We start from the raw sequence: 57,671 nt of genomic DNA, 5'->3' as shown, positions 1-57,671 counted from the left end.
TTTGAAGGGTGATGGTGCCAAGAAGAAGCGCACCCGCCATCTGTGGTGCGTTGTGCTCGGCGCGGTCTGCCGTGCGTACGACGAGGTCGCCGGCTTCGTATCGAAGTCGCTCGACGAAGCCGTCGATGCAGTCATCGATCTGCTCCGCCGGAAAGGGACCGATAGCTACGAAGCGGCCGACATCCTGTTCAATCAGAAAGGCGTGGCGCGTGCCTTTGACATCGACGCGTTCGACTGGCTTCGCGTTCCCATCAAGCATGCCGTCAAAAGTGTCCTCGCAACCGTCGTCGCGATCGGGGAGGAAGCCACGATGAAGTATCTCCGCCTGATCGGGGCGATCGTCTGCCCTGATGCAGACCGGCATCCAGTCATCGTGAAGCACTGCATCTGGCCGCTCTTGCGCGGCCCCTTCAGCGCCTTCCTGGAGCAGGAACTGCAGCGCGAGATGCGCGAATGGTTGCTTGCGGCGTACGAGTTCTTGCCGCGACCCGAATCGCAATGACGCACGGACCAAGCGGCCGTAACGGCGGATACTCGTTCAGCGGGAGCGGAACTTCTTCAGCGCGAAGAACGCGAGCTGCGCGTCCGGGCGCCCGTCGAGAGCCTTCACCTCGGCCAGCTCAGACGGCGTCAGCGAGGCCACCTTCTTCGACGCACCGTCGAAGACGCCGTACACGACCTCCGCGATCATGTCGGTGACCTCGGGCGTGAACTCACGCCCCTGAATCTCACGAACCATCGCCACGTAACTGAGAAAGTAGCCGCCGACCGACCGAGCATCATGCAGGGTGGTGATCGTCGAACCAGGCCGGATACGACGTGCGTAGATGTCCGCGTCCGTGTGAGCGACGCGTTCTGCGTTCAGCAGCAGGGCGAACGTGTAGGGGTTGTCTTGGTGGATGATGCCCGGGATGAAGCGCGAGGCGCTGTCTCTTACGAAGGCGGTCCGTGCGATGTACATTCCCACGTGCGGGCGGTAGTCGCGATTTCGCCGCATGTCCGCGATCATCTGCGGCCCGGGCCGCACCTCGCCGTAGGCGTGCGCGCGCTGGTAGTAGGTGGAGTATCGCTTCCAGGTAGCCGCTGCCACCGTTCCATCGAGGAACGCGTAGCAGTCGAACATCAACACATCGAGGTTCTGCTCGTCTGCGCGGCGCACAAGACCGGCGAGAGTGTCGTCTGGCCAGAAGTCATCGCTGTCGAGGTAGATGAGGTAGCGCCCCGCCGCGGCGTCCAATCCAGCGTTGCGCCCGACTGACTGGCCCTGGTTGGGCTGGTCGATAATGCTGACCCGAGGGTCCTGATCCGCGAAGCGCTGCAGCACAGCGCGCGAATCATCGGTAGATCCGTCGTTGATGCAGATGACCTCGAGCGTGACCCCCGTCTGCGCCAGCACGCTTGACAGGCAGTCGTCCAGCCACGCTTCGGAGTTGTGGACGGGGACCACCACGCTCACGTCCGGCTCCGCCACGCGCACCGTGGAGACCGTACCGGGCACCGCACGGAACGGTGTGGGCTGACCCGACACCGACTCCCCCGCCACCTGGGGCCCCCGCTGCGAACCCGACACCGGCGCGCCCTCTCCCCGCGACGTCAGCCGACGACGAAGCCCACGCAGCTTCCGAGGGAGCCACGCGGCCTTGCCGCCGATGCGATACGCGGTGGACGACTCCAACGCCCGTACTTGCCGCCGCGCGGCGTCACGCTGCGCACGGACCACGTCCAGCTCCTGCTCAAGCCGATCGATGCGGGAGTCGGGTGCATTACCTCCGGTGTCAGAGGTTGAGGTTTCGGGCATTCTTGATTCTCCCATGCCCCGCATAGCGTTCGCGGGCGAGCGTATCTGTCGCAGATGGCGCCGCAAATCTCCCTGTGATCCGGCTGAAGATCGTCCGGTAGTCTCGACATGTGATTTTGCGCCCCATTACGCCCACGCCCGGCACCTGGCACACTGACGATCTTCTGATCCGTCTGGCCAACGGCGAGTCGATTGGAACGGACAGCAGCCCGACCAGTGCACCGCGCTTCACCGACCGCACGGGTGCGGCAAACGTGGACTACGGTCGGCCGACACTCGCGCTGGTCGCAAACGACTCCGAGCGATACGAACGGAATCTGGTGCTGCGGTCGACGACCTACAAGGATGACGATCTCGTCGCCTTCGGCGCGCGCACTCGCTCGTTCTGGGCCCTTGACGCCCTGATCGGGCGCAAGACGAACCGGAATCACGACTGGGCGTCCTTCCGCGAGGCCGTGCTCGATGGCGAAGCAACTGCCTCGGCCACAGACCTGTCTCTGTCGAATCTGACCACCGACACACTGTGGACGATCCTCACTATCGTTCACGAGCGCAACCTGGACTCCGAGGTGGAGCTTGAACTGCTTCGTGCGATCGCATCACGCGTGATCGGCGGCGCGGCCATCCGGAAGCAGACGATTCCCCTTCTCGTCGAGCGACTGCTTCAGGCCGGGCTCGGCGAAGAGGCGCAGGCGCTTCTCCCCAAGGTCCCCTCGGACCTGTGGTTGCGTCACGCACTTTCGGTCGAGCTCCGCCACCCGCGTTTTGGCGGATCCTACGAAGCCATGTTCCGCGTCCTGAACCAGACCTACCGCCAGCTCGCGCTTGAGGGTGTGGAGCTCACGGGCAAGGAGGGGGTCCCGCCGTTCCATCAGCTGAAGGCCGTCCCGCAGTCGTCCGCGGACAACGGCCCGCTGGTGACCGTCATCATGACGTGCTGGAACCCAGGGATCGAGATCTTCACCGCCGTCCGCTCGATTGTGGATCAGACGTACCAGAACTGGGAACTGATCATCACGGATGATGCGTCGCCGGAGGACGTCAACGAGGTGCTTGCAGAGCTTGCCGCGTTGGACTCCCGCATTCGCATTGTCCGCAATGAAGTCAATGGCGGCACGTATGTGCGTCGTAACGAAGCGATCCAGCTGGCGCGGGGCGAGTTCGTCACGATGCAGGACTCGGACGACTGGGCACACCCGCGCCGTCTCGAAATTCAGGCCCTCGATCTCGTACGCAATCCCCTGCGCCTCGCAAACGTCGTCAACGCTCTGCGGATGACCGAACAATTGTCAGTCGTTAGTCGCCGCGGAGCCAGGCTCTTCCTCGCGGAACCGGCGCTGATGTTCCGCCGAGAGGCAGTCGTCAACGCCATCGGCTACTACGACTCCATCCGCAAGAGCGCAGACACCGAGTACCGCAAGCGCCTGCAGGCGGTTACTAAGCGTGACATCCCGGTCCTGCTCCCCGGCGCTCCGCTGCAGATCATGCTCGCCGACGAGGGCAGCCTCTCGGGCGCCGACTTCGGAACCAACATCTGGAACCACCCGGACCGCCTCATCTACTGGAGCGCAACACGTCGGTATCTGCAGCGCATCGAGGCTGGCGAACAAGACCCGTATCTGCCTTTCCCGCTGCCAGAACGAGCATTCCACGCTCCACGCCGTTGGACGGGTCAAAGGGGCGAGCGCGAACGATTTGACATCATCGTCGTGCTTGACGGGCGCGAGTTCGACGCACGCAACGGGTTCCATGCCAACGTCATTGAAGAGCTGAAGGCTGCGGCCGGGTCCGGGCTGCGTGTTGCCGTAGTTCAGTCGGACGCGCTTGTCGGCCCCCGCAAAATGACGTTCTTCTCACCTGACTTCCAAGCCCTCGTGGATACCGGCATCGTCGAGCGCGTGGGCTCCGAAGACGACATCGAGGCTGATCTGGTGATCGTCCGTCATGCGAGCGCCGCTCAAGCACATCCGCTCCAGCGCTGGGCCACTGTCGCCCAGCGCGTCGTCATCATCGAAGACGCCACGGCCGGCGACGTTCGCGGATCCACGATCGCGAAGCCTGACGTGATCGAGACCGTGACGAGTTGGTTCGACGTCGAACCGGAGTGGGCGGTCGCTCCCCCGACCCTTCCGGTCCCCACGATTTCGGCTGTGTCGGTGGTCGGTGGAGATCTCAGGCTCACAATCGAAACCAACACCCCCTCGCTTGTTCAGAAGATCCGCATTTCGGACGGTGAGCACGAGCATGAGCTTGGGCCGAAGACTGCTGGCTCGCTCGCAGTCACGGCAACAGCGAAATTGGGCTCTGACCCGGCTGGCGTGTGGACAGTGAGCGTGGTCTACGACGCAGGTGAGGGTCGCTCAGTCGCACGCGCGTGTGCTCCGAATGCGCAGACCGTCATCTGGAATAAGCCCGACCGAATCGTGGTCCAGACCCCAAAGGGTGCTCTGCACGTCTTGGGGTCCGTCGCGACGGAGAATGCGCCCGCTGCAGGTGCGTTCATAGCCAGCCATGCACACGCCGAGATCGCGCGCGCAGCCGTTGTGGGCGAGCAGGTGGAACTCACAGTCGCCGGCGGGAACACGAAATCGCTCGCTGCCGTGTACGCCCTCCGTGAGGTCGACAACGCCGTCGTGCGCCGTCGGGAGTTCGCGAGCGCGACTTCCGCCGACGGCATGAAGGTGTGGCGACGTCCGCTCTCGAAGTTCGCCGGTTCGGGTTGGCAGCTCATCGGTTCTTTCCGTACGCCTTTAGGACGTGTCGAGTACCCGCTGTCGTTCGCTGAGACCGTTGTGCTCGAGGGCAACGACAACTGGTTGCCGCAGACCCGCGCGGGCGGGCGTCTGTTCGTCGGAACTCCTCAGCCGGCGCGTGTGGTCCGTGCGGTGCGGAAGGTCTCCAAGGCCATTGAGAGCCGCCTCCAGAAGCTTCCGGCACTTGCCGCGCTCGCAACGCAGAAGACAGTGCGCTCGAGCGGGGAGTCTTCTGCAACACCGCAGGCACGGCTGCACTTCGACCCCCAGTACGGTGTGCCTCGCATCCAGACGACACCCACCGTGTCCGTGATCATGCCGGTGTACAACGTGGAGCCGTATCTGGACACGGCCATCAGCTCGGTGCTCGAGCAGGATTTCTCTGATCTCGAGCTGATCCTTATCGATGACGCTTCTACCGACAACGGCCGGAAGATCCTCGCGAAATACTGGCGGAAGGACCCACGCGTCCGAGTGTTCGGTCTAGACCACAACACGCTAGGCGGCGCAGGGGTTCCGAGCAACATCGGTATTCGTGCCGCGCGCGGCGAGTTCATCGCCTTTGCGGACAGCGACGACTATGTCACGCAGACGGGTCTTGCGCGCATGGTCGCGCTTGCCGAGGAGCACGAGGCAGAGGTCGTCATCGGCGACTTCCTAAACTTCTCGGACAAGGCCACGGAAGGTGAGCGCGCATACGATCACGCGGCGTGGAATGAGTTCCCGCTCGACACGCCGATCTCGGCGTTCACCCACCCGGACCTATTCCGCCTCTCTCCCGTGCCGTGGCGGAAGCTGTATCGACGTGACTTCATGCAGGCGAATGGCATCCTCTACCCCGAGGGCGACTACTTCTACGAGGACAACCCCCTGCACTGGTTCGTGCTCTCTCGTGCACAGCGTGTGGTCGCGTGCAACGAGGTCATCAGCTATCACCGCCAGGAGCGCGAAGGCCAGACGATGGGTGCCCACGCCTACAAGCTCGGTGCCTTCGTCTCGCACGCCAACACAATTCTGAACTTCATCTCGGAGAGCACGGATGAACGTCGAGACGTCCTCTTCGAGGCGTTCTTCACGTACCTCGACCGCGGAAACTGGACGGTAAAGGCACAGACCCAGCCCGTCGCTGCGGAGCTCATCCGACGTGGGCTCGGTGATCTGTACGAGCGCGCGATGATTGCTGCTCCCACCGCACCAGTGCCCCCGCTCGTCCGGTCGCGCCTCGCCACGTTCAAGTCCGCGTACCCCGATCTCGATCTGACCATAGTTATCCCGGTGTTCAACAGCGCCGACCTGATCAGCCAGACGCTTGACTCTGTGCTGACGCTCCCCGGGCTGCGCTTCAACGTGCTTGTCGTGGACGATGGCTCAACGGATGAGTCCCTCTCGATCCTCCGCGAGTACGAAGAGAACTTCGCCAACGTGCACGTGTTCGCGCAGGGCAATCGTGGCGCCGGACGTGCGCGCAACTCGATCATTCCTCTCTGCACCGGCCGCTACACGTACTTCCTTGATGCTGATGACGTGATCGACGCCGATGCACTGGCGCTGGCCGTCGCTCAGGCGGATGCAGAAGCCGCTGACCTGATGTTCGTGAGCTACCGAATCGACTTCGTTGACGAGGGCCGCTCGCAGCCGATGTTCGGCAATGACCGTGAGATTTGGTCGATCCTCCCGGAGCTGACTCAGAACGACCAGCGACAGGCGCTCTTGGCGCAGTTGGTCAATTATCCGTGGAACCGTGTGATCCGCACATCGTTGCTGCACGACGCCAACATCTTCTTCGGCGCGACCATCGTTCACAATGACGTGCTGTTCCACTGGCACACCATCGTCAGCGCGCAGAACATCAGCTACCTGGACGTCGAGGTGTGCGCGCACCGCCGCTTTGCCACGCGCGCTCAGGTGACGAACATCAACGACGGCCGCCGCATGGCGGTGCTCGAGGCGCTGCGCAGCACGCACGAGCGCATCTCCGTCCTGGACGGATACGTAAACGTCCGCGCCGAGTGGCAGAAGTTCGCGTTGCACCTCCTGGAATGGGCCGAAGACCGCATTCCGGCGCCATTGCGCGCGGAGTACGGCGTCCGACGCAAGGAACTCACCTCAAGCTTCCTGGGATAGCAGCGGACAGTCGCGTCGTGGTGGCAGCCCGTCTATGCCGCTCGCTATCAGGGGGCCCCGTGGACGCAGAGTTAGTATCGTTTGAGGCCTGCTCGGCCGTATTGCGAGCGTACGGAAGGAGAACCTGTGGTTGACACAACCGCCGCGGTCCCCAACGGGCTCTTTCAGGTGGGCCAGCGCCCACCGTTGGGCCGTTACCTCGCGGAGGCATGGCGGCGGCGGGCATTTGGCTTCCAGCTGGCTTCGTACCGGCTTGTCTCGGACCTGATGCAGAACCGCCTCGGTGTGCTCTGGCTGGTGTTGAAGCCGCTGTCCATGGTGCTGATCTACGGCACGATCTTCCACTTCGTCCTGTCTGGTGGCTCCAGGCCTGACAGCTTTCTCCCGTTCCTGATCATCGGCGTCTTCGTCTTTGAGTTCTTTACCGGCTGCTTCGGAGCAGGGTCAAAGGCAATCACTGCAAACTCCAAGCTGGTGCAGAGCCTGGGATTCCCCCGCATCCTGCTTCCCATCTCCGTGGTGATCGAGCAGGCGTTGAAGATGGTCCCGATCATCGTCCTGCTGTATATCCTGATGCTCGTCCTCGGCGAGCCAGTCACGTGGACTTGGCTGCTCGTCGTTCCGATCCTCCTGGTGATGGGAGTGTTCAACCTCGGAGTGGCATTGATCGTCGCGCGACTTTCGACCCATGCGCGCGACGTTCAGCAGGTCATCCCGATCATCAACCGCGTGCTGTTCTACGTCACGGGCATCTTTTTCAGCGTCGACGGTGCGCTTGCCAACTACCCGACGCTGTTGACGGCAGTCCAGCTGCTGCCCACCTATGAGTTTGTGTCGCTCGTGCGATCGGTCCTGCTGGGAACCTTCACCGCTCCCGCACTGGTGTGGATCGCCGCGCCAATCTGGGCAGTGGTGACACTTGTCACCGGCACGATCTTCTTCTGGCGCGCCGAGGCGAGGTACGGTCTCAGTGACTGATACGCAGCTCCTACTTCCTGCGGATCCTGCGAATGAGTCGCGGCGTTCGATGATCATCGCTGACGACGCTCACGTCACCTACCGGGTGTATGCCTCGGGCAAGCCGGTTGGTGCGCGCAGCAAGATCCTCGGCCAGCGTGGTGGGGGCATTAACGAGGTGCACGCGCTTCGAGGGGTGAGCTTCACCGCCTCGGAAGGCGAGTCGATCGGTGTTGTTGGGCACAACGGCTCCGGAAAGTCGACGCTGTTCCGCGCTTTGAGCGGCCTCCTCCCGACGTCCGAAGGCCGCGTCTGGGCAGCGGACCGTCCGGTTCTGCTGGGTGTGAATGCCGCGCTGATGCCCGAGCTGTCTGGTGAGAACAACATCAAGCTCGGCCTCCTCGCGATGGGCTTCACCGCGGAGGAAGCGGCCTCGCAGGTGGATGAGATCGCGGACTTCGCCGAACTCAACGAGTTCATCAGCCACCCCATGCGGACGTACTCCTCCGGTATGGGCGCACGTCTGCGCTTCGCCATCGCATCTTCGCGGCCGCACTCGATCCTGCTTCTCGACGAAGCACTCGCCGTGGGAGATCGTCGCTTCCGGCTGAAGAGCGAAGAGCGCATTCGTGAACTCCGCGATGCCGCCGGGCTCGTGATGATCGTCAGCCACTCGGCAGGCTCCTTGAAGGACACGTGTGAGCGTGCCCTGTGGATCCACAAGGGGGAGCTGCGCGCTGACGGCGACGCAAAAGATGTCGTCGACGAGTACACGAGATGGACGAAGGATCCTACGAGCGTTGCCGTCGGTGCCGCATCAAAGCCCAAGCAGGCTCCGGCAACCACCGTTGCGCCCGCTGCCGGTGTCTCCACTTCCACGAAGCCAGTCCCTGTTCCGCCCGGGAGAGAAAGCGCGCGCGACAAGGCACGTCGCGAACGTTACCTTGCGAACACTCGGCAGAAGAAGCGTCGCACGGTCATGACGCTGGCAATCACGGGTGCCACCGCCGTTGTCGCGGTAGGTGCTGGAGCCGCCGTAGCGCTTGTCGCGAATCAGGCCGATCGAACGGAACTCACAGAGCTCCGCGCTGTCGTCTCTGGTTCGCCGTATTCGACGCCTACTCCCACCCCGGCTCCGACGCCCGTGCTGCCCGTGATTGCCAACTTCACAACGGCCACGACCACCGTCTACTGCGAGAGCGTGGACAGCGCCGCGGAGGCCCAGCTGGGCTGGGACGTGAGCGGAGCGTCGCGCATCACGCTCGTCGGTCCACCGTCAGATGGAAACCCCACCGGAACTCCGATTTTGGCTGATCTGCCGCCCTCATCGCCGACACAAGCGGTGCCCTTCACGTGCGCTGCTGAGTCCCAGGTCTACACGCTCGTCGCGGAAAACGCCACGGGTCAGCAGGTGAGTTCTGCGATCACGATCGCTCGCGAGCTGGCACCTCAAGAAGAGGAAACTGTGCCGGAGGAACAGCCAACGGTTCCCGACGATCAGCCCACTGAGCCTGTTCAACAACCGGACCCAGGAACTGGCACCGACCCAGGAACTGATCCAGGAACCGACCCCGGAACTGATCCGGGCACCGACCCCGGAACTGATCCGGGCACCGACCCAGGAACTGATCCGGGCACCGACCCCGGAACGACTCCCACCCCCACACCCACGCCCACTACACCGCCCACACCGGAGCCGACTGACACCAGTTCGCCGTCTGCCGATGCGGGAACCAACTGAACCTTTGTATCGCCAAGACGGTGCCTTCTGGGTGGAGGCACCCTCCGGCAGGATCCGACGGGCACAGACGGCCTGGGCGCTGTTTGCTTCAGCAAAATATCACCCAGGCCGTCTCCGCCGTTCCGGTTAGTTCAGTTCTCTCCGGAGAGCGGAGAAGGCCTGAACAACAGCTGCGTCGCTCAAGGCATCTGCTCCGTCACCGGACTCCGAAAGATCTCCGCGCGTGCGGATCGTAATGACGCCCGCGTTCTTCGTCTCGCCGACGAGGTAGCGGGATGATGACATCGCAATAGCAACCGCTGCTCGCTGAGCCGCCACCGCATCGCTCACCAGGACCCACATGGCGCTTGCCTGCGCCAACGGAACGGTCTCGTCGAAAGCGCTCTTCAGCTCACGCCAGTCGTCGGCGTACAGGATGATTGCGTCGAACCGCTCCTTCTCGGGTGCAAAGTGAGACGCATACGCCTCCAGTTCCAGATCAAACACGCTGATCCCTTCGGCAGCGTACGCCCGCGGATCGCCTTCATGCGCTGAGCTCACCGCGACACGCATAGCGCCAGAAAGTGAACGCAACTCGATGGGGTCTGGTTGGCCCACAGTAAGCACTCGCTCGGCATGAACCTGCTGCACGGCGGTAACGACCGCGACCTGCGCCTCGGTCAGCGCGGTTCGAACGGGCAGGGGCATCACGGGGACATGAAGCACATCCAGTGCTTCACCTGCATTCGGATTGATTTTGGAGACTTCACGGCCTTTGAACGCTAGCACCTTCTCCTTCTCAAGCGTGTGGAATGTCTGGTTGACGCTCCGCGCATTACCAATCGTGTGCATGTTCTCGTGCTCCGGGCCATGACGGCGGAACATCTGGAACTGCTTGTTAGAGACGTCGTCGAGCAGCAAAAGCAAATGGAAGGCGGAACCCTCCTCACCTGCGATGACCTCGGCCTGGGCGAGTGCGTCAAGCTGCTCTCGAATGCTGAGTTGTTCAGGGAACGCAACTTTCCATCCGGCGGATGCGAGACGGCGCTCAAGCGCTACCGCGCTGAGGTCGCGCACATCCGTGCCGATTCGGCTCCGTGAGAGCCACAAGTGCTCGCCGTCGTTCTGCGCGGGCCCGTGATAGCGCGCCAGATAGTCCGCGTGCTGCTGAACGATCACGTCGGAGTAGCGGAACCCCACATCGGGGAGGTGCAACGTACGGACCCGGGTGGGGTACTTAATGACGATGCGCGGATTGTGGATTCCAAGCGCGTCCAGCATCTCTTCCTGCCACCGAAGCAACTTCGACTGGCTGGCCGGAGCATCGTTCGGTGCCTTCGAATCCCAGCCGCCAACCCACACAATGGGCGCGTCAGGGTGTGCTGCGAAGTACCACGCGCGCGCCAGCGACTCCACGATGAAGTGGCCGAAGTGGTTGTAGAGAACCCCGGCGAAGATTGCCTCAGGATAGTCAGCCTCCACGGGCGGACCATACAACGCGGGGTTTACAGGAGCGCCGGTCTCCCCGCGAGTGCGATCGATCGCAGACCCGGGGATGTACTTGCCTTCGTTATCGAACACGCCCATGAGGAGCTTGCCAGGCTGCTCATCTACCCGAGTCGTCGGGTAAGCAACCGCGTCGGTGAACGCCCGGCTCTGCAGTTTCCCAGTAGTCGTTCCTTGTGGAATCGCACGGTCCCCAGCCGCTGCGGCTGGTACGCCTGTGGAGGCGGCGTCAATCGTGTTCCAGTTCAGAAGTGGCGCCCGCTCTTCAAAGGTCGCCTGAATGTCCTGAAACTCGATCGCGCGCGGAACGTACTTCTGGATTCTTCCGGTCCGGACAAGTTCGTCGAGCTTGTCGAGGAAGCGCTCTGGCTCATCGTTTGTCTCGATGCCGTCAAAGTCTGTGTAGGCATACTCCCACCACCGCGACCGAAGGAGTCGCTCCACCGTTTGTTCGGGGAAGCGATACTTGATCACCTTCGCTGGAACACCACCAACAACTGCGTACGGAGGCACGTCCTTTGTGACGAGTGCACCCTGCGCGATCACCGCACCGTCACCGATCACAATGCCATCACGCAGAACAACGTCTTTGCCAATCCAGACATCGTTACCAATCACAATCGGTTTGCGTCGATCAGCAAAGTTCCAGCCCTGCTTGACAAACCCTGACTGCTCGAGGTCAGAGGGATCCGCAGCAAATGGGTACCGGGCAGGCTTGTAGAACACCGGCGACGTACTGAAGTGCTCGACGGGATGGCCTTCAGCCATGGTGGTCACGGCCCACGCAATGCTGCTGTAACGGCCAATGGACGTATCAGTTGGCAGCGGTGACTGGATGTACGAGAACGCTCCGATCGCACAGAGATTTCCAGACGTGCGCGACTGCAATGTGTGCGGTTCGATCCGGACGTTGTCGCTGTACGAGATCTTCCCTCCCCAGCGATCGAACTGCTTGTCCCACTGGACGTGGGCGTCGTTTCGACTGAAAAGGGCCCGCAACGCGTCGTTCACGGTCTGCTGGATTACACGTGTGGTCACACCTGCCACAGTAGCGGAGCACTCGACGCCAGCGCGCCTGTGGTCACTACTGCGCGCGAAGCGCCAACGGGCCGAGATCCGGGAAGCAGCGCCAACGTTACGGCGAAGCCTGAGGTCGCGCTGGGCACCCTCCATGGCCGGAGTAGAGAGAGCGCCGCGGGTAACGCGCTCCCTACAATGCCGGAGGAGCAAACGTGATCCCGAGCGGCAAACAACCCGATCTTCATGAGGCCCTTCTTTGTTGGAACACGCCTAACGTCGTCCTCAATGAATATCCCGATCATGGCCACCCTGTGGCCTTACATGCCGAAGAATCCTGCGCTGAAGCCTCTCGTCGTGAGCATTCCGAACAGCATGCGCTGAGGAGGACCATCGGGCCGCTCACCGGAGGTGGACCTCTCTAACAGGTCAAGCGAGTTCGTGACGTTCGCCGTCACCTGTTGCGGGATCAGGTTTCGCCTGGCGTGCGACATTGGCGACGTTAGCGGATCACACTCCCCGTGGCGGCACTCGTCTTCACGACGGTGCCGTACCCGGACTTCGTCCCGGTGACGCGAACCGTGAGCTTCCTCCCGGCGTCCGCGGTCGTGAGTTTGTAGGTCGTTGCCGTCGCGCCCGTGATCGCGGTGCCATCGCGGTACCACTGGTACTTCAGTGTCACCGGCGACGGCGTCCAGGTCCCGGCCCGCAGGCTGAGCAGGCTTCCCACCTTTACCGTCCCCGTGATCGTCGGCGCGGGCGCGGTCAACGTTCCCAGTGCCACCGAGGCCGTCGCCGCTGACGTCTTCGAGACCGTCGTGTACCCGGCCAGCGAGCCGGTCACCTTCACCGAGATCTTCTTTCCGGCATCTGCCGCCACTGCGGTGTACGTCGACGCCGTCGCACCTGAGATCGCCACCCCATCACGCAACCACTGATACGTCAGCTTCGTCCCCGACGTCCACGAACCCGCCGTGGCGGTGAGCTTCACACCGACCTTCGCCGTGCCGACAATCGTCGGCACAGGTGCCGTCAACGTCCCTCTCACTACCGCGACAGTCACAGCCGACGTCTTCGAGGCGGTCGTGTACCCCGACAGCGATCCGGTCACCTTCACAGAGATCTTCTTCCCCAGGTCGGCAACAGCGACGTTGTAGGCGGAGCCCGTGGCTCCCGTGATCGCAATGCCATCGCGAAGCCACTGATAGGTGAACGACGCACCCGCGGTCCACGTACCCGGTGCTGCCGACAGTCGCTGACCGACGGCGACCTTTCCGGAGATCGTCGGTGTCCCGATGGTGAGGGTACCCGCAGCCACCGCAGCGGTCGAGGCGGACAGACGTGACGCGCTGGTGTATCCCGCGAGCGCCCCGGTCACCGTCACCGTGAGCTTGGCTCCCTTGTCGGCGGCCGCGAGTCTGTAGGTGGCGGCCGTGGCCCCGGACACATTGATGCCGTTGCGCTTCCACTGATACGTCAGCTTGGTGCCGGAGGTCCACGAGCCGGACACCGCGGTGAGGGTCTTCCCCACCGCGGGCGTTCCGGAGATGGTCGGTACCGGTGCCGCCGGGATCGTCCCGGCCCCGACGGTTGCCGCGGCAGACACCGCGATTCCCGCAAGCCACCCCGCCCTGCTGGCGGTCACGCGCACGGACAACGCCGCAGCGAGGTCCGCTGCCACCGGCGTGTAGGTCTTAGCCGTCGCCCCCGTGATGGCGGCACCGTTGCGCAGCCACTGGAACGTCAGCGCCGCGTCGGACGCGGTCCACGTACCGGCTCCGGCGGTGAGCCGAACCCCGACCCGCGGTGCCTGGGATCCGGTCGATGGTGCCTGAACGGAGGCCACCCGCGGGTCCCCGTTGCTCACGAGGATGCTGCCACCCTCAACGAGCTGACGCCACGATCCCGGAATGGCGGAGGTGACTCGTGCGAAGGAACCTGTCACCGATTCGAGCATCCGAGCGGTTGCCCCGGTGGGAGCGGACACCCCAGAGGCTCCGACCAGATCAAGGGTTCCGCCCGCAGCCACGACCGACCCGGCCATGATCGTCCCCGCAGGAGTCAGCTTCGGAGCGCTTCCGCGTACGGTCATACGCAGCGTCGACGAACTCAGCAGGGACAGATCTGCGAAGGACGAACCTTCGGATGCGACATCGGGCTTGAGCACCAGCGTCCCGTTGTTGGCGAATGCACGGTGGAAAGCGGCCGATGCCGATTCGACCGTGCCCCGATTGATGATGGGGATATCAAAGGAGGGCACGTAGCCATCGGGGTTTCGCGTGGCCGACACTCGGCCAGCTCCCTCATTGATGAGGACCGAGCGTTCGCCAGATGCAGTCGCGGAGAACTCCCCGGCCGCTGACAACGTCCCGTAGTTGGTCAGCACCGCATCGTGGAGGTGGAGATACCAGTGCACCGCCATGTTGCCGCGATTGATGAGATCTGCCGACAATGACGTGGAGTACCAGGTCGACACCGAGCCGGCCGGGAGCGTCAAGGTTCCACCCTGGACGGTCCCCAACACGTATTCGGCACCGCTCCGCGCAGCCAGCGTCTTTCCCGCCGCCGGCACCACAGTTCGAGTGATCGCCATGGCTCCTGGCCCGGCGATGCTCCCCGAACCGAGCTCGAGCACAGCAAAGTTGGTCTCACCCGCATCAGCCACGGCCGGCTGCACCTGGATCACGCCGTTGTTCGTCACGGTCTCGTAGAACGTCGCGGATGCGGCGTCGATCGTGCCGCGATTGATCACCGGGACCGCAAGGAAGGGACGGTCTCCCAAACTGAGCGCAGCCATGTTCAGCAGCGCGCCGGTCTCGTTGACGATTTTGCGCCGACTCCCGTCGTCACCGCGAATCCACGCACCTGGTTGCACAGTCATGACGCCGAAGTTCGTGACCACCGCATTGGCCAGATTCGTGTCGTACTCCACCGTCATCGTGCCGCGATTGACAACATCTCCCGCGATCGAGCTGCCCCACCACCGTGTGACAGCGCCCGAAGCAAGCGTGAGGGTGCCGCCCTCCGTCTGTCCCACTCCGTAGGGGGCACCGCCCCGTGCAGGCAGAGTCGCGCCGGATGCAGGAACGATCAATCGCCAGATCTCCAGCATCCCTGAGCCCGAGATGGTCCCGGAAGATGCGTCCAGCCTGTCGAAAGACGTGTCCGAATAGTCGACGGCCGCAGGATTCACGATCACGGTTCCCGTGTTCGTGAAGGCAGCCGTGAAATGCGCTGAAGCTGCTTCCACTGTCCCGCGGTTGAGGACGGGAACGTTGATGTACGGAACGCCACCATCCGTGGTCGCGGACACCACGAGCCTCCCGCTAGCTTCGTTTCGGATTCGCTGGGGCTCATCGGAGGGAGTGGTGATGTCGACGCGTCCCGATACCTCCATGCGGCCATGGTTGACGATGTCTGTCGACAGCCTGCCTTCCACCCAAGACGTCAGGGAACCCGAGGGAAGGGTGAGCTCACCACCGCTGACACCGCTCAAGGTCGAGCGGGCTCCGCCTCGGGCGGGAAGCGATCGTCCCGCAGCGGGAACGACAAGATCGAAAACGTAGAGATCGCCGGAGCCTGAGATGTCCCCCGATGCAAGTCTGAGAGTCACGATCTCGGTGTTCGTGCTTCCCGGGTGAACGACCAGCGTCCCTTCATTCGTGAAGTCGTCGAACCATCCAGATGTGGATTCCACGGTTCCTCGGTTAATGACGGGGATGGACACGCTCGAACGGCCGTGCTCTGCGGACTCCAGCACGACCAAACGGCCTCCGGCCTCGTTGATGAGCGCGGAGGATTCGGTGCCGCCGACGAAGCCGTGACCCTCCAGGGTCAGCGTTCCGAAGTTCGTGATTGTCGACGCCTCAAAGCGCCAGGAGTCCGAGACCGTCATCGATCCACGATTCACGATGTCCGCCGCCAAGGTGTTGTCGTACCAGGTCCACCACTGCCAGTGCGTATTGGTTCCGGTTGCCAGGGTGAGCGTTCCTCCCGTCACCTCGCGCAGCTCATACAGTGCGCCCCCGCGGGCAGGCAGAGTCTTCCCCGCGGCAGGGACAGTCAGTCTGTCGATGATGAGCGTGCCCGGACCCGACAGGGACCCGCTCCCCGCATCGAGCTGCTCGATGGCAGATCCCTCAGTCTCCTCGGCGTCGGCCTGGGCGACCAGTACTCCGTTGTTCATCACGGTGCTGAACCGGCCGGAAACGGATTCGAGGCGTCCTTCGTTCAGCACCGTTGAGGAGATGGACGGCGTTCCATTCTCATCCGAGGCGACCCGCAGACGCGCGCCAGACTTGTTGATCACTGTGGGCACGTCCGGCTCGCTGGTTCCCGTGATGCGCGCATCCCCCGCCACATTCATCGTGCCGTAGTTCGTCAGGGTCGCATCGGACAGCGTGAGCCAGCCGGGCGCTGAAAGCGTGCCTCGGTTCACGACATCGATGGCGACGTTGCCCGACAGTTCCCACGTGACGGTCGTCCCGGCCTCGAACCTTCCGCTCCCCACCATCTCCCCCGACATCGCGAAGTAGGTCGACACGTCGAGTCGGCCGTCCAGAGTCAAGCTGCTCATGCTCAGACCGGAGACCTTCGCCGTCACCCCGGCGGGCAGGGTCACTGCTGACGAACTGCAGACCCAGTCGCCACTGCCCGGGAGACGCCCCTTGTCCCAGTTGGCGGCATCACCCCAGGAACCGCCATATTCACCGGTGAAGGAGACCGTGCACAGCGGACGCAGGTCGACCTTCGTCGTGGCCGACGGAGACACCTTCCCGATCCGGTTCGCGGCGTACACCGTGACCGAATACGCGCCCGGCGTGAGAGGGCGCTCCGGCGCGAACTCTGTGATCGACAGAGAGGTGGTCCCCGCGTCGAGCACGTGCGTGCCCGTCGAGGGCGAGGTCTGCACCACGTACTGATAGAGCGGTGCGTCTCCGGTGACCTTCGGCTCCTGCCAGGAGATGTTCAAGGCGAGCGCGCTCATGTCAGAGCTCACCCGCAGGTTGCGCGGTGCGGTGAACAAGGTCCCCACGCGGATGCTCATCGAGCCAGAGGCGCCCGTGGCGTCGCCTGCGACGATGGTCACGGTGCGTCCCGCTGGCGCTGCCGGAGTGAACACACCCGTGGAGCTGACACTGTCGCCCGCAACACCGTTCTGCACCGTCCAGGTCTTCGTCGTATCGACCCCATCTGAACGTTTCGCGGTGAACGGGATTGATCCGCCGACACCGACCTCCGGTTGAGGTGCGGTCAGAGCGTAGGTCGCCGTCGGCGGACTGTCGATGAAGAAGACCGACCAGCTGGTCTCGAAAATGGTGCTCGACAGCTCGATGTACTGACCGAACGCCTTGAACACCAGGCCAGCGCTGACCTCCACCTCGAGTGCCACCTCGAAGTACTTCTCTCCGGGTTGAGGGGTGAGGTTGAGCTCGCCCGCGACGCGTGCTTCGACGATGAGCGACGGTCCCGTCAGCGTGTAGAGGGCCGCGACGGGCGAGGCTTTCAGGCCGATGCTGCCCTTTCCGCTGAGCGAGACACCTCCGATCGGCGTCATCGTGGCCTTCGGCGGCGTGGAGAGGTTCTTACCACGGAGCTCTCCCGCACGGTCCGAGCTCCAAGTGATCGATCCTCCGAGCTTCGCCGACGCGCTCATTCGCGCGACGATCTGACCGCTCATCGTGAGGAACACCGGGAGCTTGGGTTGCACCACCACGGGGACGACGCCGATGAAGAAGGTCGACGTCACCCCCTTGATCTCACCGATCTCCCACTCGGCGGAACCTTTCAGTCCAACCTCACCCGTGATATCAGCCTGGACGGCCGCCGACGCTTCGACAGACACGGCACCCGGGGAGACTCCGAGCTCCACGGAGATGCTGGCTCCCACAGCGATCTGACCCTTGAAGTACGCGGGTCCCACCTTCTTCTCAATGCCGATCGCGTGTCGCAGCGAGGCTGTAACGCCGACACCCAGTCGTGACTCCTCGACACGCATCTCCTGCACACCGTCTGTCCCCGGCACCATTTCAGTCACCGATCCGCGAAGCGCTTGGCCTCCGGCAGCACCTCCGTTCGAGTCTGCGGTGTCCAGATCAGCCGACAGCGACATCGACCCGAACACGTCGTCGAGCGCGGCTTCGGTGGTCGTGAGAATGACTCGGTTGTCTTGGTGCGCGATCGCATCGATGTGTCGCAGCACGCCACCCGGGAACACGTCGCTCGCAGCCCCCACGATCACGTTGCCCACGCTCAGAGCTGTCACTGCCGCTGGCGCCGGGTCGGACCAGGCGAGACCTTCGTCGCTCGCAGCGACGACCGCTGCCATCGTGGCCTCATCCATGACGACCACATCGGCCTTGATGTCAACGGTCGGGCTCGCGCCGGAACTGCTCACCGCTCCCTCACCAGCACCCACCGCATTCGTCGCGACGACGGTGAACAGGTACGACGCCGCCGCGTCTTCGAAGTCCGTCGCCTGCGCGGTGCCCGCGGCGGAGCCCACGTTCATCGAGTGCAGGATTGCCCCGTCGACGGCGACCCAGGCACCGTCGGCATCTGTCTCTGCGCGTTGCCAACTGACGGTGTAGCCAGTGATCGAGCTTCCCCCATCATCGGCCGGCTCGTTCCACGACACGTCAATCGCGCCGGCAGCGTCAGGCAGCACAGTAAGCCCACGCGGTGCACCAGGGACGTAGTCGGCGGACGGCGTAGCCGCTGTCACCGCGGCAGGTGAGGCCCCAGCCGCGTTCACCGCGGCAAGCTCGATGCTGTACTCGGTGCCGCTCTGCAGACCGCTCAGAACGGCGTTCGTCTCGGTCGGACCCGGCGCCGCCATCGCCGCCTCCGTTCCATCGGCAGCGCGAGCGACCACCGTGTAGCCGGTGACGGGCGAGCCGCCATCGAAAGCGGGTGCGGCCCACGACACGGTCACTTCCCCGTCGCGACCGATGCTCCCGGTGAACACCGGCTCCCGCGGCGCCTGGGCAGGCAGCGGCACGACAGCGTCAGAGACGTTGGAGAGGTCGGACGTTCCCACTTCGTTGGTCGCCGTCATCGTCACGGTGTAGGCCACCTGCGGGCACAGCCCGGTGATGAAGGCGGCCGTCGCGCTCCCGTCCACCGATAGCACCACGGGAGCCGGTGACGGACAGATGTCGGGAATGCCGTCCGAGGCTGGTGATGCGGTCACATCGTAGGACGTGACCGCTGCCGCAGGATCCGCGGGCAGCCATGATGCCATCACCGACAGCCCGTCGCCGGCGACGTCCACCACCATCGGCGCGGCTGGCACGTCTACCGGCGCGACGGCATTCAGCTGCGGCAAGCTTGGTGCGGCGTTCGCCGGGGTGGAGATGAACAGTGAGCTCGCCATCGCCGCAACGGCGGCGACTGCTGCCAGGCGAAGAGATTTCGAACGGGACCGGGCGCTCTCGGGTCGCATTGCTCAGCCATTCCGCGGACATGCCGCAGGGTCGAGGAACAGCGACTCGGGACGCGCCGCTACGAGGACCATAGCGTTTCCTGAGTGTCTACTGAAAGCGTGAGAACGACCGATTTCAACGAATGGACGTTTTCGCACGCGTCGACGGCGGCGTGGTGGCGAGTCAGCGCGCCCGCAGCCAGCCCTTCGCGCGATGCGCGAGGGGCCGAAGGCCGGGAACTCGCGCGAGCGTCGCCCGTCCGAGAGGCGCCGCCGATTGCCACATGCGCACACCGAGTGAGGACTGATCCACCGCCCCCCGCGTCGTCTCCTCCCGGCCGCGACGCGGAGCGCGCTCGGCGAAGAACACCATGAACCCGAGGAGATGCTGGGCATCCTCGATCGTCGGAGCGGGAGAGAACTCGGCGGGCAGCGTCCCCTCCACCACGCCGGTGTAGAGCGCAGCGAAGTCGTAGTCGAGAGCGCGCGCTGCAGCGTTCACTGATGCGTCAGACAGCTCCCGATAGCGAGCGGGATCGCCGAGGACCTCGCTGATCTGTCGTGCCAGTCCACCCGCATCGCCCTGCGCCACCGCCACCACGCCGTCGTTGTCCTGCACCAGCGTCAGCCAGGGCAGCTCGTACATGAACACCGGCAGGCCACGCGCCTGCGCCTCGGCGATGGTGAGCTGGTAGCCCTCGATGATGCTCGTGGAGACGAATGCGTCGGCTGCGTCGATCGCGGCGATCAACTCGTCACCGTGGCGCGGGCCGATCGCCACCACCTGATCGCCGACACGACGCCGGCGTGCCTCCGCGTTGAACTTCTTCGCGGTGAGGGTGTCCCAGTCGGGTCCGATGACCGTGAGTCGGAAGTCCACTGACAGCTTGCGCAGCTGCACGCCGATCTCGATGAGTTCGGTCACCTGCTTGGTGCGCTGCTCCAACCGACCCCACCACACCAGCTCGATGTGCCCGGCCGGCGGAACCTTCGTCACGTGTTGCGCGACCGAGGCCTGCAGCATCGGCGATGGCGGGTTCGGCACGAAAGCGGCGTGCTCTACGCCCCGCAGCTTGAAGTACGCCACATCCAGCGGAGAGAGCGTGATGAGCTGCGCGAGCGTATTGCTGCACTGCTCGATCAGTGAGAGTCGATCGTTGCCGTCGTAGATCGGGCGGCCCACGAAGTTGTGCAGCCACCCCACGGTCGCCGCCCCCTCCGACCGCGCCATCAGCGCGAACTCGGGCCAGTACCTTGTATAGAGCACCTGGTGATCGATCACCACGTCGATCTCGTGCTCGCGACAGATTTCCGCCCACTCCTGCATGCGGTCCACGAGTTCACGGGACTGGAGCTCGACGAACTCGACTCCCGGCGGAACAGCCTGCGGGTCGCTACCCTTGCTGCGAGCCACCACCGTCACGCGATATCCGGCTTCGCGCAGGTAGTGGGCCTGCGAGGCGAGAACCGCCGACACACCGCCGGTGCGCAAGGTGGACGTCGCCAGCAGCACACTGCGCACGGGACGATCGCCGATCGGCTGCCAGGGAGTGTGGAACTTCAGCACGGTGAGAACGCGCGGGTAGAAGCGCGCCGCGCCCTGGATGATGTCGTGCGCGGACGCCACCTCATGCAGGTGAGCCAGCGCAGCGTCCAGCACCGTGCTGTCGCTGCGATCGATGAGCTGCGACGTCACATAACCGACGATCGACAGTCGCGCCGACTCGTACGCATCGGACAGCGCCTGCGGATCCGTGTGGTTCGCGGCGAGCGTCTCAACGGCGGAGCGGATGCTGTCGATCGAGCGGATCGCCGAGACGTAGAACTCGGCACGCTCGATGCTGTCCACCACCTGGCCGCTGCCTCCGCGACCGAAGTGATAGCGGTACAGCTTCTCCTCTATCGACACATAGCGAGTCACGAGTGCCGCGACCAGGAACATCAGCGGCAGATCGTTGACGCGGGGCAGCACGAGGTCGTCGGGGAGCTCCGCATACGCGTCGCGCAGCACGCTCGTGCGGAAGAGAAAGCGCCAGAGCTGCCCCTGTGCAGGCTTCCCCATCGGGAAGAGTCCCTCGAGGACGGCAACCGACCCGTCGAGTCGCTCATGTCGTGGCTGGAGGCGGCGCTCATACGACCCACCCGTGTGGCCGTTCTTGTCGATGATCGTCACCCCGAAGCCGACCAAGTCCGCGTCGCTCTCGCGCGCGACCTCCACCGCCCGCTGCGCAGCATTCGGTACCAGCTCGTCATCGCCATCCAGGAACAGCACGTACTGGGCCGCGGCGGCAAGGATCCCGACGCGACGTGCTTGGAAGGCCGAGAGGTTTCGTTCCTGTCGGATCAGACGCACGCGCGGATCGCGCGCGGCGAACCGCTCGACGACGGCGGCGGTTCCGTCGGTCGACGCGTCATCGACGCAGATGATCTCGATGTCGGGAAGGGTCTGCGCCAGCGCACTCTCGATCGACGCTGCGAGCGTCAGCTCGTCGTCGAATACCGGCATCACGATGGAGACAGCAGGAACCGGGGTCACCACACCGATTCTAGGCGGTGCGGTTCCCGCTGCCTCAGTATGAGGGCGGTGCATCCGTTCACCGCGCCCCAGGCAGCACCCGCGTGCAGACGTTCGTCATTGTCGCTCGCCGCCGCCGGAGTTGTGCTGCTGTCGCCCCGGCTCCGCCGGCGTGGGCGAGAAGACGAGCGCGGGTGGCGGCCGGAACAGCGAGGCGATGAACGTCCCGCTGAGTTATCCACAATCACGGCAGATTCGTATTTTTGTTCTATTCATGCGGCATCCTTGAGTCATGACATTCGTAGCTGAGACCCGAGAGGCACCTTCCCATATTGCCCGCGACGGCGCATACGGAGATGTGGATGTCGCGGTCGTGCGGGCCTATGTCGATGCTCTGGTAGCGCTGTCCCGATCGCGCGCGGCGACGGACGCACTGGAGGCGGTGCTGTTCGCCGATCTCGTGACACTGTCAGGTGCATCCGGGCGCTCGTCGGATGCAGACCTCATGTTGCGCTCGCTCGCGGCGGAGGTGGGTGCCGCGGTGCGCGTCAGCGACCGAACGATTCAACGGCAGATGTCCGACGCGCTTCAGCTTGTCGACAGCTTCCCCGCCGTGCACGAAGCGCTGTCTCACGGAGAGATCACGTCATCACATGTCCAGGTGATTCTGGAGCATGGGCTGCCGGTAGAGGCGGGCCCGGCTCGGGAGGAGTTCGTGGCGCGAGCGCTGCCGTTGGCACGGGTGGAGTCCCCGAACCGGTTGCGGCGCATGCTGGGCGGTATCGCGGAAGAGGTACGCGATATGAGCATCACGGAACGCCATCGCGAGGCCAGCCGCGCCCGCACCGTCTGGGTCACCGACGACCTGGACGGCATGGCCACCCTGCACGCCCTGCTCCCCTCCGTGCTCGCGCATGGGGTGAAGGACCGGTTGGATCGGATGGCCCACGCCCTCCGCGCCAGCAACAAGACGGCCAGGCACACCGGCACGGGTGCGGGTGCAGGCTTTGGCCCTGGTGCCCGTATGTGCCCCGGCGGAGATGTCTTGATCTCCACGGACGCGGGCGCCAGCCTCGAATCCGGCGTGGACACGGGCGCCAGCGCTGATTCTGAATCTGACGTTGGCATTGACGTTGACGCTGACGCTGACGTTGACGCTGACGCTTCAGAATTTCGCGATGTCCGGACGGTGGATCAGATCCGTGCCGACCTCCTCGCCGACCTACTCCTCACCACCACCCCCACCAGCGTCGACACCGCCATCGGATCCATCCACGCCACCATCGCCGTCACCATCCCCGTCCTCACCCTCCTCGGACAAGACGACACCGGCACCGAACTGGACGGCATCACCCCCATCGACGCAGACACCGCCCGCGTCCTGGCCGGCGGTCAGCCCGGACTAGACCGAATCCTCACCCACCCCATCACCGGCGCCATCCTCGCCACCGACCGATACCGCCCCACCGCGGAGATGAAACGCTTCCTCACCCACCGAGACCAACACTGCCGACACCCCGGATGCCGCGTCCCGATCCGCTACACCGACATCGACCACAACCACGACTGGGCCAACGGAGGAAAGACTGACATCAGTAACCTCGCCCCGCTCTGTCGCCGGCATCACACGTTGAAGACCAGCGCCGACTGGAAGCTCACTCCCCACCCCGACAATGACGGCACCGTCATCTTCCACACCCCGGCCGGGTACAAACACACCCAAAACCCACCGCCGCCCCACACCGTCAGCTTCACCCCCACCCGTGACGTCAACACCACCCAGGCCGGGGACAGCGACGATGGCGGTGACGGCGTACCTCCCTGGTGAGAGCACAGGTTCGCGGTCTCAACGTGATCAGCATCGCCTCATTGTCGCCGCCAGACGCGGCTCGACACCGTCCTGCCTCGAAGCGTGGTTCTCGTCACCTTCCCGTCTCGACGCACATTCTCAACGCACATCCTCGACGCACATCCTCGACGCACATCCTCGACGCCACCCCGCCCTACGGCGCTCGACACCGTCACACACCGAAGCGCGAGAGATATCGGCCGTCCAGAAGCAGGAACTGTACCCGGGCGCGTCTATTCTGGAAGCTATGAAGATTGCGATCGCCGGCACGGGTTACGTCGGACTCTCAAACGCCGTCGTCCTCGCACAGCACCATGAGGTCATCGCCGTCGACGTCAACGAGCACAAGGTGGATCTGCTGAACCAGCGGATCTCCCCCATCGTCGATGCCGAGCTCACCGAATACCTCGCCACCCGCGAGCTCAACCTCGCCGCCACGCTCGATGCCACGGTTGCCTATCACGACGCAGAGTTCGTCATCGTGGCGACGCCTACCAACTACGACGAGGACACCAAGTTCTTCGACACGTCATCGGTCGAGTCGGTGATCGACCTGGTGCTCTCCATCAACCCCGACGCCGCGATCATCATCAAGTCGACGATTCCCGTCGGCTTCACCGAGCGCATGACGACCGAGCACCCCGGCGCCACGATCATCTTCTCCCCGGAATTCCTGCGGGAGGGCCGCGCGCTCTACGACAACCTGCACCCGTCGCGCATCGTGGTCGGAGACCGCGGACCGGTCGGTCGTCGCTTCGCAGACCTGCTGGTCGAGGGTGCGATCGACGACAACGTGCCGGTGCTCCTCACCGGTGCCACGGAGGCGGAAGCCATCAAGCTCTTCGCCAACACGTACCTCGCACTGCGTGTGGCGTACTTCAACGAGCTGGACACCTACGCCGCCGTGCACGGCCTCTCCAGCCCCGAGATCATCGAGGGCGTCGGACTCGACCCCCGCATCGGATCGCACTACAACAACCCGTCCTTCGGCTACGGCGGCTACTGCCTCCCCAAAGACACGAAGCAGCTGCTGGCGAACTACTCCGAAGTGCCGCAGAACCTCATCACGGCCATCGTCGACGCCAACCGCACGCGCAAGGACTTCGTGTCGGACGACATTCTATCTCGCGGACCGCGCACCGTCGGCGTCTACCGACTCGTGATGAAGGCCGGATCCGACAACTTCCGCACCTCGTCGATCCAGGGCATCATGAAGCGGATCAAGGCGAAGGGCGTGGAGGTCATCGTCTATGAACCGACGCTCGAGGATTCCGAGTTCTTCCACTCCGAGGTGGTCGCGGACCTGGAGGAGTTCAAGAAGCGCGCCGACGTCATCGTGGCCAACCGCTCCAGCGAGGTGCTCGACGACGTCGCCGACAAGGTCTACACCCGCGACATCTACGGTCGCGACTGACGACGAGCCCCGATGACGTCCGCCGCGACCAACACCCGCACTCGGCAACGCATGCCGCTGCGGGAGCTTCGCTCATGCCGGCTGGGGCAGTCGTGACCGAGGACTCCGAAGCCGCGAACGCCGTCGCCGCGACAGCAGCGCGCCCGCTGGGACGACGACGCGCGACGAAATGGGCCATGCGCTACGCCCGGCGGCTTCTCCTCACCGATGTGCTCGTCATCACGGTCCTGCTCGCGGGGTTCGGCCTGTTCTGGCTCCGCAATAGCACGCTGGCCTGGCCGGGCGGACCCCAGGTGTCCTATGCGGTTCCGCTCGTCATCATCGGCGTGCTCTGGGTGGTGTGCCTGGAGGCGTTCGAGACGCGCGACCGGCACATCGTGGGCGATGGTGTTGTCGAATACCGCCGCATCATCAGCGCCACGGTCTTCGTGTTCGCCGTGGTGATCTCGTTCGCATTCTTCCTGCGCATCGACGTCACGCGCGCGCTCTTCGCCGTCGTGCTGCCCGCCGGGCTGCTCGCACTCCTCGTGAGCCGCTGGCTGTGGCGCCAGTGGCTGCGCAAGCGTCAGTGGAAGGGCACCTTCGTCTTCCGCGCCGTGCTGCTCGGCGAGAAGGCGAAGATCCAGCACATCGCCCGTCAGATCCACCGAGCGAGGATCAGCGGGTATGTGATCGTCGGCGCGATCACCCCGGACGGAACGCCGTCGAAGATCGGCGATGTGCCCGTGCTCGGCGCCCTCAAGGACACCGTCACCGCCATCGATGCCACGGGCGCCGACACGCTGATCGTGGGTGGAAGCGACGAGCTCGACCCGAACGCGATGCGCAGGCTCGGCTGGGCGATGGCCGACCGCGACGTGAACTGGGTCGTGGCACCCGCACTCACCGACGTCGCCGGCCCGCGCATCCACGCCCGCCCGGTCGCCGGCCTCCCGCTTGTCCACGTCGATTTCCCTCGGCTTGAGGGCTATCGCCGGGTGGTGAAGCGGGCCTTCGACATCGTCGCCGGCAGCCTCATGCTCGCCTTCGCGATCGTGCCGATGCTGATCACCGCGGCCGTTATCCGGATGGAGGGTCCCGGCCCCGTCATCTTCGCGCAGGAGCGGGTCGGACGCCACGGCAAGATCTTCCGTGTGCTCAAGTTCCGCTCGATGGTCCCCGGTGCCGATGCGCAGCTTCCCGGACTCCTTGACCAGCAGGGAACCGCCGGCAAGCCCTTCTTCAAGGTCGCCGATGATCCTCGCATCACCAAGGTGGGCAAGTTCATCCGCCGCCACTCCATCGACGAGCTGCCGCAGCTGTTCAACGTCCTCCGCGGCAACATGAGCCTCGTGGGACCCCGACCCCAGGTTGCCTCCGAGGTCGCCCTCTACGCGGATGGCGTGGAACGACGCCTGCTGGTCAAGCCCGGGATGAGCGGCCTGTGGCAGGTGAGCGGTCGGTCGAAGCTGTCAGTCGAGGACTCGATCCGCTTTGACCTCTACTACGTGGAGAACTGGTCCTTTGCACAGGATCTGCAGATCCTGTTCCGCACGTTCAAGGCCGTGGTCGACCCCGGCAAGACCGCGCACTGACCGAACGGTTCGGCTGCGACGATTCGGCCGCGACGATTCGGCCGCGACGACTCGGCCGCGACGGTTCGGCCGCGACGGTAGGGTTGCGACAGTTCAGCTGCGAAAGCTCAGCCGCGGTCCGCGAACCAGAACGCCCGCGACACGACGCGCTTGTCGCGGGCGTGAATCAGCGCCACCAGGACCACCGCGAGCGCGAGACCCAGCCATCCTCCGAGGGTGTTCGAGAGCACGTCGCCGATGTTCCCGGACCGCTTCTCGAGGAACAGACTCTGCGAGAGCTCCAACGCACCGGAGAACGTCGGCACCGCCAGCAGGACGAGCCAGCGTAAGCGCGAGGGCAGCACGAGGGCCAGGAGGAAGCCGAAGGGGACGAACATCACGATGTTCGCGGTGAACTCGAGCGCGTGATAGTTGAACGCATCCGGAACGCCCGCATCGTGCGCCACCGAGAGCACACGATCGATTCCGCCCATGTTGCCCTCAGTCACGGGGGCAGGACGCAGCGTGAGGATGAGGATCACGGCGATCCAGGCCGCCAGCAGCACCACGGCGCTGACGACACGGAGTCGACTCGCCGGAGGCGCGCCAGCGGCGTCAGCCGTCGCTCGGACGTGATCAGACACGTATCGCTCCCCCTGCTTCCGCGCCGCCCGAGCGCGACCTCCGTGCGCGCCGACCCGGGTTGGCAGCATATGTAGGCTACCCGCGCGCCGCGCACCGGTCCACTGCGCGTCGCCCTCAGCGCCGGGCGCCGTACGCATCCCTCACCGCGGGAATCGTGCGCGCCGCTCAGCGCCGGGGGCCGTACCGCGCATCCCACAGCGCACGGTTGATCACCTTGCGGTCTCGCGCGTGAACCATTCCCACGATGATCGCCGCGCACAGCAGACCAATCCAGCCACCGATGGAGTTGGCCACCACGTCCTGCAGCGTGGCGATCCGAGCGGACAGGAACGTCGCCTGGAACCATTCGATACCGGCCGAGAGCGCCGGCAGCAGCAGGATCCCGAGCCACATCACCCGACCGAGCGCGAGGCCGAGGAGCAGGCCGAGCGGCACGAACATCGCCACGTTGGCGGTGAACTCCAGCTCGCGGTAGTCGAACCAGTCCGGCACTCCGTTGCGGTGCAGCACGGCGAGGAACTTGTCGATCGAACTCTCGTAGCCCTGATCCAGCGGCGTGGGTGACGTCGTTGCGAGCAGCACTACGCCGAGGCACGCCAGGAGCAGCACAATCGCGATCGCGGCACGCAGGTGGCTGCGAGGCGGTCGCTGCACCACATCGCGCACGGTACCGCGATCGAGCAACTCGGTCACTGCATCGGACACGGTGCCTCCTCGGGTCGGGATGCCCATGCTACGTGCACCACCTCCACACCGCCCGAGCGAATTCATGGACCATCCTGAGACCAGATGCAACCCCCTCCCGAAGCGGAGCGGGCCCGGCTAGCGTGAAACGGATGCGGCAACGTCGAGACATACAGGGTCTCCGGGCGCTCGCCGTGGGACTGGTAGTGATCTTCCATCTCTTCCCCGGCGCGCTGACCGGTGGCTACATCGGCGTCGACGTCTTCTTCGTCATCTCTGGCTACCTCATCACGGGACATCTCGACCGCGAGCTCGAACGACACGGACGCATCCGGCTGGGGGAATTCTGGGCCCGGCGGATACGCCGGCTGCTCCCAGCCGCTCTCGTCGTCATGGTCGTGTCGACGATCGGCGCGCTACTGCTGATCCCCCGGACGCTCCTGCCCCAGAACATCATCGAGATCGCCGCGGCGGCCGGCTACGTGCTGAACTGGGTGCTGGCCGCGTCCTCCGTCGACTACCTCTCCAGCGATGCACCCGCGTCGGTCGCCCAGCACTACTGGTCGCTCTCGGTGGAGGAGCAGTTCTACATCGTGTGGCCGCTGCTGCTGACGGCTGCGGTTCTGCTCGGCGTGCGCTTCCTCGGACGCCCCCGCCGCACGGCGCTCGTCGCGGCCATCGGCGTGGTCTTCGTCGCTTCCCTGACCGCGTCGGTCGTGCAGACGGCCCTCTCCCCCGCACCGGCGTACTTCGTGACCACCACGCGTGCGTGGGAGTTCGCGGCAGGGGCATTGGTTGCGCTCCTGCCCGCCCTCAGCGACCGGCTCGACCCCCGCATCCGACTCCGCTCGTCGTGGATATCTCTCGGTGCCGTCCTCGCGTGTGGCGTGTTCTTCGCCGAAGATACGCCGTTCCCGGGGGCGATCGCCCTGATCCCTGTGGTCGCCACTGCCCTCCTGTTGTGGCTGGGAGACGACGATCAGGCCCTCGCCCCGCAGCGGCTGTCCCACCCTGCGGCCGTGCAGTTCGTCGGGGATGCGAGCTACTCGCTCTATCTCTGGCACTGGCACTGGCACTGGCCGATCATCGTGCTCGCGGCCGCGGCGATCGGCCGGCCGCTCGATCCTCTCCTCGCGCTCGTCGCCGGTGCGCTCACCGTGGCACTGGCGTGGGCGACCATGCAGTGGATCGAACGGCCGGTGCGGCGGGCACCGGGACTGCTGGCACGTCGAGTCCCCACCTACGCCGGAGCCGCCGTCGCAATGGCTGCCGTGATCGCGCTGGCGCTGACACCTTTGGGGACCCTGCGCGTCGAGGACGAGGCAGCCGCGGCCACGATCGCGGAGCTGGAGCGCGACACGACGAGCTGCTTCGGAGCGTACGCGCTGCTCAACGAGTGCGACGATCCCTATGCGCTTACCGACACCGTGAATCCCACCCTCACCCAGTCCGGCGGCTTCGGGCTGCGTGCCGGCGACGGCGAGGACTGCGACTGGGCCACCATCGCCGACCGCTCCGAGATGAGTTGCGAGCTGGGAGTAGCGGCCGAGGATGCCTCCGAACGTCTGGCTTTCATCGGCGACTCCCACGCCGACCAGTACGCGCTGCCACTGGCACTCGCCGCCCGCGCTCACGACTGGAGTGTGCTGGTGCGAACCCGCGGATCGTGCACGCCGCTCGCACCCGTCGGCGTCGCAGCCCAGGATGCGACGGTCTCGCAGGCGGAAGCGTGCGATCGCTGGACGGTGGACGTGCTCGACCAGGTGATCTCCGACACCAGCATCGACACCGTCATCGTCGCCGGACGCTACGAGCTCCAGCCCGACAGCACCGAGAACGCCCATGAGGTGATGGAGCGACTGCAGGCTGCGGGGAAGTCGGTGATCTTCATCGCCGATCTCCCCGGCACCGAACACGAGTGGGGAGCGCCCGACACCATGGAGAGCGCGCCGAGTTGCGTCGAGCGCGAGTGGCGGGACGACGCCTGCGCCTGGTCACCCACCCCTCACATCGATTGGGCGCAGACCGCGGCCTTCGAGGCGGGCGCGGCGATCATCGATCCGTCAACGCTGCTGTGTCAGGACGACCGCTGCCACATCGTCGTCGGCGGCACGATCGTGTTCTCCGACGCCCATCACATCTCCCGCGCCTTCGCCCGCACCCTGACCGGCTGGTTCGGCGATCAGATCTCCGCCGCCCTGGCTCAGCCTTAATTCACGAGGTGAAGTAACACCGCCGGCGGAATGGATCAGTCATCGGCCAACATACGCGGCAGGTGGCCCAGTTCATCGAGACGTCGGATGAGTCGTGGAGCAAGCGGGCCGCGGGAGAGCAGGAGCTGATAGAACCGCGTGCCTTCCTGAGTGCGGCGCAACAACCGCCGATCAATCAGCTCACGAATAGCACGGGAGCGCTGTGAAGCATCACCCGGAAGCACGCCCGCAAGATCACCGGCCTTCACGGTGCCGCGCTGCAACACCACAGCAAGTACCTCACGCATGGCAAGGGAGATCAGTCCGTCACGCAGCAGACTGTCCAATGCCGGCAGCACCAGTTTGTCGGCCACGTAGGCGTGATCCTGCAGCAGCACGAGCCGCGCCAGATCGTCTCGGATGCCGGTCGCGAAGAACGAGAGCCAGACCTTCGTTCCATCGTCGCTCAGGGAATCCGCCGCCTCCAGCGCCGAGATGTACGCCGAGCGGTCGTTGCCGAACACGGCAGCGGGATTCAACGCACTGAAACCACGCGTGGCAAAGATGGTACGGCGAAGCATCGCGTACGTGAAGAGACGCGAGACACGACCGTTTCCGTTGCGGAACGGGTGCACCCATACGAATCTGTGGTGCGCGAGCGCGATCTGCATCATCTGTTCGTGAGGCGGCCGCTCCAGGTTCGCGAACCGCAGCAGCTCGGCCATCTCCGCGTGCAAAGTCACCCATGTCGGCGGCTGATGTGCGGACCCGGCGATGGCGACGTCCACCTCGCGGTAGGCACCGGGTGTTGGATCGCCTTCTCGCGACAAACCGTCCACGACCTGCGCGTGGAGGTCACGGAGCAAAGCGTGCGTGAGTGGCTCCCGAGGATCGCGACTGTCAAGGAACCGCGTGGCCTCGGCGATGTTCGCGATCTCGTGGAGTTGCTCAGCTTGCGACGGGGACTCCTCCGGAATGGCACCGTCAAGCGCCTGATACACGGTCGTGTGATTGCCCTCGATACGCGCCGAAACCACGCTCATCACGACATCAAAGAGGAAGTGCAGCTCCTCCTTGATCTGCGATGGCGTGTTCCCGGTTCCGATGTCGGCACGAAGGCGCTCGATCTCGAACAAGGTGGCCATGAGATCGGATCCGAACTCGAGCGCGGGCAGACGGTACAGGCTACTCACGAAACTTGATCTCCCCACTCTCAGAACTTGCTCGCCACGATACAGATATTTGCACATCCTCGGGGAACTGTCCCGGAATTACAGCGAACTTGGGTGTACGCGTCAGCGAAGAACTTGCGTCAGGCTGATGCGGAAATTTGCTGGCGAAACCAGACCGCATTGCAACGTCGGGTCTCGTTGCGCGAGGCTGATGGCCATCATGGCGCAACAGAAAAACGAAACCCCCCTGGTTTCCCAGGGGGGTTTCGTCAGAACTCAGTAATCGAAATTACTTGATGATCTTGGTGACGGTACCGGCACCGACCGTACGGCCACCCTCACGGATGGCGAAGCCGAGGCCCTCCTCCATGGCGATCGGCTGGATCAGCGCGACCGTCATGTCGGTGGTGTCGCCGGGCATGACCATCTCGGTGCCCTCGGGCAGCGAGATGACGCCGGTGACGTCGGTGGTACGGAAGTAGAACTGCGGGCGGTAGTTCGTGAAGAACGGGTTGTGGCGGCCACCCTCGTCCTTCGACAGGATGTACGCGGTGCCCTCGAAGTCGGTGTGCGGGGTAACGGAACCCGGCGCCACGACAACCTGGCCACGCTCGACATCGTCGCGCTTGGTGCCACGCAGCAGCAGACCACAGTTCTCGCCGGCCCACGCCTCGTCGAGCTGCTTGTGGAACATCTCGATACCCGTGACCGTGGTCTTCTGCGTCGGGCGGATGCCGACGATCTCGACCTCGGAGTTGATCTTCAGGGTGCCACGCTCGGCGCGACCCGTGACGACCGTTCCACGACCGGTGATGGTGAAGACGTCCTCAACAGGCATGAGGAACGGCTTGTCACGGTCACGCTCGGGGTCCGGCACGGAGTCGTCGACGGCCTGCATGAGCTCGAGGATGGCCTCGGTCCACTTCTCGTCGCCCTCCAGGGCCTTCAGAGCGGAGACGCGAACAACCGGAGCGTTGTCGCCGTCGAAGCCCTGCGATGAGAGCAGCTCGCGAACCTCGAGCTCGACGAGCTCCAGGATCTCCTCGTCGTCAACCGCGTCAGACTTGTTCAGCGCGACGAGCAGGTACGGAACGCCGACCTGCTTGGCGAGCAGAACGTGCTCACGGGTCTGAGCCATCGGGCCGTCGGTGGCGGCGACCACGAGGATCGCGCCGTCCATCTGAGCAGCACCGGTGATCATGTTCTTGACGTAGTCAGCGTGACCCGGGGCGTCAACGTGCGCGTAGTGGCGCTTCGGGGTCTCGTACTCGATGTGCGAGATGTTGATCGTGATACCGCGCTGACGCTCTTCCGGAGCCGAGTCGATCGACGCGAAGTCGCGCTGAACGTTCGTGTCCGACGGGAACTTGTCAGCGAGCACCTTCGAGATCGCGGCAGACAGCGTGGTCTTGCCGTGGTCGACGTGACCGATCGTACCGATGTTGACGTGCGGCTTGGTCCGCTCGAACTTGGCCTTAGCCACTAGGTCCTCCTCAGGACATTCGTGTAGCGATTCCGGGCACTGGATTGCGACCGGCTCGATACAGGGGTTGATTTCAGTGTAGTGGAGACAGCGTCTCCGAGTCTGTGAAGTTATAAACCAGCAGGCGTCGGGGGTGGCGTCACGCCACCCCCGACCAGGCGATTACTCGCCCTTTGCCTTCTGGACGATCTCCTCGGCAACAGCCTTGGGAACCTCAGCGTAGGAGTTGAACTCCATCGAGTAGACCGCGCGACCCGAGGTCTTCGAGCGCAGGTCACCGATGTAGCCGAACATCTCCGAGAGCGGAACCTGTGCGCGGATGACCTTGACGCCCTGGGCGTCCTCCATCGACTGGATCTGGCCACGACGCGAGTTCAGGTCACCGATGACGTCACCCATGTACTCCTCCGGAGTACGGACTTCAACAGCCATGATCGGCTCGAGGATGACCGGGTTCGCGCGGCGAGCGGCCTCCTTGAAGCCCATCGATCCGGCGATCTTGAACGCCATCTCAGACGAGTCGACATCGTGCGAAGCACCGTCGGTGAGGGTGGCCTTGACGCCCACCATCGGGTATCCGGCGAGGACACCGACGTTCATCGCATCCTGGAAGCCCTGGTTGGTGGGCTCGATGTACTCGCGCGGGATACGACCACCGGTGACGGCGTTGACGAACTCGTACGTCTTGTCGCCCTCGACCTCCAGCGGCTCGATGTTGAACTGGATCTTCGCGAACTGACCCGAACCACCGGTCTGCTTCTTGTGCGTGTAGTCGTGCTTCTCGACGATCTTGCGGATCGTCTCACGGTAGGCCACCTGCGGCTTGCCGACGTTGGCCTCGACCTTGAACTCGCGCTTCATGCGGTCCACGAGGATGTCCAGGTGCAGCTCGCCCATTCCCTTAATGAGGGTCTGGCCGGTCTCCTGGATCTGCTCGACGCGGAACGTCGGGTCCTCTTCAGCGAGCTTCTGGATAGCGGTACCCAGCTTCTCCTGGTCGGCCTTGGTCTTGGGCTCGATGGCGACCTCGATCACCGGCTCCGGGAAGGTCATCGACTCGAGCACGACCTGCGACTGCGGGTCGCTCAGGGTGTCACCAGTGGTGGTGTCCTTGAGGCCGATGACGGCGTAGATGTGACCGGCGGTCATCGAGTCGACCGGCATCTCCTTGTTGGCGTGCATCTGGAAGATCTTGCCGATGCGCTCCTTCTTGCCCTTGGTCGAGTTGATGACCTGGGCACCCGAGTCGAGGTGACCCGAGTAGACGCGCACGTAGGTGAGACGACCGAAGAAGGGGTGCACGGCGATCTTGAAGGCCAGCGCCGCGAACGGGTCATCCTTCGACGGCCTGCGCTCGATGACGACCTCTTCATCCTTCGGGTCGTGCGCCTCGACGGCAGGCACGTCCAGCGGGGACGGGAGGAAGTCGACGACGGCGTCCAGCATCGGCTGCACACCACGATTCTTGAAGGCGGAGCCACACAGCACCGGGTACAGCTCGCCGGCGATCGTCAGCTGGCGGATGCCGGCCTTGATCTCCTCGACGGTGAGCTCTTCGCCACCGAAGTACTTCTCCATGAGCTCGTCGCTGGTCTCAGCAACGGTCTCGAGGATGAGGGTGCGGTACTCGTTGGCCTTCTCCAGGAGGTCCGCCGGGACATCCTGGATCTCGTACTTGGCGCCCATGGTGACATCACCCTTGGAGTCGCCGGGCCACACCAGAGCGCGCATGTTGATCAGGTCGACGACACCGACGAACTCGCTCTCGGAACCGATCGGCAGCTGCAGCACGAGCGGCTTGGCCTTCAGGCGGTTGATGATCGTGTCGACGGTGAAGTAGAAGTCGGCACCCAGCTTGTCCATCTTGTTGACGAAGCAGATGCGGGGGACGTCGTACTTGTCCGCCTGACGCCACACGGTCTCGGACTGGGGCTCGACGCCCTCCTTGCCGTCGAACACAGCGACAGCACCGTCGAGGACGCGGAGCGAACGCTCCACCTCGACCGTGAAGTCCACGTGACCCGGGGTGTCGATGATGTTGATCTGCGTGCCGTTCCAGAAGCACGTCACAGCAGCAGAGGTGATCGTGATGCCACGCTCCTGCTCCTGCTCCATCCAGTCGGTGGTCGCGCCACCGTCGTGGGTCTCGCCGATCTTGTGGTTGACGCCCGTGTAGAACAGGATGCGCTCGGTCGTCGTCGTCTTGCCGGCATCAATGTGGGCCATGATGCCGATGTTGCGGACCTTCTTGAGGTCAGTGAGCACTTCTTGTGCCACGGGGTCTTCCTTACGTGAAGTGTGCGATCAGGATCCGCTCCGCTCGGGCGCAGGGCCCGAGCGGAGCGGAAGAGCTCATTACCAGCGGTAGTGAGCGAAGGCGCGGTTCGACTCGGCCATCTTGTGGGTGTCTTCGCGGCGCTTCACCGCGGCACCCAGACCGTTCGAGGCGTCGAGGATCTCGTTGCGCAGGCGCTCGGTCATCGTCTTCTCACGACGACCCTTCGCGTACGACACGAGCCAGCGCAGCGCCAGCGTGTTGGCACGGTGAGGCTTGACCTCGACCGGCACCTGGTAGGTCGAGCCACCGACACGGCGGCTGCGGACCTCGAGGGTGGGACGGACGTTGTCGAGCGCCTTCTTGAGCGTTGCGACGGCGTCCTGGCCGCTCTTCTCTTCGACACCCGCGAGGGCACCGTAGACGATCGACTCGGCGAGCGACTTCTTGCCGTCCACGAGGATCTTGTTCACGAGCGACGTGACGATCGGTGCGCCGTAAACCGGGTCGTTGACAACCGGGCGCTTGGGGGCGGGACCCTTACGAGGCATTGGTATCAGCCCTTCTTCGCGCCGTAGCGGGAACGAGCCTGCTTACGGTTCTTCACGGCCTGGGTGTCAAGTGCACCGCGGACGATCTTGTAACGGACACCGGGGAGGTCCTTCACACGACCACCACGAACGAGCACCATCGAGTGCTCCTGGAGGTTGTGTCCCTCACCGGGGATGTACGCGGTGACCTCAGTCCCGTTGGAGAGCTTCACACGAGCGACCTTGCGCATCGCCGAGTTCGGCTTCTTCGGGGTGGTGGTGTACACACGGGTGCATACGCCGCGCTGCTGCGGGTTCGCCTTCAGAGCGGGAGCCTTGGTCTTGCTGACCTTCGGCGACCGTCCCTTGCGAACCAACTGCTGAATAGTTGGCACTTTCTTCTCCTTGATTGCTGCACGGTGACAGCGTCGTGTTCTCGTCCCCCGCAGTGAGGAGATTTCTCTCCGTGTCGAAAGGGCTTCACGTTCATCCACGGGCGCGGCAGACTGGCTGCCCTGCTGGTGTGGATATGCCGTGGGGGTGACCGGATTGCCGGTCGTTCCCGAGAGTGTGCGCCGATGCTCGCTCTCCAGTGCCGAGGCACGGTCGAACGCGCGCGGACGCACACCCCATCAACTATACGCGCTCTGGGACACACCGGGCAACGCGCCCGGGTTCCGCTGACCCCCTTCCTCAGAATCCCTGTCGCGTGGGAAAGTAGATGTGCATGGCGCGCGCAGGCGCCAGACACCACGGACATAGGGGGTTCCGCGATGACAGCAGGAGGTGGCGGCGTTGCCGGCCGCACGACCATCATTCTCGACGCAGAGGTGCTTCGCGCCCAGACAGCGTCACTCGGGCAGCACGGCGCCCTGATCGCACGGGCGGCGAGTGATGCCGGTGCCACGATGCCGGGTACGGCGTTCGGCACGATGAACAGCTACCTGCCGGGGCCGATCAACGCGCTCGCGGGCAACGCGGACGCGTTGCTGTCGATCGTGGGACAGATGCTCGACCACATGCGAGACGGCGTCGACGGCATCTTCACGGCCTTCGACACGATCGAAGCCGAGGCGTCCGCCAAGATCGCGGAGCTGGAGCCGTGAGCGGCACCGCCGCGGTGGCGGCCCGCCTCCGCAGTGACGACTGGTGCGGTGGCATGCCGCGCAGCGCCAGTGACGGATGCGCGTCGATCCCCGGCTTCATGGGGTGGGCACTGACGTACATCCAGCCGCTGCAGGACTGGTTCGATGAGCTGCTGGGTGATCCCTCCGCCGTCGCCTCGTTCGCGAACGACTGGGACCGTGTCGCGGTGTCGACCCGAGCGGTCGCCGACCAGCTGGACAGCGACCGCAGTCGACTCGAGGAGCTGGACGGCCGCTCGATCCGCAAGCTCCGCGAGCGCTACGACGATCTCGCCCCGGTGATTCAGGACGCGTGCGAGTGGTCGTCGGCTACCGCGGCCGCGCTGCGGCTCGCCTCCACCATCGTCGCCGCGACGCGCGAGTTCATCTGCAGCATGCTGACGGCAGCAGCCAAGCTGTGGGACGCGATGTTCGACGGCAACCCGCTGGACTTCTTCGACGATCTGCGGAAGTTCGCCGATGCGGTGTGGGAGCTGGTCGAGGCCGGCAAGAACCTCGTGGATCGGCTGATCACCGCGCTCGGCGAGCTCGTCTCGCTGATCGCGTCGCTGATTCCCCTGCTGCAGGAGGCACTGGACCGGCTTCGCGTCATCCTCGCCGGCATGGTCCCCGTGATGGCGACCGCACTCGGCGCCTTCCTCGGCGGTCCCCTCGGTGCGATCTTCGGGAACCTGCTCGGGGGCGCCTTCGGCGACCTCGGCAAAGACAACCCCGACGTCGAGGAGCTCGATCCGGAGAGCCTCGATGCGCAGCGGCAGCGGGCCTACCAGGATCTGATGGACCGCGGCCAGGTCGGCTCTCCCGTCGACCTGCTGGAGCAGAACCGGCTGATCGATCAGATCAGCGGCGGCGACGGCACCGCCATCAGCGTGCAGACGGTGCGCCGCCCCGATGGCTCCGAGTACACCCTCGTGAATCTGCCATCGACCCTCGACTGGGGTCTGCTCAAGAGCATCATGGGCGACGCCGCCTGGAGTGACGTTCTGAAGGACTATGGTCCCGTCAACGATCTCGACTCGAACGTGGCGCTGGTGCTGATGGAGAGCATCCCGGGATTGAAGACGCAGTACGAACGGGCGGTGCTCAACACCCTTCATGACGCCGGGGTGGCACCGGGCTCTGATGTGGTGTGGTCGGGATTCAGTCAGGGCGGAATCATGGCCGGCAACCTCGGCTCGGACCCGTCCAACGGGTACAACACCATCGGCATCGTCACCAACGGCTCTCCCACCGATCAGTACCAGATCCCGAGCCATATCCCGGTGCTGCAGGTGGAGCACACCACCGACCCCGTCCCCAAGCTGGACGGCGATCCCACGGGACCGTACTCGAACCCGTGGCTGCTGCCGCCCGTGGGGCCTCCGCTGACGAAACCGGACAACATCGACTGGGTCGTGATGCCCACCCCCACCGACGCTGTGGACCCGGAGACCGGCGAGCCCGTCGGGATGCCCGCTCACAACGCCGGGACCTATCGCGACTCGTTGCAGGATTACATCAATCGTGGCGGCACGTTCCAGAACGACTGGTCGTTCCTGGATGGCGAGATCACCAACACCTATGTCGGGCAGACGCACGAATGAGACGTTCAGTTCGTATTCTCACCGCGATCGTGCTGGCCGGTGCCGCCACGATGTCGCTCACCGCGTGTCTGCCGCTGGGCGGTGGCAGCGCGCAGCAGTCGGCGCCGAGCTCTCGCGACGAACTCGTGGCGCAGATCCAACAGGCGCTGGAGGAGACCGGCGAGTTCGACGAGGTGGCCGTCTCGAAGGGCAACCTCACGGTGGGCTGGGATCTCGACGTCGCTGTGACAACGGATGTGCCGCTCACCAGCGACCAGCTGGACCTCATGCTGCGCACCACCGGTGATCGCATATCGGGGACGGACATCGCGGCGGTGACGTTCCTTCACACACCGCCCGGCACGGTACTCGGCGACAACATTCACGTGGCAGCGCGAGGCGTCGATCTGGTGGACAGGCTGGTTCGCAACGGCGCGGCGCTCACAATGGGGCGCGATGCCGTCATCAACTACGCAAAAGCACGGGCAACGGAGGGATGAACATGACGGATTATGCAGCAGAGGTCGAAGCGGCCCGGGCGAAGGTTCAACAGCAGTTCGACGAAGCGCGCACCCGGCACGCGCTCCTTCGATCCGCCATCGACGGCGCCGAGGGCGCGACGGGTACGGCGCGCTCGTCCCGCGGAGAGGTGACGGTGATCGCGGGAGCGGACGGCACGATTCGATCCGTCGTGTTCGCCGAGGCGAACGTGCCGGCGAGCACGCTCGGCCCGCTTGTCACCCGGACCATCGCCGATGCCCAGCAGGCCGCTCGCAACGCCGCAGCCGATCGCATCGCGGATGCGGTGGGCGACGACGCGTCGATCGTCGCTCAGCTGCGCGCTCCCCGCGGAGGTGATGACCGTGTTCGATGAGATCAAGGTCGATGTCGGCGCGATCGTCGACCAGGCGGTCGCGATGGAGAAGAGCGCGGAGTCGCTCCAACTGGCGTCGACGACACTGTTGGAGAAGCTCCGCGAACTCCAGCAGAGCACGGCGGGTGGCGCGTCCGACGCAGCTTCCACGATGACGACGGACATGATCGGGAAGATCGAGGCCCGCGCCGGAAAGCTCACCCGCAACGCGAAGGTGACGCGCGAGCTCGCGGCACTCTACGACGCCGCGGATCGTGAGGGCGCACGCGCTTTCGGCGACTGAGCCGTCGGAAAACGAGCATCGAGGGCGCCCGCTGGAGCGGGCGCCCTCGATCGTTGCGTTATCGGTTGTCAGACCTTCGGACGGGTCCGCGTCGCCACCACGATGACCACGACGATGACGATGACCATCACGCCGACGCCGCCGCCGATGAGCCACGGTACAACTGCCGCCGGGGACTCCCCCGACGCTGCCGGCGGCGCGTCCGACGTTGGTTCGGAGACGACATCGGGAGACGACGGAGCCGTCGTCGCGGGCGCCGATTCCGTTGGCTTCGGCGTGCCGCCGCCAGCCGCAACCTGCTCCGCGGTGGGCAGACCCATCGTCTTGTTCATCAACGGATTCACGTCGGGCAGCGCGGTCGGATCCGTCGCGAGCAGGTTCCGCAACGAGACGGCACCGTAGCCGTAGCCGTTGGTCGGGTTGAACGGAATGCCGTCGACAGCATTCGCGGTCGACGAGATCAGCGCTTGAATGAGTTGATTTCCCGTCGCCGACGGGTACTTCTGAAGCAGTAGCGCCAGTGAACCCGCCACGAGCGGAGTCGCGGTCGACGACCCGGTGGACAGGGACATACCTTCCCACCCCGTGCTGTTCGCGGGCTGGAGGATCTTGATCCCGGGAGCCACGACAGTGACGCCCGGCACGATCATCGGCGTGACGTCATCATCCTGTCGCTGCAGCTCACCGTCTCGCCCGACGGCCGCGGCTGCCACGACACCGTTGTACCCCTGGGGCGAGACGTACCCGCGCTGGCTGATGTTGTTCGGCGTCGACGCCACGATCACCACACCACGGGCAAGGGCCTCGGCAATGACGGCGGTGTCGGGCTCAGGAGGAGAATCCTGCCCCATCGAAACCGACACGATGCGGTTGCCGTCTCGGATCGCGCGCAACACTGCTTCCATGATGCTGCTGCGCCCCTCGGGCCCGTCGACGCAGTCTTCGCCCTCGAGGCTCGTGGAGTAGAACGTCACGTCGGCGTCCGGAGCGATGCCCTGCATGGGGACATCGCCGACGGGACGCGCCAGCAACAGGGCAGCCATCGCCGTGCCATGGACGGTGCCTTCGTCCGGCGTCTGTGATGTGGGCTCCCCACCGTCGATACAGCTGCTTCCGGGGCTCACCGTGAGCGAAGCGCCGCTGAACAGGTCCAGCTGAGGATTGATCCTCGTGTCAACGATGCCGATCTTGACCCCGGCGCCTGTCAGTCCCTCCGCTCGTGCCTCGTCGACATGCATCCCGGAGTACCACCAGTTCGGGTCGTCCGTGGCCGCCGATGCCGGCATCACAGTTCCGAGACTGAGGCCGAGCACGACAACGACGGGTACGAACCGGCGAGCGATGACAGCCCACCGATCCGGCACCCGCGTCATCACCCTTCGGCGTCCGGCGTCAGAATTCGCGCCCGCCGGCACCGGCAGCCTCCGATCGGGGTGCCGGGTCATCGTCGCCTTCGAGCTGCGGGGCTCGGAGGCCAGACAGTCCGGGACGCGACTTCTTCTCCGTCGCGCCACCACCGCCCATGCCGCCCATCATTCCCATCGAGCCGCCTCGGCCCGCCGCACCCGCGGCTGCACCAGCACCCGCGCCCGCAGCGCCCTGGCTGCCGAGGAGCCCCGAGCCCAGGCCGGGACCGCCAGTCTGCATGAGCTTGGCTCCCGCCAGGGAGACGGCACCGCCGGCACCGCCGAGCACGGCTGCGGAGCCTGCGCCACCACTGCCCACTCCGCCGAATGCGCCCGAACCGCCGACTCCAGAGCCGGAACCGGATCCGAGTGCGCCGACTCCCGTGCCGGTTCGCGCGGAGCCCCAGCCGTGAGATCCGCCGCCCATCGACGAGTCGGAGGTCAGGACACCGCGTCCGCCCGTGCCCCACGTGCTGGGGTCATTGGGGTCGTACCCCGGCGGGTAATCGGAGTCAGGCAGCCACGCCGTGGGGCCGTCCGGTGACCAGGGGCCGACGTCGTCGGGGTTCTGCCACGTCGGATCGTTGGGATTCACCCACGTGGGGTCGTCGGGGTTGGAGAGCGTCGGATCGTCCGGGATGTACACCGGGCAGTCCGGCGGGTCACCAATGACGTACGGCGGATTGAGCGTCCCGATCTGCGTGGGGTTCGGGAACGTCGGTGGCAACGGATCGTCCCCGCCGTCATCAGGCGTCGGGGGGTTGTAGGTGAACCCCGGAGGGAGGTCAGTGCCGCTCGGGTCCTGCGGGTACGTGTCGAACGAACTCGTGCCGGGACCACCCCCGCCGTCACCGGGGCCGCCGCCATCCGACGGTGTGTAGTCCTCCGGATCCTCCGTCAGTGTGTCGCTGCTTCGCTTCGTCACGACGCGTCGCTCGCTGGTGAAGCTGGCGGACTCCTCATCCATCGCCGCGCTCACGGCCTGCACGCCCTCCCGTGCGCGAGCGTGGCGCTGTGCGGCCAGGAGCTCGTTGACCTCACCGACGACACCGTCGGCGACGGTGAAGGAGAAGGGCCCGAGCGCCCAGGTCGTTCCCACGGCCGCTCCGCGCAGGAGGGTCTCCTCCCACCAGTCCAGCTTTTCCGGGAATCCGGATTCCAGATCGCGCAGCTGTGCGTCCGCCGTCTGCAGGCGTCGTTCGTTGGCTCGGTCCACCGCGTTCATCACACGACGAACGTCATCGCGGATGGTCATCGCGTCCCGCGCGTCCCCGTCGAATGCGGCCGCAGCGGCGTCGGCGGCCGTTCCCTCCAGCCCTTCCTTCGCCGTGCTTCCAAGCGCCTGCTCGATGTCATACAGCGCTGACTCGATCTCTCGAGCGTTCGGAAGGGAGATGTGTGCCTCAGACGACGCCAGACGCCGCAGCTCCGCTTCCCAGTCCATCCCCTGTCGCTTCATGAGCGGCCCCTCCTCGTCACGTCACGAACATGCCCCGGTGCCAATGACTTACGCATATTCGTCCTTCGTGTTCTCCGTCGAAGCATCGCCGCCGTCGGTGGGGACCAGCTGTGGGCCTGCCGGAGCGCCGCCGCTCGGCGCCGGCGTCACCGGCACTCCGGTCGCGCTCTCGATCTGGCCGACCAGCGCCTGAGCGGCCTGACCCGCGGCCTCATTGGTCTGCATCAGATCCGTGACCGCCGCTTGCAGGCTCGAGACGTTGGCAGTGACGTTGTTGTGCAATGCCGCGGCATCCGCACCGCGGGTCTTCAAGTCAACGGTGAGCTGCGACACGAAGCGGGTGAGCGCATTCACGCCAGAGCCGCCTTCGATCTGCGACATCGTCTGTGAGATCTGGGACAGATCCGTGCTCGCGCCGTTCCCGTCCATCGCGCTCAACAGGCGCTTCACCCCTGATGCGACGGCCTCTGGGTCGACGCCAATCTTCGGACCGCTCATGATTCCCCCTGGAACACTGTGTTTGTCGGCGGACTACCGCCATCGGAAGTGATGAGCGGGACGGAGCGAAAGCTCCGTCCCGCTCATGGGAATCCGCCACGAGGGCGGATCAGTGGGTGTTCGAGATCAGATTTCGAAGCGGCCCTTGGACTTGTGGTCGCTGCGGAGGTAGTCGCCCTTGATGGCGTCGGTCTGCTGACCGATCTGGATCAGCAGCGCGTTCATCTGGTTGATCGAGCGCGACCAGGCGGCGTGAGCGGTGTCGTACGCGACCTGCGCGTCACCCTCCCACGAAGCCCGCAGCGTGGAGACCTTCGAGTCCAGGTTCTCCAGAGACTGGTTGATGGCCTTACCGCGCTGGTTGATGTCGGACGAGAGCGCCTCAAGCGCTGCCGGGTTGACGGAGAAAGAGTCCATGATCGTCAAAATCCTTCGAAGTATCCGGGGTGGCTCAGGCGAGAGTCGCGCCCAGGCCGCCAATGATCTGCTGGTTCGACTCATCCGTCGCCGCCTGGTCAGACGCCGTGCCCCGCAGGGCACCCTCCAGCGTCACCAGCACCTGGTTGATCTTGCGGGCCTCAGCCTCCCACCGCTCCACGAGCGAGAAGTACTGGTTCGCCGCCGGACCCGTCCAGAGCGGACGCGTCGCACCCGCCGCACCATCCACCGCACGCACGTTCGCCGCGATCGCCGCGTTCGTGTCGTTCACCGCATTCGCACCAGCGAGTAGCGCACCCGCCTCAGCAGAAATCTTCTCAGCCACAACACACCTCCATATCATTCATGTCAGCGCAGAGCGGTTGCCACTGCACTCACAGCCCCCCTAAATGAGCCGCGCGAGCGCGGTCGAGGCCATTCATTGACACGGCTGACGATAGATCGCCGTGGTCGCGGCTGCAACTCCCCTCGCGCGCAGGCACCCGCAGAAGAGACCTCGTGCCCGGAGATTCCGCGGCGGACGACGTTCGTGAGAACTTTCCAATCTCCCGACGGCTGCAGGACTGATGCTCCCCGGAGCGCGCCGACTACAGTAAGGGATGTATGCCCGCGCGCGATGTGCATGTGCGCCGCGGGAGATCACTCGGGAGGGGGCCAGGTGAGCGCGACACGCACTTCTGCGACGCCGATCGTCCGCGTCACGGTGCAGAGCGAAGGACGCCGGCTGGATGTGACGGTGCCTCGTCAGGTACCGCTCATCGAGATCATGCCGGGCTTCGCGCGAAGCCTCGGCATCCTGGATCCCACCATGACCTCGTCCGGCTACGTGCTGCAGGCCGCCGACGGAACGCCGCTCGACCCGGCACGCACCCTGGCCGATCTGGACATCGCCGACGGTGACGTGCTCTCGCTGAGCCGGGGCGCGTTCGTGGCCACCCCCCGCGTCTACGACGACATCGTCGAGGCGGTCCTGGACGCCACCGGAGAACAGCGCAGCTGGAGCGCGCGTGACAACGCACGCACCGCACTCGCGGTCAGTCTCGCGTTCCTCGCCGTCTGCGCGGTGCTGCTGCTGCCCAGCGGCCGCGGCGTCATGCTCAACATCATCGTCGCCGTGATCGGCGCTATCGTGCTGCTGGCGACCACCGCCTTCCTGGCGCGGCTGCACCAGCCCGAGTCCGGTGCGGCGATGGGAGTCGCGGCGGCGGCCTTCGGCGCCGTCGCCGGCTATCTCGCTGTGCCCGACGACGCCAATCTGTGGGGCTGGCCGCTCGCGGCCGCCGGCGCCGGAGCCGTCGTGGTGGGGGCAGCCGCGCTGGCTCTCAGTCCTCACCGTCCGGCCGTGCAGTACGTTCCGATCGTCACCGGCGCTGCGGTCGGCCTTCCCGCACTGTCAGCGGGACTGCTTCCCACCGCCGCGACCTCGTCATACACGATGATGATCGCCGTCGCCGGCGCTCTCGCCAACGCTCTTCCCTGGCTGGCGCTGTCCACCACGCAGCTGCGCGTGATCTCGCCGATGACAGACGCGGAGATCTTCGCCGATGCGCCCGCGATCGACGGCGGCGACGTCCAGCGGAGAGCAGCCGCCGGACACCGCTCACTCACCGCGCTGCGCACCGCGCTGGGCCTCGCGATGCTGGCCGCGACGCCGCTCGTGGCGACCGACAACCCGTGGTCGGTGCTGCTGTGTGCGCTGGCGTTCGCGGGATTGATGTTCCCGGCGCGCATGAGCTATTCCCGCGCACACGTGCTGGTTCTGCTTGCGCTCGGGTCGGCGGGCATCGCCCTCACCTGTCTGGTCGGCGCCCTCTCCCAGCCCGTTCTGATTCCCGTGATCGTGACGGCTCTTGCAGCCGCCGCGGCCGCCACCATCGTCCTCACGCTGCTGGCGCCGGGCGCACGTCTCCGACTCGCCCGGCTCTCCGACACCGTCGAGGTCATCGTGCTGGCGCTGGTGCTGCCGGTGGGTCTCGTGGCGTCCGGTCTGCTGGGGAGCTGACAGTGGCGAGCAAGAGCGAGCTGCTCGACGCGCAGAACTTCTCGCGCCGGCGTCTGCTCACCGCCTTCGTGAGCGGCGCCCCGGGCGGCAAGGAGCTGGAGCCAGCGAAGCCGCTGCGCGGCGTGATCGTGGGCATCGTGCTGTCGGTCGTCGTCCTGCTTGCGGGCTGGTTCCTGAGCTTCGCCAACAAGGCGCTGCCCGACGACTGGGGCACCGGACACCTCATCATCGACACCACCACCGGGTCGCGCTACGTCACCGCCGACAACACGCTGCACCCGGTGCTGAACATCGCGAGCGCGCGACTGATGCTGTCCGCCGAGGCCTCCGCCAAGCCGATCGAGGCCTCGGGCAGTCTGCTGGCGGGCAAGCCCGTGGGCACGACCGTGGGGATCCCGGGCGCCCCCGACACCATGCCGACGCCAGGCCAGCTCATCAATACGGGATGGACCGCCTGCATCGCCGATGAGACGGGTGGCGTCGACGCGAGCATCGATGCCTCCCCCATCGCGACGGCCGCAGCGGCGGGGACCGCGATCGTGGTGCGCGCCGAGAAGACGCAGTGGGTGGTCACCGGTGGCGTTCGCTTCCAGCTGCCGAGGGAGGATGTGGACGGTCTGCTGCGCGACATCGGTCTGGGCTCGGCTCCCCGCGTGGAGGTCTCGGCCACCTGGTTGAACCTCTTCGCCCTCGGCTCACCTCTCACACCCACCAGCGTCCGCGACGCGGGCCGCGCGCTTGTCGGCAGTGACCTGCGGGTGGGCGACGTGGTCCACACCACCATCACCGACTCCGACGCCCGCTATCTCGTGATGTCGGACGGCAGTCTGGCCGAGCTGACTCCCTTCGGACTCGCGCTGTATCAGCACGGTCCGACCTACTCTGCCGAGCGCAACTACGACGTGGACGCACCTCAGGTAGCCAGCCTTCCGACGTCGACGGAGCCCGCACAGCCGGAGGACTGGCCCACGGCCGCTCTGGCGCCCGCAGAGGGCACGCCGTGCGCTCTGGCGGAGACGAACGGCGACGCAGCGAACACGGTGCTGGCCACCGCCAATCCCGATGCGGAGCTGACCGCCGGAACATCGGTGCAGCCGAGCATGGGTGCGCTGGTGTCGGTTGCAGGGGCGGATGAGGGCGCGGCATCGCTGTTGATGCTGATCGACCCGACGGCCACGCAGTACGCGATCCCCGGTTACGACGAGGAGCTGCTCGCGCAGCTGGGATACACCCCCGACGACATCGGACAGGCGACGCCGGAGTGGATGGCGCTGTTCGAGAGTGGTCCGGCCCTGACCCGCGCCGCAGCCGGCGCCACCACCGGATGAGCACCGCGCGCCGGCTGATGTGCGCGCTCGCCGTCGCCTGCGGAGCCTTCCTCGCGAGCGCATCCCCGGCGGTGGCGGCGCCAACCACGCCCTCCACCGTGCTCGTCCCCGACGCCGCCGCGGACTCCTGCGTGAGCGGCGCGCCCGCGTTCAGTCCCGCCGCTCCTGCGGCGCTCACCCTGCTGCAGGCGGAGCGGTCGTGGAAGATCACGCGCGGTGGCGGCGTCCTGGTGGCCATCGTGGATTCCGGGATCAACGCCGCCGATCCGCGTCTGGCCCCGCGCATGGCCGGCGGTGTGAACCTCGTGCACGACGGCACCGACCCCCGGGGATACACGGACCAGCTCGGGCATGGCACGGCCATCGCCGGCATCATCGCCGCACAGCCCGACAGCCGCTCGGCGCTCGTCGGACTCGCCCCCGATGTTCGGCTCTATTCCGTGCGCGTGTACGCGAACACCGGAGAGGAGGCCGACAAGGCCGGCTTCGGTCCGGATGTGCTTCGCCTCGCCGCGGGCATCCGGGCGGCGGCCGATTCCGGAGCGCAGATCATCAACGTCTCAATGTCGACGCCGTTCTTCTCCCCCGAGATCGATGAGGCCGTGGCCTACGCGGAGCGCAAGGGAGCGCTGCTGGTCGCCAGCGGCGGCAACGTGGAGGCCTCGGACACCGAGATCACAATCGGCGACACGCAGGCCGAGGCCGCCGATGAGCGCTACCCCGCCGGATCCCCCGGCGTGCTGGGGGTGACCGCGACCACCGTCCCCGGGGATACCGTGACCGATGCCAGCATCCACGGCCCACATATCGCGCTTGCAGCCCCGGGGCAAGGCGTCCTGACGCTGGGGCTCAACACCGGCGACTGCTTCTTCAACGACGATCCGAAATCCAGCTGGTCCACCGCGTACGCCAGCGCGGCAGCCGCCCTGGTCGCCGCGGCGTACCCCCGGGAGAGCCGCGAGGAGTGGGCGTACCGCCTCACGGCGACGGCCCTGCGCGGCGACCCGGATGCGCGCGACGATCAGGTCGGGTGGGGAATCGTGCAGCCCGCGGCCGCCCTCGCGCTGCTTCCCGGGCCCGATACACGCGGCCCGGTCAGCCCGTTCGTCCCGCGGCAGGAGGCAACGACGACGCCCTCGCCCGAGACGATCGTGATCGCCGGTCCCAGCGACCAGCACGAGCGCGACATGACCCGCGTGGTCCTCATCGCGGTGCTCAGTGCTGGCGCCCTGGGCCTGATCGGCGTGATCTCGATCGCGCGGAATCGTCGGGAGCGCGAAAGCGCCGAGTGAGTGTCGGATCGTTCAGGCGTCGAGCGGGCGAATGACCCCGCGGACGCCGCCGAGCTGGAACTCGCCGACCACCGGGACGCACGCGCCCGCGGCGAGGCGTGTCGGCGCGCCACCCTGCACGGAGGCGATGACGCCGTTCGTCGAGTGCAGGTCGGTGATGAACCAGATGTCGCCCGAGCGCAGCAACTCCGCGTGGCTCTTCGACAGCTGTCCCGAGCCGTCCAGAAGCGGGAGCAGCTGAACGTCCGCACTGTCGGATCGCGGCGCTCGTCCCACGATGACGCGCTGCGCATCGAGCGCATGACGAGAGCCATCCGCGAGCACGAGCTCATAGCGGATTGTCCGGGGGCGGGCCGGAGCGTCGGCCGCGGCAGGGATGGCATCAGGCGTCAGGGGCACCGGCACGTCCGGATGAGCGGAAGCGGCCTGCTCGGCGGGCATCACCCCGGTCAGCGGCACGCCGTGCACGCCGGGCCCGGCAGTCGGGGCGTCCTCCGGCGCGCGGCGCCGCCGGAGACCGCGCTCCGCGGAGACCGGCTCCGGCCGTCCACTCCCGCGTGCCTCCGGCGCGGGCGGGTGCGGTGGATCGACCTCGCCCTGCCCCGCGCGAACGGCGGCGAGAATCGACCAGGCGACCGGAACCAGGGCGCCCACCACCGCGAGCGCTGGACCCCACCCCCAGCGCAGGCCGATGCGATACAGCGCGCGCCCCTTCACCCACAGCGCGTAGATCGATACCGGAGGAATCAGCAGGAGGCCGGCGATGTAGGCACCCTCCTGTCCCATGCGCAGCAGTTCGGCATCGCGGACGATCGGAAGCCAGCCGCGCCAGCGTTCGCGTCCGAGGCGGGCGAACAGCACGCTGGCGGCCGCACCGTCGGCGATGCCGACGAGCAGCAGTGCACCTCCGACGCCAGTGAGGACGAGCGGGTCGATCACGTCGATCGCGGCGGCTGGTACGCCAGTTGGGCGGAGAAGACACCCCGGTCGCGGCTCGAGACCTGCGCGCGGCCCGGAGCGGAGGGCACGGGCTTCAGCCGGCCGATGATCTGGCCCTCCTCCGGGTTGCCGCCGAGCAGGATTCCGGTGACACCGAGATCGGTGAAGCGCTGCAGGATCGGATCGAAGGCCGCGCGTGCGGCACCACCGGTGCGGCGCACCACGATGAGGTGGAGTCCGATGTCGGCCGCCTGCGCGAGCAGCGGCTGCAGCACGGCGATCGGATTGCCCTGGCTGGTGGCGACGAGGTCGTAGTCGTCCACCAGGATGTAGCCCTCCGATCCGGTCCACCACGACCGGTTGCGCAGCTGCTCGGCGGTGACGTCGGGGCCCGGGAGGCGGGACTGGAACAGCGCCGCCAGCTCCCCCATCCCCTGCATCGTCATGTCGTGCGAGGTGAGGTAGCCGCCGAGGAACTCCGCCGGGATCTCCCCGAGGTTGGCACGCCGGTAGTCGACGAAGAACAGCTTGGCTTTGCCGTCCGGATGCAGACGCATGACCTCGTGCGCGATGCTTCGCAGGAAAGCGGACTTGCCCATGCCGGCGTCACCGTACAGGTACAGGTGCGACTCGGTGCTGAGGTCCACCCCGAACGGAGCCAGCGCGGATTCCTCGATGCCCAGCAGGGTGCGGGTGTCCGCTTCGCCCGCGATGCCACGCACCTGATCCAGCGTGACCAGCGTGGGGAGCAGTCGAAGCTTCGGCCCCTGCGGACCGCGCCACGCGGCCGTCGTCCGAGCCACGAGATCATCCACGCCATCCATCAGCGTGTTCGGATCGCCCGAGGCGTCGATGCGCGGCAGCGCGACCAGTCCGTGCAGCTTCTGGGGCGTGAGCACGTGCCCGGGCGAGGACGGCGGCACGTTCACAGCCAGCTTGCGGTCGATCTCGCTGTCCGCCGGGTCGCCGAGGCGCAGCTCGATCCGGCTCTGCAGCGAATCCTTCACGTTGGCGCGGATCTCCAGCCACCGGTTGGCGGTGATCACGACGTGCACACCGAAGCCCAGGCCGCGCGCGGCGATGGCCTGAATGCGCGGCTCGAGGTTCTCGAACTCGGCGCGCAGGGTGCCCCAGCCGTCGATGAGCAGGAACACATCGCCGAAGCCGTCGTTCACGCGGCCCTCGGCGCGTCGGCGCCGATAGGTGTTCATGGAGTCCACGCCGTTGTCACGGAAGAAGATCTCCCGCGCGTTCAGCACAGATTCGACCTCGGCGACGACGCGACGGATGGCTTCCTCATCGGTGCGCATCGCAACCCCCGACATGTGCGGGAGATCACGCAGGCTGACGAAGCTGCCGCCACCGAAGTCGAGCACGTAGAACTGCACCTCCTGCGGCGTCGCGGTGAGCGCGAGGGAGGTGGTCAGGGTCCGCAGCAGCGTCGACTTGCCGCTCAGCGGGCCGCCGACGATGGCCAGGTTTCCGCCGGCACCAGCGAGGGACAGCACCAGTTGTTCGCGGCGCTGCTCGAGAGGCACATCGACGACGCCGACGGGAACCTCGAGCGGTCCGCGTGCGCGCCAGGAGGGCGAGACCAGGCCGAGGGTCGGATCGACGACGAGGTCCGGCATCAGCTCATCCAGCGATGCCGGCACCTTCAGCGGCGGCAGCCAGACACGGTGCGCGAGCGGCCCCCGACCGGCCATCCGGGCGACCGCGATGTCGATAGTCGAGCGCTCCTCCTTCGGCGCCTCGGACGCGACGACCGGCACCACCTCTTCGGAGTCCTCCTCCGCTTCCCACTGCGGTCGAGCGGTGAAGGCCATGATCTCCAGCGTGCTCTCGCGCGCTTCGGTCGGAGTGCCGCCGTGGCGCATCCGAGTCTTCGGCGGGCCAGAGACGTACGCGGCACGGAACTGCGTCATCGTCTCCTGATCGCTCTTCAGGTAGCCGACACCCGGCTCCTGCGGCAGGGTGTATGCGTCGGGCACGCCGAGCACCGTGCGCGACTCCGCCGCGGAGAAGGTGCGAAGACCCACGCGATACGACAGGTAGGTGTCGAGCCCGCGGAGCTTCCCCTCCTCCAGGCGCTGCGAAGCCAGCAGCAGGTGGATCTGGAGGGAGCGGCCGACGCGGCCGATGTTGATGAAGCTCTCCACGAACTCGGGCTTGGCCGCCAGCAGCTCGGAGAACTCATCGGCGATGATCAGCAGGGCAGGCAGCGGTTCAAGGTCGGTGCGACCACCGCGACGGGCCTTCTCGTAGTCGTTGACGTTGGCGAAGTTGCCGGCCGCACGCAGCAGCTCCTGGCGTCGTACCACCTCGCCGGTGAGTGCGTCCTGGAATCGGTCGACGAGACCGGTCTCGCTGCCGAGGTTGGTGATGATCGCCGAGACGTGCGGCATGTCGGCCATGCCGGCGAAGGTGGCACCGCCCTTGAAGTCCACGAGCACCATGTTCAGCTGCTCGGGCGAGTGCGTGAGGGTGAGCGCGAGCACGAGGGTGCGCAGCACCTCGGACTTTCCGGAACCGGTGGCGCCGATCAGCACACCGTGCGGGCCCGAGCCCTGCTCGGCCGCTTCCTTGATGTCCAGATAGATCGGAGCACCCTCGGTGGTCTGCCCGATCGGCACACGGAGGCGATCCCGCTGGGGACGACGCTGCCACGCCTGGTCGAAGTCGATCTCGCGCACGTCGGGAAGACCCAGGAGCTCGACGAGCTCGGCCTGACCGCTGACCTGCGTGGCTCCGCCGTCGGCGCGCGCGATCTCCCTGGTGCGCAGCGGCAGCAGGCGGCGGGCCGTGGCCTCCGCGAGCACGACGGAGAGGTCGTCGGCGACCAGCCACTCGGACTTCTGACGCACCCGCACCAGCTCCGCACGGCGGTCCTTCGCGTCTTTCGCTGGGAGCGCGATGCGCAGCACATCGGGGTTCTCCAGGGCGTCCCATCGCGTCGGCAGATCAACCACGGTGATGCCGGAGACGGGGTCGAGGCCCACGAGCGGATCCGCACGCGGAATGGGGACGCCGTCGCTGACGATCAGAACGTGACGTCCGGGGGCACCGGCGGTGCCGAAGCGCGGAGCATCGGCGAGATCTGTCGGCAGGAGTTCACGCAGCTCCTCGAACGAGGACACCACCATCCGCACCGGCCCGATCCGGTCGCTGATGCGCGTCGATGCCGCGTGCGGCAGCCACTTCACCCAGTCCCATTCGCCGAGCTGGGCGTCAGCGGTGACCACGGCGACGATGAGATCGTCGGGGTCGTGAAGCGCTGCCTGTCCGACGACGATGGCGCGGGCGAGGCCGCGCACCGCGTCCTCGTCCAGCCCCACCAGCTCCACGCGCGAGTAATCGCTCAGCCGAATGGTGGCGGGCAGTGCGCGTTGGATCTCGTGCGTAAGTATGAACCGGTGCGCGGCCGACGCCGCCACCGGATCCAGCTGGGCGAGCGGCGGGAGATCCGGAGCCTCCAGCGTGATGCACAGCGGCTGATCGTTGGTGCCGAGTCGCGTGAGCAGGAAGTCACTGTCGGTGCGCGAGCGCTCCCACACCCGGATGCCGTCCTCCACCAGGAACGTGAGCGTGCTCGGATCAGGGGATGTCCAGTTGCCGTTTCGGCGCTGCTGATCCGCTGCCGTGCGCACCGTGGTGCGCAGCTCCCCGAGGTAGGCGAGGTACTCCCGCCGCGCGGCCAGCACCTCAGCGTTGTGCTGGGAGCGCTGACGCATGCCGTTCAGGACCACGAATCCCACCGCCGACAGCAGGAACATGCCACCGGTGATGTAGCTGCGCGGTTCGGTCGGAGCCATGCTGATGACCATCACCACCGCGCCGAGGGAGGCGAGCATCGGCAGCATCGACTGCAGCAGCCCGGCCCCGCCCTCGCTCTCCTTCAGCTCGGGAGGAGCCTCCATCGGGATCTTCCCGCTGGGAACGCGCGGGGGCGCGAGTCGGGAGCCGCGGCTCATGAGTCTTCCTCCATCAGTCGGCTGATCGAGAACCATCGATCGCCCATGCGGACACGCACGCCGTCATCCACCGCCACGCGCTCGCCCGCGCGCAGCGGTGTGGCGCTGCCGTCCTCGCGGATCAGTGAGGTGCCGTTGGTGGAGCCGAGGTCGGTGACCCAGGCTCCCGAGCGCGCCTGCTCGAGGCGCACATGGTTCTTCGAGATCGTGCGCGACGGGTCGTCGACGCGCACCGTGAGGTCGCCTTCCACCGAAGCGCTGGGCGTGCGACCGAGGTTCGCGACGGCCCGCGCCGGCAGCAGTTCGCGCTGCCCGGTGTCGAAGATCAGCAGCACACCGCCCGGGGCCACCCGGCCTGTGGCTTCCAGGGCGCCCATCCCATCCCCACGAACGGGGAGCGCCCGTGGCTCGGCGCTGGACGGCATTTGTTCGCCGGTGTCCCCGGTACTCCCCGAGCCGCCCGTCGTGGCACCGGTGGTCTCCAGCGCGGCGAAGCCGGCGTCTGCAGCGGGGAGGACGCTCGTGGCGCGAGCGGAGTGCGGCTCGACAGCAGCGGCAGCCGGCACGCCACGATCCGGCAGCGCGACGACCACGGTTCCCGCGGCACGATCACCGAGCGAACGACGACGTCCGGTCCGATCCGCGAGGGCGGTCAGTTCGACGCCCCAGGCGCCGACCACGGCGACGAGTCCTCCGGCCAGCGTGGTCAGTGCGCGCACCACCGCTCGTCCGAGCCCGGGCGAGCGCGGTGCGTGCTCCTGCGCGACACGTACCCGCATCACAAGCTTGCCGGCACTCGCACCGGTGCGCGCCTCGATCACCACGAAGATCAGCGCGACCTCCGCCGCCACCACCACGCCGAGGATCCCGGAGCTTGTGAGCCAGGCCGTCAGCACGCCGGCCGCCGCGATCAGCAGCGCGTCGATGGTGAGTGCCACGAGTCGGCGTCCGACACCGGCCGGGCTTCCGGAGAACGCGGCACCGAGCGGGTCGTCCGGGTTGATCTCGGGACGCTCGACACGCGCAGAACGCGGCGTGCTGGCCGGCTCGGGCAGGCGACGGGTCCGCGTACGCGTGTGCGCACGGGCGGAGTTCGGGGCGGGTGCCGGCACGGGTGCGGGCTGCGGCCACGACGTCGGCTGCGGCGATCCTGCAACCGGGGCCACCGGGGCGGGCTGCACCGGGTTCTGCGCGCGCGTCAGCTGCGGTTGAGATGGTTGCTGCGCCTGAGGTGGGTGCGGTGCTTGAGATGCCTGCTGCTGCCCCTCGGCCGGGATCACGGCTGGCGCGCCCTGCTGCGGCGCACGGCAGTGCGGACACACCGCGGCATCGGCAGGCATCGGCCGCCCACACGCCCAGCACAACTTCTCAGCCATCAACTCACCAACCTCGAATGATGTCGACCATTCCGCCGGCGACAAGCCCGGCGGGAAGACAGAGCGCTACGGCGATCGCCTCAGTGATATCGCCGAAGCGCGACCAGTAGAGCGAGCGCAGACCGCGCGCCACCGGCACCGATCCGACCGCGACCAAGACTGCGACCACCAGGAGGCCGATGGTCACCAGCGAGCGGGCTCCCGGGCTGAGCACTCCGAGGAGGCCCACGGCGAGCACCAGCAGCACGTACCCCGCGGTGGCACGCAGCGTCCACGCGATCGCTGTCGCACCGTGGCTGCGTGCGCTGAGCGCGAGCACCAGGACGAGGAGGCCGGCGAGACACAGCCGCCCGATCATCTCCATCAGGCGATCCGCGGCGAGCGGCCATAGCGCGATCGGAGAGAAGACGGCGATCGTGAGACAGGCGGCGATCGTGACGGTCTCCAGCCGTGCGCGCGATCGGAGCAGCAGGTTGCCGACGCGCGCTCCGTCCACGCGGACCACCGACTCCGGCATCTGCTCACGCACAGCCCACCGGACCTGCTGGTGGCGTTCGAAGTCGATGAACATCCCCGCCGGAACATCGATCAGCATGGCCGGCAGGGCGCGAAGGACGAGCGGGGCCGCGCCGACGCAGAAGGCAGCGGCGGTCGCCTCTGGCAGATCCAGCATCGCGGCGACGATGTGCACCACTCCGATTCCGGTGACGACAGCAGCGATCGCGGTGAGCTGGGCACGATCGCCCGGCAGCTTCGCGAGCGTCGCCAGACCGAACGAGTAGACGGCCACCAGCGCGCTCACGGTTGCGATCGTGACCGCGATGCTGAACGACGACGGTGGCGATAGGACGACGCCGGCTCCCATCAACAGGGCGGCCGGGCCGAGGGACGCTGCGCCGATCGAGCGCGTGTGACCGCGGCGCGTGAGCACGACGGCAGCCGCGATCGCCGCGGCGATGATCACGGAGCCGACGACCAGCGGCCAGCCCTCGAGTGCCGCGGCGGGAGCGAAGGCGAGAAAGACCGTCAGCACGATGCCGACGGCGCCCATCGCCCACCAGGCCGCCACGTTCTCGGAGCCGCCGCCGCCACGACGGCGAGGCCCACGCCGACGCGCACCCGGATCGGGGGCGCGCTCGGTGATCAGGGTGACGATGTCGCCATCGCGGAAGGCCTCGATTCCCTGACTCGTCTCGACGGGGACGACCCCGCGCTCTCGGAACAGCCGGGTCTCCGGGCCCGTGCGCACGCCGATCGCCGCCAGCACCTCGCCGACCGTGTATCCGGCGGGGAGCACCACGTCGTGGCGGGCATCACCCTCGCGGATACCGATTCGGCGGGCGTCGGCGGCTGCCGGCGACGAGGAGGCGCTCAGAGTTCCTCGGCCTCCTGCTGCCGGAGCTGCAGCGTCTGCTTCGGTGAGTCGGCTGTCAGGAGACAGGTATCGGCCGCGTGCAGCACCCGCCCGGTGCCGACGTCCAGCATCAGTACACCCATATTTCCCCCTTGCCGAAAATCGGTGATGCCCTCACGCCCGATGCGCGACGGAGGCGGGACGGTGCGAGTCGTCGGCCGGACAGACGCTCATCGGAACAGGCCCTCCGACACTAACATCTCCACGTTGGCGGGCACAGGTGCTGCGGCCTCGAGGCGAGAGGATCAGAGCAGGCCGGTGAGGATCGCGACGATGCCCGCGATACCCGCGAGAACGATGACGCCACCCGCCGCGATCACCGCGATCAGCATGCGACGCGAATCCGCTCGGCGGCGAGAGTCCGCCGCGGTCGTGTTGACCGGTTCGCGCGGCTCACGCACCACCGGCTCCAGCCTGTTCACCGGTGCTGTCTCAATCAGTCGCGGCCGATACGGCGCGCGCAGGATCGCCGGCTCCGGCGCGCTCGCGACCCGACGGCGGACCTGATCATCGACGAGCGGTTCCCTCGCCGTGCGCTGCGGTGCGACCGGGCGGCGCTCGTCATCGCTCGACGCCTGGGACCAGCGCAGGATCGGGTCGTCATCGCCGGTCGGATCACTCGGGTCAACGACCGGGGTCGAGCGCCTGCGGGGAACCGCGATCGTGTCGTCAGCGTCGCTGTTGTCGTCCACGACGCTGTTGTTGTCCACGACGCTGTTGTTGTCCACGACGCTGACACTGTCCGCGTCGCTGACACTGTCCCGCTCCCGATCCCGCTCCCGCGACGAGATCAGGGTCTCATCCGGTATCGCGTCCGAGCCGGTGCTGTCCTTGCCACGGGGTCGGGATGACAGCACGGTGTGTTCGTCGGCCCCGGCGTACGAATCGACCACGGATTCCCGAGGGCGGGACGACAGCACGGTGTGGTCTTCCGCTCCGGCGTCGAGATCCTCCACGGACTCCCGAGCTCTGGAGGACAGCACGGTGTGATCCTCAGCGCCGGCGGACGGATCCCCCGCCGCTTCCCGAGGACGGGACGACAGCACGGTGTGATCCTCAACCCCGGCGTTGGGATCCCCCGCAGCTTCCCGAGGCCGGGACGACAGCACGGTCTCCTCGTCGGCCCCGGCGGACGAATTCGCCACGGTTTCCCCATCGCGGGACGACAGCGCGGTGTCCTGTCCGTCGTCACGACTCACGTCCGCGACGGATGGTGGCACAAGGTCCGCACGGCGACGCGATCCGAGCGAGGTCGCCTCGATGTCCGCGGATGGCGCCTGGGGCAGAACCGAACGCGGGCGACGCGATCCGAGCAGCGTGCTCTCGTCGAGGTCGTCCGGGCGATCGGTCATGCCGTGGCCCGGGTGATCCGCAGCTCTGCGTCTCCCAGCAGGAAGCGTTCGGTCAGCACGGTCGGGATGCCGGAGCGCAGCTCCTGTTCCGCCCCGCTCTCGTCGATGAGGAACACGCCGTTGGTCGACGCGAGATCGGTGATCCACCACACGCCGTCGATGAGATCGAGCCGAGCATGCGTCTTCGACACGGTGCGGGTGCCGTCGGCCACGGGCACGTTCTGGATGCGCTCGTCGGTCTCGGCCGGTCGTCGTCCGAGGACCGCGGCTTCGGACGTCAGCACGATCTCACCACCCAGCGGAGGTGTCAGCTTCCATACCGGACGGCGACGGGACGCGAGCTCGGTGGCTTCGAAGTCGTCATCGTCGAGCGCGGCAACGAATTCGCTTGCTTGAGCGGACACCGACTCGCGCGCAGCGCGCGGTGCGCCGGCGTCAGGGGCGCCGACCACGGCGGACACCTCCTGCGAGTAGTCGAGGACCGACTCACTGAGTTCAGACGGCGCCTCGCTGCGATGCATCGCCGGAGCGAAGGCGGAATCTGCGACCGGGCTCGCCGGAGGTCCCGGGATGACGATCGGGCGGTAGGGCTCTTCGGGGTCGACCACGGGCTCACTCGCCGGCGGCATCGCGCCCGAGTGCGGTACGGCACTTCGGCGCGCCGCCGCGACGACTTCGGAGTCCTCGCGCATCCGCGTGGCGCCCGCGGCGGATGCCGGGGT

39 protein-coding genes (1 of these 39 running past the window's edge) are annotated in these 57,671 nt (G+C 66.3%); 16 read left to right on the top strand and 23 right to left on the bottom strand.

The annotated features are described in order from the left end of the window. Window positions 1-502 carry the 3' portion of a hypothetical protein gene (locus ACI3KU_RS03675; RefSeq protein ID WP_404920937.1) on the top strand. It extends 125 nt beyond the left edge of the window, so only the last 502 of its 627 coding nucleotides appear in the window; its start codon lies off the left edge, out of view; it ends in the stop codon at window positions 500-502. A gap of 36 nt (window positions 503-538) precedes the next feature. Here ACI3KU_RS03675 and ACI3KU_RS03670 read toward each other — a convergent pair whose 3' ends face one another. Continuing rightward, entirely contained in the window at window positions 539-1,798 is a 1,260-nt protein-coding gene (locus ACI3KU_RS03670; RefSeq protein WP_404920936.1) for a glycosyltransferase, read from the bottom strand. A gap of 110 nt (window positions 1,799-1,908) precedes the next feature. Between ACI3KU_RS03670 and ACI3KU_RS03665 the strand changes: the two genes are divergently transcribed. From ACI3KU_RS03665 to ACI3KU_RS03655, 3 genes are all read left to right on the top strand, one after another. After that, window positions 1,909-6,675, top strand: coding sequence for a glycosyltransferase family 2 protein (locus ACI3KU_RS03665; protein WP_404920935.1), 4,767 nt, complete (start codon window positions 1,909-1,911; stop codon window positions 6,673-6,675). 126 nt (window positions 6,676-6,801) lie between these two features. Beyond that, window positions 6,802-7,653 carry an ABC transporter permease gene (locus ACI3KU_RS03660; RefSeq protein WP_404920934.1) on the top strand — a complete coding sequence of 284 codons (852 nt, stop codon included), beginning with the start codon at window positions 6,802-6,804 and terminating at the stop codon, window positions 7,651-7,653. 49 nt (window positions 7,654-7,702) lie between these two features. After that, a complete protein-coding gene (locus tag ACI3KU_RS03655; protein ID WP_404920933.1) occupies window positions 7,703-9,373 on the top strand; it encodes an ABC transporter ATP-binding protein in 1,671 nt (556 codons plus the stop codon). Between the two features lie 126 nt (window positions 9,374-9,499). On the opposite strand, the gene ACI3KU_RS03650 is transcribed toward ACI3KU_RS03655, so the two are convergent. From ACI3KU_RS03650 to ACI3KU_RS03640, 3 genes are all read right to left on the bottom strand, one after another. Beyond that, window positions 9,500-11,896, bottom strand: coding sequence for a glycosyltransferase 61 family protein (locus tag ACI3KU_RS03650; RefSeq protein ID WP_404920932.1), 2,397 nt, complete (start codon window positions 11,894-11,896; stop codon window positions 9,500-9,502). A gap of 481 nt (window positions 11,897-12,377) precedes the next feature. Then, a complete protein-coding gene (locus tag ACI3KU_RS03645; protein WP_404920931.1) occupies window positions 12,378-19,250 on the bottom strand; it encodes a fibronectin type III domain-containing protein in 6,873 nt (2,290 codons plus the stop codon). Window positions 19,251-19,482: 232 nt separating this feature from the next. Beyond that, complete coding sequence (locus tag ACI3KU_RS03640; RefSeq protein ID WP_404920930.1) at window positions 19,483-21,834, bottom strand: glycosyltransferase; 2,352 nt, start codon at window positions 21,832-21,834, stop codon at window positions 19,483-19,485. Between the two features lie 271 nt (window positions 21,835-22,105). Here ACI3KU_RS03640 and ACI3KU_RS03635 point away from each other — a divergent pair, with 271 nt between their 5' ends. From ACI3KU_RS03635 to ACI3KU_RS03625, 3 genes are all read left to right on the top strand, one after another. Then, window positions 22,106-23,641, top strand: coding sequence for a DUF222 domain-containing protein (locus ACI3KU_RS03635; protein ID WP_404920929.1), 1,536 nt, complete (start codon window positions 22,106-22,108; stop codon window positions 23,639-23,641). A 268-nt stretch (window positions 23,642-23,909) separates the two neighbouring features. Next, entirely contained in the window at window positions 23,910-25,076 is a 1,167-nt protein-coding gene (locus ACI3KU_RS03630) for a nucleotide sugar dehydrogenase (protein WP_404920928.1), read from the top strand. A 92-nt stretch (window positions 25,077-25,168) separates the two neighbouring features. After that, entirely contained in the window at window positions 25,169-26,650 is a 1,482-nt protein-coding gene (locus ACI3KU_RS03625) for a sugar transferase (protein ID WP_404920927.1), read from the top strand. A gap of 107 nt (window positions 26,651-26,757) precedes the next feature. Here ACI3KU_RS03625 and ACI3KU_RS03620 read toward each other — a convergent pair whose 3' ends face one another. Both ACI3KU_RS03620 and ACI3KU_RS03615 read right to left on the bottom strand, forming a co-directional pair. Further along, window positions 26,758-27,273 carry a VanZ family protein gene (locus ACI3KU_RS03620; RefSeq protein WP_404920926.1) on the bottom strand — a complete coding sequence of 172 codons (516 nt, stop codon included), beginning with the start codon at window positions 27,271-27,273 and terminating at the stop codon, window positions 26,758-26,760. A 166-nt stretch (window positions 27,274-27,439) separates the two neighbouring features. Continuing rightward, complete coding sequence (locus tag ACI3KU_RS03615) at window positions 27,440-27,979, bottom strand: VanZ family protein (protein WP_404920925.1); 540 nt, start codon at window positions 27,977-27,979, stop codon at window positions 27,440-27,442. Window positions 27,980-28,110: 131 nt separating this feature from the next. Between ACI3KU_RS03615 and ACI3KU_RS03610 the strand changes: the two genes are divergently transcribed. Continuing rightward, window positions 28,111-30,171 carry an acyltransferase family protein gene (locus ACI3KU_RS03610; protein ID WP_404920924.1) on the top strand — a complete coding sequence of 687 codons (2,061 nt, stop codon included), beginning with the start codon at window positions 28,111-28,113 and terminating at the stop codon, window positions 30,169-30,171. Between the two features lie 35 nt (window positions 30,172-30,206). On the opposite strand, the gene ACI3KU_RS03605 is transcribed toward ACI3KU_RS03610, so the two are convergent. The 5 genes from ACI3KU_RS03605 to rpsL form a co-directional block, all read right to left on the bottom strand. Beyond that, window positions 30,207-31,343: a Fic family protein gene (locus tag ACI3KU_RS03605; RefSeq protein WP_404920923.1), complete on the bottom strand. Its 1,137-nt coding sequence runs from the start codon at window positions 31,341-31,343 to the stop codon at window positions 30,207-30,209. Window positions 31,344-31,611: 268 nt separating this feature from the next. Next, window positions 31,612-32,805 carry an elongation factor Tu gene (gene tuf / locus ACI3KU_RS03600; RefSeq protein ID WP_404920922.1) on the bottom strand — a complete coding sequence of 398 codons (1,194 nt, stop codon included), beginning with the start codon at window positions 32,803-32,805 and terminating at the stop codon, window positions 31,612-31,614. Between the two features lie 162 nt (window positions 32,806-32,967). Further along, the gene (gene fusA, locus ACI3KU_RS03595; protein WP_404920921.1) at window positions 32,968-35,082 is read right to left on the bottom strand and encodes an elongation factor G; all 2,115 of its coding nucleotides are present in this window, start codon (window positions 35,080-35,082) and stop codon (window positions 32,968-32,970) included. 78 nt (window positions 35,083-35,160) lie between these two features. Beyond that, window positions 35,161-35,631 (bottom strand): 30S ribosomal protein S7, encoded by a 471-nt coding sequence (gene rpsG / locus ACI3KU_RS03590; RefSeq protein ID WP_231091546.1) that lies wholly within the window; start codon window positions 35,629-35,631, stop codon window positions 35,161-35,163. A gap of 5 nt (window positions 35,632-35,636) precedes the next feature. Next, entirely contained in the window at window positions 35,637-36,005 is a 369-nt protein-coding gene (gene rpsL, locus ACI3KU_RS03585; protein WP_106562003.1) for a 30S ribosomal protein S12, read from the bottom strand. 378 nt (window positions 36,006-36,383) lie between these two features. Between rpsL and ACI3KU_RS03580 the strand changes: the two genes are divergently transcribed. From ACI3KU_RS03580 to ACI3KU_RS03560, 5 genes are read left to right on the top strand one after another with little or no spacing between them, the layout of a single operon-like run. Further along, window positions 36,384-36,716: a hypothetical protein gene (locus ACI3KU_RS03580; protein ID WP_404920920.1), complete on the top strand. Its 333-nt coding sequence runs from the start codon at window positions 36,384-36,386 to the stop codon at window positions 36,714-36,716. Continuing rightward, the gene (locus tag ACI3KU_RS03575; RefSeq protein ID WP_404920919.1) at window positions 36,713-38,338 is read left to right on the top strand and encodes a hypothetical protein; all 1,626 of its coding nucleotides are present in this window, start codon (window positions 36,713-36,715) and stop codon (window positions 38,336-38,338) included. The genes ACI3KU_RS03580 and ACI3KU_RS03575 overlap by 4 nt, the downstream gene beginning before the upstream one ends. Next, window positions 38,335-38,817, top strand: coding sequence for a hypothetical protein (locus ACI3KU_RS03570; protein WP_404920918.1), 483 nt, complete (start codon window positions 38,335-38,337; stop codon window positions 38,815-38,817). Before ACI3KU_RS03575 ends, ACI3KU_RS03570 begins: the two co-directional genes overlap by 4 nt. A gap of 2 nt (window positions 38,818-38,819) precedes the next feature. Next, entirely contained in the window at window positions 38,820-39,191 is a 372-nt protein-coding gene (locus ACI3KU_RS03565; protein ID WP_404920917.1) for a YbaB/EbfC family nucleoid-associated protein, read from the top strand. Beyond that, window positions 39,181-39,474, top strand: coding sequence for a hypothetical protein (locus tag ACI3KU_RS03560; protein ID WP_404920916.1), 294 nt, complete (start codon window positions 39,181-39,183; stop codon window positions 39,472-39,474). The genes ACI3KU_RS03565 and ACI3KU_RS03560 overlap by 11 nt, the downstream gene beginning before the upstream one ends. A gap of 68 nt (window positions 39,475-39,542) precedes the next feature. On the opposite strand, the gene ACI3KU_RS03555 is transcribed toward ACI3KU_RS03560, so the two are convergent. The 5 genes from ACI3KU_RS03555 to ACI3KU_RS03535 all read right to left on the bottom strand — a co-directional run bounded on the left by ACI3KU_RS03555 (window position 39,543) and on the right by ACI3KU_RS03535 (window position 43,600). Further along, complete coding sequence (locus tag ACI3KU_RS03555; protein WP_404920915.1) at window positions 39,543-40,847, bottom strand: S8 family peptidase; 1,305 nt, start codon at window positions 40,845-40,847, stop codon at window positions 39,543-39,545. 19 nt (window positions 40,848-40,866) lie between these two features. After that, window positions 40,867-42,339: a hypothetical protein gene (locus ACI3KU_RS03550; protein WP_404920914.1), complete on the bottom strand. Its 1,473-nt coding sequence runs from the start codon at window positions 42,337-42,339 to the stop codon at window positions 40,867-40,869. A 48-nt stretch (window positions 42,340-42,387) separates the two neighbouring features. Then, window positions 42,388-42,837 (bottom strand): hypothetical protein, encoded by a 450-nt coding sequence (locus ACI3KU_RS03545; RefSeq protein WP_404920913.1) that lies wholly within the window; start codon window positions 42,835-42,837, stop codon window positions 42,388-42,390. 126 nt (window positions 42,838-42,963) lie between these two features. Then, window positions 42,964-43,254, bottom strand: coding sequence for a WXG100 family type VII secretion target (locus tag ACI3KU_RS03540; protein WP_404920912.1), 291 nt, complete (start codon window positions 43,252-43,254; stop codon window positions 42,964-42,966). Between the two features lie 34 nt (window positions 43,255-43,288). Further along, window positions 43,289-43,600, bottom strand: a complete 312-nt coding sequence (locus ACI3KU_RS03535) for a WXG100 family type VII secretion target (protein ID WP_404920911.1) — start codon at window positions 43,598-43,600, stop codon at window positions 43,289-43,291. Window positions 43,601-43,933: 333 nt separating this feature from the next. Here ACI3KU_RS03535 and eccD point away from each other — a divergent pair, with 333 nt between their 5' ends. From eccD to ACI3KU_RS03520, 3 genes are read left to right on the top strand one after another with little or no spacing between them, the layout of a single operon-like run. Beyond that, window positions 43,934-45,277, top strand: a complete 1,344-nt coding sequence (gene eccD, locus ACI3KU_RS03530) for a type VII secretion integral membrane protein EccD (protein ID WP_404920910.1) — start codon at window positions 43,934-43,936, stop codon at window positions 45,275-45,277. 2 nt (window positions 45,278-45,279) lie between these two features. Then, window positions 45,280-46,605: a type VII secretion protein EccB gene (gene eccB / locus ACI3KU_RS03525; protein ID WP_404920909.1), complete on the top strand. Its 1,326-nt coding sequence runs from the start codon at window positions 45,280-45,282 to the stop codon at window positions 46,603-46,605. Beyond that, on the top strand, window positions 46,602-47,897 hold the full coding sequence (locus ACI3KU_RS03520; RefSeq protein WP_404920908.1) for a S8 family serine peptidase: 1,296 nt from the start codon (window positions 46,602-46,604) through the stop codon (window positions 47,895-47,897). Before eccB ends, ACI3KU_RS03520 begins: the two co-directional genes overlap by 4 nt. Window positions 47,898-47,909: 12 nt before the next feature. Here ACI3KU_RS03520 and ACI3KU_RS03515 read toward each other — a convergent pair whose 3' ends face one another. The 7 genes from ACI3KU_RS03515 to ACI3KU_RS03485 all read right to left on the bottom strand — a co-directional run. After that, window positions 47,910-48,836 (bottom strand): FHA domain-containing protein, encoded by a 927-nt coding sequence (locus ACI3KU_RS03515; protein ID WP_404920907.1) that lies wholly within the window; start codon window positions 48,834-48,836, stop codon window positions 47,910-47,912. Then, window positions 48,833-52,807: a type VII secretion protein EccCa gene (gene eccCa / locus ACI3KU_RS03510; protein WP_404920906.1), complete on the bottom strand. Its 3,975-nt coding sequence runs from the start codon at window positions 52,805-52,807 to the stop codon at window positions 48,833-48,835. The genes ACI3KU_RS03515 and eccCa overlap by 4 nt, the downstream gene beginning before the upstream one ends. Continuing rightward, window positions 52,804-54,183, bottom strand: coding sequence for an RDD family protein (locus ACI3KU_RS03505; RefSeq protein WP_404920905.1), 1,380 nt, complete (start codon window positions 54,181-54,183; stop codon window positions 52,804-52,806). The genes eccCa and ACI3KU_RS03505 overlap by 4 nt, the downstream gene beginning before the upstream one ends. A gap of 4 nt (window positions 54,184-54,187) precedes the next feature. After that, the gene (locus tag ACI3KU_RS03500) at window positions 54,188-55,483 is read right to left on the bottom strand and encodes a hypothetical protein (RefSeq protein WP_404920904.1); all 1,296 of its coding nucleotides are present in this window, start codon (window positions 55,481-55,483) and stop codon (window positions 54,188-54,190) included. A 71-nt stretch (window positions 55,484-55,554) separates the two neighbouring features. Continuing rightward, complete coding sequence (locus ACI3KU_RS03495) at window positions 55,555-55,680, bottom strand: hypothetical protein (protein ID WP_404920903.1); 126 nt, start codon at window positions 55,678-55,680, stop codon at window positions 55,555-55,557. 162 nt (window positions 55,681-55,842) lie between these two features. Further along, window positions 55,843-56,949: a hypothetical protein gene (locus tag ACI3KU_RS03490; protein ID WP_404920902.1), complete on the bottom strand. Its 1,107-nt coding sequence runs from the start codon at window positions 56,947-56,949 to the stop codon at window positions 55,843-55,845. Beyond that, on the bottom strand, window positions 56,946-57,671 hold a 726-nt coding region (locus ACI3KU_RS03485), incomplete at its 5' end, for an FHA domain-containing protein (RefSeq protein ID WP_404920901.1). The genes ACI3KU_RS03485 and ACI3KU_RS03490, both read right to left, overlap by 4 nt.

The sequence above is a fragment of the Microbacterium sp. ZW T5_56 genome (genome assembly GCF_044987425.1).
Lineage (GTDB): Bacteria > Actinomycetota > Actinomycetes > Actinomycetales > Microbacteriaceae > Microbacterium.
Note: the sequence above shows the minus strand (reverse complement) of the source record. Positions and strands in the feature narration are given on the sequence as shown.

What these genes read in the sequence shown, in the direction of transcription:
- ACI3KU_RS03670 (WP_404920936.1), bottom strand. Translation starts at nt 1,798, where the DNA reads ATGCCCGAAACCTCAACCTCTGACACCGGAGGTAATGCACCCGACTCC.
- ACI3KU_RS03655 (WP_404920933.1), top strand. Translation starts at nt 7,703, where the DNA reads ATGATCATCGCTGACGACGCTCACGTCACCTACCGGGTGTATGCCTCG.
- ACI3KU_RS03645 (WP_404920931.1), bottom strand. Translation starts at nt 19,250, where the DNA reads ATGGCGAGCTCACTGTTCATCTCCACCCCGGCGAACGCCGCACCAAGC.
- ACI3KU_RS03635 (WP_404920929.1), top strand. Translation starts at nt 22,106, where the DNA reads ATGACATTCGTAGCTGAGACCCGAGAGGCACCTTCCCATATTGCCCGC.
- ACI3KU_RS03630 (WP_404920928.1), top strand. Translation starts at nt 23,910, where the DNA reads ATGAAGATTGCGATCGCCGGCACGGGTTACGTCGGACTCTCAAACGCC.
- ACI3KU_RS03610 (WP_404920924.1), top strand. Translation starts at nt 28,111, where the DNA reads ATGCGGCAACGTCGAGACATACAGGGTCTCCGGGCGCTCGCCGTGGGA.
- rpsG (WP_231091546.1), bottom strand. Translation starts at nt 35,631, where the DNA reads ATGCCTCGTAAGGGTCCCGCCCCCAAGCGCCCGGTTGTCAACGACCCG.
- ACI3KU_RS03580 (WP_404920920.1), top strand. Translation starts at nt 36,384, where the DNA reads ATGACAGCAGGAGGTGGCGGCGTTGCCGGCCGCACGACCATCATTCTC.
- ACI3KU_RS03570 (WP_404920918.1), top strand. Translation starts at nt 38,335, where the DNA reads ATGAGACGTTCAGTTCGTATTCTCACCGCGATCGTGCTGGCCGGTGCC.
- ACI3KU_RS03565 (WP_404920917.1), top strand. Translation starts at nt 38,820, where the DNA reads ATGACGGATTATGCAGCAGAGGTCGAAGCGGCCCGGGCGAAGGTTCAA.
- ACI3KU_RS03555 (WP_404920915.1), bottom strand. Translation starts at nt 40,847, where the DNA reads ATGACGCGGGTGCCGGATCGGTGGGCTGTCATCGCTCGCCGGTTCGTA.
- ACI3KU_RS03550 (WP_404920914.1), bottom strand. Translation starts at nt 42,339, where the DNA reads ATGAAGCGACAGGGGATGGACTGGGAAGCGGAGCTGCGGCGTCTGGCG.
- ACI3KU_RS03545 (WP_404920913.1), bottom strand. Translation starts at nt 42,837, where the DNA reads ATGAGCGGTCCGAAGATTGGCGTCGACCCAGAGGCCGTCGCATCAGGG.
- ACI3KU_RS03540 (WP_404920912.1), bottom strand. Translation starts at nt 43,254, where the DNA reads ATGGACTCTTTCTCCGTCAACCCGGCAGCGCTTGAGGCGCTCTCGTCC.
- ACI3KU_RS03520 (WP_404920908.1), top strand. Translation starts at nt 46,602, where the DNA reads ATGAGCACCGCGCGCCGGCTGATGTGCGCGCTCGCCGTCGCCTGCGGA.
- eccCa (WP_404920906.1), bottom strand. Translation starts at nt 52,807, where the DNA reads ATGAGCCGCGGCTCCCGACTCGCGCCCCCGCGCGTTCCCAGCGGGAAG.
- ACI3KU_RS03505 (WP_404920905.1), bottom strand. Translation starts at nt 54,183, where the DNA reads ATGGCTGAGAAGTTGTGCTGGGCGTGTGGGCGGCCGATGCCTGCCGAT.
- ACI3KU_RS03495 (WP_404920903.1), bottom strand. Translation starts at nt 55,680, where the DNA reads ATGGGTGTACTGATGCTGGACGTCGGCACCGGGCGGGTGCTGCACGCG.
- ACI3KU_RS03490 (WP_404920902.1), bottom strand. Translation starts at nt 56,949, where the DNA reads ATGACCGATCGCCCGGACGACCTCGACGAGAGCACGCTGCTCGGATCG.